Source organism: Arthrobacter pascens (assembly GCF_017052465.1).
GTDB lineage: Bacteria > Actinomycetota > Actinomycetes > Actinomycetales > Micrococcaceae > Arthrobacter > Arthrobacter pascens.
The window spans coordinates 114,318-171,988 of sequence record NZ_JAFHKT010000148.1; the positions used below are offsets into that span (position 1 = coordinate 114,318).

44 protein-coding genes and 1 tRNA gene (2 of these 45 cut by a window edge) are annotated in these 57,671 nt (G+C 67.4%); 21 read left to right on the forward strand and 24 right to left on the reverse strand.

What is annotated here, in order from left to right; translation table 11 throughout:
• Together JYA52_RS16715 and JYA52_RS16720 are read right to left on the reverse strand one after the other, a co-directional pair.
• Nucleotides 1–423 carry the beginning of a DUF58 domain-containing protein gene (locus JYA52_RS16715; protein ID WP_205654292.1) on the reverse strand. It extends 1,005 nt beyond the left edge of the window, so 423 of the gene's 1,428 nt are visible here — the first part of the coding sequence; the start codon lies at nt 421–423; its stop codon lies off the left edge, out of view.
• A 10-nt stretch (nt 424–433) separates the two neighbouring features.
• The gene (locus JYA52_RS16720) at nt 434–1,552 is read right to left on the reverse strand and encodes an AAA family ATPase (protein WP_205654294.1); all 1,119 of its coding nucleotides are present in this window, start codon (nt 1,550–1,552) and stop codon (nt 434–436) included.
• Nucleotides 1,553–1,806: 254 nt separating this feature from the next.
• Here JYA52_RS16720 and JYA52_RS16725 point away from each other — a divergent pair, with 254 nt between their 5' ends.
• The 5 genes from JYA52_RS16725 (at nt 1,807) to JYA52_RS16745 (ending at nt 8,185) form a co-directional block, all read left to right on the forward strand.
• On the forward strand, nt 1,807–2,694 hold the full coding sequence (locus JYA52_RS16725; protein WP_205654296.1) for a TatD family hydrolase: 888 nt from the start codon (nt 1,807–1,809) through the stop codon (nt 2,692–2,694).
• Between the two features lie 269 nt (nt 2,695–2,963).
• Nucleotides 2,964–4,148 (forward strand): resuscitation-promoting factor, encoded by a 1,185-nt coding sequence (locus JYA52_RS16730; protein ID WP_240460447.1) that lies wholly within the window; start codon nt 2,964–2,966, stop codon nt 4,146–4,148.
• A gap of 197 nt (nt 4,149–4,345) precedes the next feature.
• Complete coding sequence (gene rsmA / locus JYA52_RS16735) at nt 4,346–5,233, forward strand: 16S rRNA (adenine(1518)-N(6)/adenine(1519)-N(6))-dimethyltransferase RsmA (RefSeq protein WP_205654298.1); 888 nt, start codon at nt 4,346–4,348, stop codon at nt 5,231–5,233.
• 90 nt (nt 5,234–5,323) lie between these two features.
• Nucleotides 5,324–6,286 (forward strand): 4-(cytidine 5'-diphospho)-2-C-methyl-D-erythritol kinase, encoded by a 963-nt coding sequence (locus tag JYA52_RS16740; protein WP_205654300.1) that lies wholly within the window; start codon nt 5,324–5,326, stop codon nt 6,284–6,286.
• 72 nt (nt 6,287–6,358) lie between these two features.
• Complete coding sequence (locus tag JYA52_RS16745) at nt 6,359–8,185, forward strand: ABC-F family ATP-binding cassette domain-containing protein (protein WP_205654301.1); 1,827 nt, start codon at nt 6,359–6,361, stop codon at nt 8,183–8,185.
• 182 nt (nt 8,186–8,367) lie between these two features.
• Here JYA52_RS16745 and JYA52_RS16750 read toward each other — a convergent pair whose 3' ends face one another.
• A complete protein-coding gene (locus JYA52_RS16750; protein WP_205654535.1) occupies nt 8,368–8,967 on the reverse strand; it encodes a TetR/AcrR family transcriptional regulator in 600 nt (199 codons plus the stop codon).
• 178 nt (nt 8,968–9,145) lie between these two features.
• On the opposite strand from JYA52_RS16750, the gene JYA52_RS16755 reads away from it, so the two are divergent.
• From JYA52_RS16755 to sufU, 9 genes are all read left to right on the forward strand, one after another.
• Nucleotides 9,146–9,217 (forward strand) — tRNA-Gln (locus tag JYA52_RS16755).
• 121 nt (nt 9,218–9,338) lie between these two features.
• Entirely contained in the window at nt 9,339–10,832 is a 1,494-nt protein-coding gene (glmU, locus tag JYA52_RS16760) for a bifunctional UDP-N-acetylglucosamine diphosphorylase/glucosamine-1-phosphate N-acetyltransferase GlmU (protein ID WP_205654303.1), read from the forward strand.
• Complete coding sequence (locus JYA52_RS16765) at nt 10,829–11,809, forward strand: ribose-phosphate diphosphokinase (RefSeq protein WP_205654304.1); 981 nt, start codon at nt 10,829–10,831, stop codon at nt 11,807–11,809. The genes glmU and JYA52_RS16765 overlap by 4 nt, the downstream gene beginning before the upstream one ends.
• A 270-nt stretch (nt 11,810–12,079) precedes the next feature.
• Nucleotides 12,080–12,685 carry a 50S ribosomal protein L25/general stress protein Ctc gene (locus tag JYA52_RS16770; RefSeq protein ID WP_205654306.1) on the forward strand — a complete coding sequence of 202 codons (606 nt, stop codon included), beginning with the start codon at nt 12,080–12,082 and terminating at the stop codon, nt 12,683–12,685.
• 101 nt (nt 12,686–12,786) lie between these two features.
• Complete coding sequence (pth, locus tag JYA52_RS16775) at nt 12,787–13,371, forward strand: aminoacyl-tRNA hydrolase (protein WP_205654308.1); 585 nt, start codon at nt 12,787–12,789, stop codon at nt 13,369–13,371.
• Nucleotides 13,372–13,525: 154 nt separating this feature from the next.
• Nucleotides 13,526–16,264 (forward strand): helix-turn-helix transcriptional regulator, encoded by a 2,739-nt coding sequence (locus JYA52_RS16780; protein WP_205654310.1) that lies wholly within the window; start codon nt 13,526–13,528, stop codon nt 16,262–16,264.
• Nucleotides 16,242–19,010 (forward strand): LuxR C-terminal-related transcriptional regulator, encoded by a 2,769-nt coding sequence (locus tag JYA52_RS16785; protein ID WP_343915036.1) that lies wholly within the window; start codon nt 16,242–16,244, stop codon nt 19,008–19,010. Before JYA52_RS16780 ends, JYA52_RS16785 begins: the two co-directional genes overlap by 23 nt.
• 709 nt (nt 19,011–19,719) lie before the next feature.
• Nucleotides 19,720–21,045 (forward strand): SufS family cysteine desulfurase, encoded by a 1,326-nt coding sequence (locus JYA52_RS16790; protein ID WP_205654312.1) that lies wholly within the window; start codon nt 19,720–19,722, stop codon nt 21,043–21,045.
• Between the two features lie 29 nt (nt 21,046–21,074).
• A complete protein-coding gene (gene sufU, locus JYA52_RS16795) occupies nt 21,075–21,524 on the forward strand; it encodes a Fe-S cluster assembly sulfur transfer protein SufU (RefSeq protein WP_205654314.1) in 450 nt (149 codons plus the stop codon).
• 101 nt (nt 21,525–21,625) lie between these two features.
• On the opposite strand, the gene JYA52_RS16800 is transcribed toward sufU, so the two are convergent.
• From JYA52_RS16800 to JYA52_RS16810, 3 genes are read right to left on the reverse strand one after another with little or no spacing between them, the layout of a single operon-like run.
• Nucleotides 21,626–21,847: an SCO4848 family membrane protein gene (locus tag JYA52_RS16800; protein ID WP_205654316.1), complete on the reverse strand. Its 222-nt coding sequence runs from the start codon at nt 21,845–21,847 to the stop codon at nt 21,626–21,628.
• Nucleotides 21,848–21,850: 3 nt separating this feature from the next.
• Entirely contained in the window at nt 21,851–22,348 is a 498-nt protein-coding gene (locus JYA52_RS16805; RefSeq protein WP_205654317.1) for a DUF2505 domain-containing protein, read from the reverse strand.
• Nucleotides 22,349–22,395: 47 nt separating this feature from the next.
• Complete coding sequence (locus JYA52_RS16810) at nt 22,396–23,919, reverse strand: SDR family oxidoreductase (protein WP_205654537.1); 1,524 nt, start codon at nt 23,917–23,919, stop codon at nt 22,396–22,398.
• A 230-nt stretch (nt 23,920–24,149) separates the two neighbouring features.
• Here JYA52_RS16810 and mfd point away from each other — a divergent pair, with 230 nt between their 5' ends.
• Nucleotides 24,150–27,809: a transcription-repair coupling factor gene (gene mfd, locus JYA52_RS16815; protein WP_205654318.1), complete on the forward strand. Its 3,660-nt coding sequence runs from the start codon at nt 24,150–24,152 to the stop codon at nt 27,807–27,809.
• Nucleotides 27,810–27,813: 4 nt separating this feature from the next.
• Nucleotides 27,814–28,638: a metal-dependent hydrolase gene (locus JYA52_RS16820; RefSeq protein WP_205654319.1), complete on the forward strand. Its 825-nt coding sequence runs from the start codon at nt 27,814–27,816 to the stop codon at nt 28,636–28,638.
• A 72-nt stretch (nt 28,639–28,710) separates the two neighbouring features.
• Here JYA52_RS16820 and JYA52_RS16825 read toward each other — a convergent pair whose 3' ends face one another.
• From JYA52_RS16825 to nirB, 6 genes are all read right to left on the reverse strand, one after another.
• Entirely contained in the window at nt 28,711–28,944 is a 234-nt protein-coding gene (locus JYA52_RS16825; RefSeq protein ID WP_205654321.1) for a hypothetical protein, read from the reverse strand.
• Between the two features lie 50 nt (nt 28,945–28,994).
• A complete protein-coding gene (gene deoC / locus JYA52_RS16830; RefSeq protein WP_205654322.1) occupies nt 28,995–29,735 on the reverse strand; it encodes a deoxyribose-phosphate aldolase in 741 nt (246 codons plus the stop codon).
• A gap of 96 nt (nt 29,736–29,831) precedes the next feature.
• Nucleotides 29,832–30,689, reverse strand: coding sequence for an FAD-dependent oxidoreductase (locus JYA52_RS16835; protein WP_205654324.1), 858 nt, complete (start codon nt 30,687–30,689; stop codon nt 29,832–29,834).
• 261 nt (nt 30,690–30,950) lie between these two features.
• Nucleotides 30,951–32,132 (reverse strand): uroporphyrinogen-III synthase, encoded by a 1,182-nt coding sequence (locus tag JYA52_RS16840; RefSeq protein WP_372433912.1) that lies wholly within the window; start codon nt 32,130–32,132, stop codon nt 30,951–30,953.
• A gap of 14 nt (nt 32,133–32,146) precedes the next feature.
• Entirely contained in the window at nt 32,147–33,181 is a 1,035-nt protein-coding gene (cobA, locus tag JYA52_RS16845; RefSeq protein ID WP_205654326.1) for a uroporphyrinogen-III C-methyltransferase, read from the reverse strand.
• A gap of 2 nt (nt 33,182–33,183) precedes the next feature.
• Nucleotides 33,184–35,829 (reverse strand): nitrite reductase large subunit NirB, encoded by a 2,646-nt coding sequence (gene nirB, locus JYA52_RS16850; RefSeq protein WP_205654328.1) that lies wholly within the window; start codon nt 35,827–35,829, stop codon nt 33,184–33,186.
• A gap of 291 nt (nt 35,830–36,120) precedes the next feature.
• On the opposite strand from nirB, the gene nirD reads away from it, so the two are divergent.
• Nucleotides 36,121–36,486, forward strand: coding sequence for a nitrite reductase small subunit NirD (gene nirD, locus JYA52_RS16855; RefSeq protein ID WP_205654330.1), 366 nt, complete (start codon nt 36,121–36,123; stop codon nt 36,484–36,486).
• 9 nt (nt 36,487–36,495) lie between these two features.
• On the opposite strand, the gene JYA52_RS16860 is transcribed toward nirD, so the two are convergent.
• Nucleotides 36,496–38,235 (reverse strand): phospho-sugar mutase, encoded by a 1,740-nt coding sequence (locus JYA52_RS16860; protein ID WP_205654332.1) that lies wholly within the window; start codon nt 38,233–38,235, stop codon nt 36,496–36,498.
• 96 nt (nt 38,236–38,331) lie between these two features.
• Nucleotides 38,332–39,150 carry a purine-nucleoside phosphorylase gene (locus JYA52_RS16865; protein ID WP_205654334.1) on the reverse strand — a complete coding sequence of 273 codons (819 nt, stop codon included), beginning with the start codon at nt 39,148–39,150 and terminating at the stop codon, nt 38,332–38,334.
• 141 nt (nt 39,151–39,291) lie between these two features.
• On the opposite strand from JYA52_RS16865, the gene JYA52_RS16870 reads away from it, so the two are divergent.
• The gene (locus JYA52_RS16870) at nt 39,292–40,707 is read left to right on the forward strand and encodes an NAD(P)H-quinone dehydrogenase (RefSeq protein ID WP_205654336.1); all 1,416 of its coding nucleotides are present in this window, start codon (nt 39,292–39,294) and stop codon (nt 40,705–40,707) included.
• 91 nt (nt 40,708–40,798) lie between these two features.
• On the opposite strand, the gene JYA52_RS16875 is transcribed toward JYA52_RS16870, so the two are convergent.
• From JYA52_RS16875 to JYA52_RS16885, 3 genes are read right to left on the reverse strand one after another with little or no spacing between them, the layout of a single operon-like run.
• Nucleotides 40,799–42,361 carry an FAD-dependent oxidoreductase gene (locus JYA52_RS16875; protein ID WP_205654338.1) on the reverse strand — a complete coding sequence of 521 codons (1,563 nt, stop codon included), beginning with the start codon at nt 42,359–42,361 and terminating at the stop codon, nt 40,799–40,801.
• On the reverse strand, nt 42,358–44,589 hold the full coding sequence (locus JYA52_RS16880; RefSeq protein WP_205654340.1) for a molybdopterin oxidoreductase family protein: 2,232 nt from the start codon (nt 44,587–44,589) through the stop codon (nt 42,358–42,360). The genes JYA52_RS16875 and JYA52_RS16880 overlap by 4 nt, the downstream gene beginning before the upstream one ends.
• A gap of 1 nt (nt 44,590) precedes the next feature.
• A complete protein-coding gene (locus tag JYA52_RS16885) occupies nt 44,591–46,066 on the reverse strand; it encodes an MFS transporter (RefSeq protein WP_205654341.1) in 1,476 nt (491 codons plus the stop codon).
• Nucleotides 46,067–46,350: 284 nt separating this feature from the next.
• Between JYA52_RS16885 and JYA52_RS16890 the strand changes: the two genes are divergently transcribed.
• Nucleotides 46,351–47,763, forward strand: a complete 1,413-nt coding sequence (locus tag JYA52_RS16890) for an MFS transporter (protein WP_205654343.1) — start codon at nt 46,351–46,353, stop codon at nt 47,761–47,763.
• Nucleotides 47,764–47,824: 61 nt separating this feature from the next.
• On the opposite strand, the gene JYA52_RS16895 is transcribed toward JYA52_RS16890, so the two are convergent.
• Nucleotides 47,825–49,609, reverse strand: coding sequence for an acetyl/propionyl/methylcrotonyl-CoA carboxylase subunit alpha (locus tag JYA52_RS16895; protein ID WP_205654539.1), 1,785 nt, complete (start codon nt 49,607–49,609; stop codon nt 47,825–47,827).
• Between the two features lie 194 nt (nt 49,610–49,803).
• Entirely contained in the window at nt 49,804–50,487 is a 684-nt protein-coding gene (locus tag JYA52_RS16900; RefSeq protein WP_205654345.1) for a Maf family protein, read from the reverse strand.
• Between the two features lie 85 nt (nt 50,488–50,572).
• Between JYA52_RS16900 and JYA52_RS16905 the strand changes: the two genes are divergently transcribed.
• Nucleotides 50,573–52,039 (forward strand): HNH endonuclease, encoded by a 1,467-nt coding sequence (locus tag JYA52_RS16905; protein WP_205654347.1) that lies wholly within the window; start codon nt 50,573–50,575, stop codon nt 52,037–52,039.
• Between the two features lie 61 nt (nt 52,040–52,100).
• Here JYA52_RS16905 and JYA52_RS16910 read toward each other — a convergent pair whose 3' ends face one another.
• The 3 genes from JYA52_RS16910 to JYA52_RS16920 form a co-directional block, all read right to left on the reverse strand.
• Nucleotides 52,101–52,568 carry an ASCH domain-containing protein gene (locus JYA52_RS16910; RefSeq protein ID WP_372433913.1) on the reverse strand — a complete coding sequence of 156 codons (468 nt, stop codon included), beginning with the start codon at nt 52,566–52,568 and terminating at the stop codon, nt 52,101–52,103.
• An 86-nt stretch (nt 52,569–52,654) separates the two neighbouring features.
• Entirely contained in the window at nt 52,655–55,198 is a 2,544-nt protein-coding gene (locus JYA52_RS16915; protein WP_205654351.1) for an MMPL family transporter, read from the reverse strand.
• Between the two features lies 1 nt (nt 55,199).
• Nucleotides 55,200–55,889 (reverse strand): TetR/AcrR family transcriptional regulator, encoded by a 690-nt coding sequence (locus JYA52_RS16920; RefSeq protein WP_205654353.1) that lies wholly within the window; start codon nt 55,887–55,889, stop codon nt 55,200–55,202.
• A gap of 187 nt (nt 55,890–56,076) precedes the next feature.
• Between JYA52_RS16920 and JYA52_RS16925 the strand changes: the two genes are divergently transcribed.
• A complete protein-coding gene (locus JYA52_RS16925) occupies nt 56,077–56,637 on the forward strand; it encodes a hypothetical protein (protein ID WP_205654355.1) in 561 nt (186 codons plus the stop codon).
• Nucleotides 56,638–56,658: 21 nt separating this feature from the next.
• Here the strand turns inward: JYA52_RS16925 and JYA52_RS16930 are convergent, their stop codons facing one another.
• Both JYA52_RS16930 and JYA52_RS16935 read right to left on the reverse strand, forming a co-directional pair.
• Nucleotides 56,659–57,363 carry an alpha/beta fold hydrolase gene (locus JYA52_RS16930; RefSeq protein WP_205654357.1) on the reverse strand — a complete coding sequence of 235 codons (705 nt, stop codon included), beginning with the start codon at nt 57,361–57,363 and terminating at the stop codon, nt 56,659–56,661.
• A 32-nt stretch (nt 57,364–57,395) separates the two neighbouring features.
• Nucleotides 57,396–57,671 carry the 3' portion of a dicarboxylate/amino acid:cation symporter gene (locus JYA52_RS16935; protein ID WP_205654358.1) on the reverse strand. It continues 1,161 nt past the right edge of the window, so the window shows 276 of its 1,437 coding nt (coding positions 1,162–1,437); its start codon lies beyond the right edge, outside the window; its stop codon occupies nt 57,396–57,398.

Sequence of the window (57,671 nt, forward strand, 5' to 3'; positions counted from 1 at the left end):
GCCGATCGTGAACTGGCCCCGTTTCCCGGAGCGCAGGCGGTACTCGTAGCGGCTGGTTCCGCCGCTGGCGGATCTCGAGGGAAAGCGGAACGCCGGCGACTCGCCGAACCTCGAGGGGAGCCGCTCTTCCATGATGATCCTGCCCGCCTCCGGCCCCGTCCGTGCGACCGCCAGCCGCACGGTGGTGGCTGACGCCGTCTCGACAGTGGCCGGGCTGAACTCCCGGTACACGCGGAAGCGGGGCTTGACCAGCCGGATGCCTGCGAGCGCAATGAGCGGCAGGACCACCAGGAGGACGCCCAGGCCGAGCAGGTCCCGGCGGCCCATGACCTGGGCGCACAGCAGGGAAAGGGTGCCTGCCGCAAGGAGTCCCCAGCCTCGGGAGGTGAAGAGGTGTCGGGGGAGATGGTCCAGCAGTGCCATGGCAACCTGGCTAGCGGCTGGGCCGCAGTTCGGCCGCCCGGGCCTGCCGGGAGGCATGAACGGACTCGGTCATCTCCTGGCTGACGGGAAGCTTGGCGAGTACGCCCCGGATGACGCTCTGGGGTGTCTCTCCGGTGCTGACGGCCTTGCGGTCCAGGATGATGCGGTGCGCCAGCACCGACTCGGCAACAGCAACGACGTCGTCCGGGAGCACGAAGTCCCTGCCGTCCAGTGCCGCGGTGGCCTTGGCCGCGCGGAGCAGCTGGAGCATGGAACGCGGGCTGGCACCAAGGCGCAGCATGGCGCTGTCGCGCGTGGCGCGTCCCACGGCCACGGTGTACTCCTTCACGGACTGGGACACGTAGACCTGCTGGACGGTGGCAATCATCGCCGCGACGTCCGCGGAGGTCACCACGGAGGTCACCCGCGCCAACGGGGACGTGGCCTGGTGGGTCTCCAGCATTTCGATCTCGGACTCCTTGTCCGGGTAACCCATGGAGATCCGTGCCATGAACCGGTCCCGTTGCGCTTCGGGCAGCGGGTAGGTCCCTTCCATCTCGATCGGGTTCTGGGTGGCCACCACCATGAACGGTTCGGCCAGTTTGTAGGAATGGCCGTCCACCGTCACCTGGTGTTCCTCCATGCATTCGAGCAGGGCGGACTGGGTCTTGGCTGAGGCTCGGTTGATTTCGTCGCCGATGACGACGTTGGCGAAGACGGCACCGGGGCGGAACTCAAACTGGCGCGACGACTGGTTGTAGATGGACACGCCGGTCACATCGGAGGGGAGAAGGTCGGGAGTGAACTGGATCCGGCTGACGGAGCAGTCGATCGTGCGTGCCAGAGTCTTGGCGAGGAGGGTCTTGCCGACGCCCGGCACGTCTTCAAGCAGCAGGTGGCCCTGCGCCAGCAGCACTGTCAGGGCGAGCTTGGCAGCTTCAGCCTTGCCATCGATCACCGTGTTGATGGCGGACAGGATGCGTTCGCTTGCGGCACGGAAGGCCTGGGGGCCCAGGGGGCCGGGCTTGTGGCCGTTGAGCTGGTTTCCGCCGTGCGCAGCCCTCTCGGCGAACCCTTTCCCGCCGGGAACTATCTCCTCATCCATCCTGGTGCGTCGGTGCGGTTCCATCGGCAACCTTTCAGCCCTGAGTGACGCGGGGAACGGTGCAGCAGCAGCCTGCCGTTGCCCGTCTTTGGGCGATCACATCTCTCCGTACCAGCGTACTAACACAACTGCCGTACCTGACAGAGAGTTCCGGGTAATTCTGGGCTCCCCCCGCGGCGACTGCTGTGACGACTGCGGCGACGACTGTTGCGACGCCTGACACCGGTGCCGCCACCGGCCGGGCAACGCGTGAAGGGACTCGCCGCTAGGCTGGAGGAATGTGCAATTCCCTGACCCCTAATGCGTACCGGGCGCCCGGAACAGACGGGTCCGGCAAGCAGGGCTACCCTCCCGCTCCGGAGCCACTGCCGGTGCCCGTGATGGACAACCATACCCACCTCGACTACCCCGGAGCCGACCCCCAGGTGGGGCTCAGCGCCGCCTTGGACGCTGCCGAGGCAGTCGGGGTCCGCGGGGCTGTCCAGGTTGGCACCGACCTTGAATCCTCGAGGTTTACGGTCCGTGCGGTTGACCTGGACGCCCGGCTGCTCGGCGCCGTCGCGATCCACCCCAACGACGCGCCGGACTATGCCCGGCGGGGTGAGCTTGAGGCGGCGCTTCGGGAGATCGAGGAGCTTGCCGCGCACCCCCGGATCCGGGCCATCGGGGAAACCGGCCTCGACTTCTTCCGCACCGAGGGCGAGGGGCTGGTGCACCAGCGCTATTCGTTCCGCCGCCATATCGACATCGCCAAAAGGCTCGACCTGACCCTGCAGATCCATGACCGGGACGCCCACGACGACGTCGTGCAGGTGCTGCGGGAGGAGGGCACCCCGGACCGGGTGGTCTTCCACTGCTATTCAGGGGACGAGGACCTGGCCCGGATCTGCAACCGCGAAGGGTGGTTCATGTCCTTCGCCGGAACGCTCACCTTCAAGAACGCCGCCAACCTCAGGGCATCGCTGGCGGTTGCCGAGCCGGAACTGGTCCTGGTGGAAACTGATTCGCCGTTCCTCACTCCGCATCCCCACCGGGGCAGGCCCAACGCCAGCTACATGGTGCCGTACACCGTGCGGGCCATGGCGGAATTGACAGGTACGGACCTGGCCGCGCTGTGTAGCGGCATCAGCGAAAATACCTTGCGCGCCTACGGATCCTGGGAGTGAGCCCGCACACCCTCCCGAGCCGCCGGTACATACCCGGTATGTAATATTTTTGGTCCGTTTATAACGGATCGATTACAGTGAACAACTATTAGCCGGGGTCGGGGAAGGCCTCCGGATGATGTCACTCACGTTTTCAGGCAGGGCGCCTCCGGTGTCCTGCCTTGTGAGTGTGGCGGCGCGCAAGCCTGCTGCAGACCTCCGGGCTGTTCCGGAGCCACCCCCGGGTGTCCCTGCCGCAGGTACTGCTGTGCGTTTTTCCCCGTGCCCGGATGGCTCCAAAGATATGGGCAATCGTGGTCAAGTTCTTTACGTCGGACGGCAAGTTCAGTTTCGTCAAGGTAGCGGCCCAGCTTGTGGTGCTCTCGGCACTCGTACTCGGGCTCGTGGCCTTTGTGGGCAACAACAAAACAGTCACCCTGAATATTGATGGCAAAGTAAGCTCCGTCCAGACGTTCGGCGGCACGGTGGAGCAGGTCGTCAAGGCCGCCAAAGTGGACCTCCAGGCCTCCGACCGCGTGTCCCCCTCGCTGGACGCGCACGTTGAGAACGGCTCGGTGATCAACGTCAACCTGGCCAAGGCAGTCAAAGTGAGCCTGGACGGCGCAGAAAAGACCGTCAGCACCACGGCTCAGGACGTGGCCGGCCTGGTGACCCAGCTCGGAGTGGCCAGCGCCTCTGAACTTTCGGTGCCGAGGACCGCCCAGCTGTCCGTCGACGGCTCCTTCGTAGCCATTTCGACGCCGAAGACCGTGAGCATCCTGGCCGACGGCAAGGCCGCCAAGACCACCACCACAGCCACCACGGTCGGCGAGGTACTCAGGGACGCCAAGGTGAAGCTGGCAACCGCCGACCGCACCTCGCAGCCGGCCAACGCGCACGTTGTCAACAACATGGTGATCAAGGTATCCCGCGTCGATACCAGCAAGACGGCCACCGTCACCGAAGAGGTCCCCTTCAAGACGCTGACCACGGACAGCGCTGCCCTGCTCAAGGGTGAAGAGAAGGTGACCCAGGAAGGTGTCCCCGGGACCGTGACGAAGAAGTACAAGCTCGTCCTGGTCGACGGCCGGGAGGCGAGCCGGACGCTGGTCTCCCGGACCGCAACGCTTGAGCCGGTGACGGAGAAGATCACCATCGGCACGAAGGAGGAGCCCAAGCCCGCCGCTGCGCAGGAAGACGCCAACACCGGCGCCGCAGCCCCGGCCATGATGAACGTGGGCATGTGGGACAAGATCGCACAGTGCGAATCGGGCGGCAACTGGTCGATCAACAGCGGCAACGGCTACTACGGCGGCCTGCAGTTCGACATCCAGACCTGGATCGGTGCCGGTGGCGGAGCGTACGCCCCCAACGCCAGCCAGGCCACGAAGGCCCAGCAGATCGACATCGCCAACCGCGTCTACGCCGAGCGCGGCCTGCAGCCCTGGGGCTGCGGCTGGGCGGCCGGCAGCTAACACGCCGCGACGCAAAGCACAGGCACCACAGCCCTTCCGCGGCACCTGACCACGGCTGCGGGGCTGCGAAAGGCTGGGTCCGGAATCTCCGGGCCCGGCCCTCGCCGTCCCACCTTGCCCTCCCGCCTTGCCTTCCGCGCCCTTGCCTTCCCCGCACCGCGCCGCGGCTGCGGGGGCTGGCGGGATAGGATACCTAGGTGACTGACCCGACTCCCTCCGCCCCCGGTACCGCGCCCGCTCCTCTCTTTGGCGCGTCTGACATCCGCAGGCTGGCCGAGGAAATCGGTGTGCGCCCCACCAAGACGCTGGGGCAGAACTTCGTGATCGACGGCAACACCATCCGCAGGATTGTGGCCGCAGCAGGCGTCGGGCCGGAGGAGACAGTCCTCGAAGTTGGACCCGGGCTCGGATCACTCACGCTGGGGCTGCTGGACGCCGCGAAGTCTGTTGTCGCCGTCGAAATCGATCCGGTGCTGGCAGCCAAGCTGCCGGAAACTGTGCGGCAGTGGCGGCCGGACGCCGCCGGCGACTTCCATCTTGTGCTCGCGGACGCCATGAAGGTCACCGAACTGCCGGCAGAGCCGGCGGCGCTCGTGGCCAACCTGCCCTACAACGTGGCTGTTCCCGTTGTCCTTCACCTCCTGCAGCACTTCCCGTCGATCCGGCACGGCCTGGTGATGGTCCAGGACGAGGTTGCCGACCGCCTTGCCGCCGGCCCCGGGTCCAAGATCTATGGGGTGCCGTCCGTCAAGGCGGCGTGGTACAGCAGCATGCGCAAGGCCGGAGTGATCGGCATGAACGTCTTCTGGCCTGCCCCCAAGATCCAGTCCGGGCTGGTGGCCTTCACCCGCCGGGAACCTCCGGCCACCACGGCCAGCCGGGAGCAGGTCTTCGCCGTGATCGATGCCGCCTTCGCCCAGCGCCGGAAAACCCTCCGCGCTGCCCTCGCCGGCTGGGCCGGAAGCGCGGCCGAGGCGGAGCGCTGCCTCGTGGCGGCCGGTGTGGATCCCACGGCGCGCGGTGAGGTTATCGACATCGCAGCTTTCGCCCGGATCGCCGAAGCCCGCCAGGCTGCGGACGCTTGACCGGCAGGCGCCGGAAACAGTGGACGCCGGGAACACGTTGCCGCCGTGCCCTTGTTGGAGCCCGGCGCCGCCATGCCCTAGCTTGGACTCATGAACGCAGTGAGAGGGCGCTTTGCGGCGAGGACCGTCCGGGTCAAGGCTCCGGGCAAGGTGAACGTCTCCCTGGATGTGGGCCCACTGCGTCCCGACGGCTATCACTCGGTGGCGAGCGTTTACCTGGCCGTTTCGCTGTATGAGGAAGTGGCCGCCACCAGCACGCCGGGGGACGGCATCACGGTGGGCATCAGTCCGGACAGCACGCTGGACCTGGACGGCGTCGACATCCCGCTCGACGAACGCAACCTTGCCTACAAGGCCGCCGCCCTCATGGCCGATGTGTCCGAGCATTCCACCGGGGTGCACCTCGACATCACCAAGCGGGTGCCGGTGGCTGGCGGCATGGGCGGCGGATCCGCCGACGCCGCCGCCACGCTGCTGGCCTGCGACGCGCTCTGGAACAGCGGACTGTCCCGGGACGAACTGGCCCAGCTGGCCGGGGAACTGGGTGCCGATGTGCCCTTCGCGCTGCTGGGCGGCACGGCGGTAGGGCTGGGCGTGGGCGATGATCTCTCTCCGGCCCTGGCCAAAGCCCAGATGGACTGGGTCCTGGTCACCGCCGAGTTCGGGCTTTCCACTCCGGATGTCTTCAAGACCCTGGACAGGCTGCGTGAGGCCGAGGGGCTTGAGGTGGACGAACCCACCGCGGTGGACCCGAAGATCCTGCAGGCGCTACGCAGCGGTGACCCCGACGCCCTAAGCAGGGTGCTCGTCAACGACCTTCAGCGGGCCTCCATCGAACTGGCGCCCACCCTCCGGGACACCCTGGGCCTCGGCGAATCGTGCGGAGCCATCGCAGGGATCGTCTCGGGCTCCGGGCCCACCGTCGCGCTGCTGGCCCACAACCCGGAAGCCGCCGAAGGCCTCGCCGAAGAGCTCCGGCACAAGGGGCTCACCGCCCTCCCGGTCCACGGCCCGGTGCCCGGCGCGCGCATCATCTCCGATACGCTCCTTTAATACCCTCCTAATACCCTTTAACTTTCAGTTCCCCGTTCGCATGAAGAAATCCGCAGAAGAAAGCAGTTCCCCGTGGCACACCTGCTCGGCGGCGAGAGCCTCACGGTCTCGTACGCAACCCGCACCGTTCTCGATGGCGTCACCCTCGGACTCGAGGAGGGCGACCGCATCGGCATGGTGGGCCGCAACGGTGACGGCAAGTCCACGCTGATGCGGCTGCTGGCGCTGCGGTCCACACCGGATTCCGGCCGCGTCACCAAGCGTGGAGACGTCAATATCGGCTACCTGGACCAGAGCGACGTGCTCGACGGCGACCTCACGGTCGGTGCCGCCATCGTTGGCGACCAGGCGGACTACGAATGGGCACGCAACCCGCAGATCCGTGAGGTCATGGGCGGGCTGGTGTCCGACGTCGACTGGCACGCCAACGTGCACGCCCTGTCCGGCGGCCAGAAACGGCGCGTTGCGCTGGCCAAGCTCCTCATCGAGGACCACGACGTCATCATGCTCGATGAGCCCACCAACCACCTCGATGTCGAAGGCGTCGCCTGGCTGTCCCGGCACCTGAAGACCCGGTGGCGGGCCAACCAGGGCGCGTTCCTGGTCGTCACCCACGACCGCTGGTTCCTCGATGAAGTCTGCAACAAGACGTGGGAAATCCACGACGGGATTATGGACCCGTTCGACGGCGGTTATGCCGCCTACGTGCTGGCCCGCGCAGAACGCGACCGCATGGCGTCCGTGGTCGAAGGCAAACGCCAGCAGCTGGTGAAGAAGGAACTCGCCTGGCTGCGCCGCGGCGCCCCTGCCCGTACCGCCAAGCCCAAGTTCCGGATCGAGGCCGCGAACGCGCTGATCGCCGACGTTCCCGAACCCCGGGATTCCATGGCGCTGAGCAAGATGGCCACCGCCCGCCTGGGCAAGGACGTCCTGGACCTGGAGAACGTGTCCCTGGATTTCCTCGGCGGTGACGAGGGCCAGAAGCTGTTCAACAACATCACCCTCCGGCTGGCGCCGGGCGAGCGCCTCGGACTCGTGGGTGTCAACGGCGCAGGCAAGACCACACTGCTGAAGCTCCTCAACGGCGAGATTCAACCGACATCCGGAAAGGTCAAGCGCGGCAAGACCGTGGTCACCGCCGTCCTCACCCAGGAAGTCAAAGAGCTCGACGACGTTGCCGACCTCCGCGTCATCGAGGTCATCGAGCGCGAAAAGCGTTCCTTCAACGTTGGCGGGAAGGAATTCAGTGCCGGCCAGCTCGTGGAACAGCTTGGCTTCACCAACGAGAAGCAGTGGACCCCCGTCCGCGACCTTTCCGGCGGTGAGCGGCGACGTCTGCAGCTGTTGCGCCTGCTCGTCGGGGAGCCCAACGTGCTGATGCTCGACGAACCGACCAACGACCTCGACACCGACACCCTCGCCGCCGTCGAGGACGTCCTCGACGGCTGGCCCGGCACCCTCGTCGTCGTCAGCCACGACCGCTATCTGCTGGAACGCGTTACGGACCACCAGATGGCACTCCTGGGCGACGGCAAGATCCGCGGCCTGCCCGGCGGCGTGGACCAGTACCTCGAACTCCGGGAATCCGCGATGGCCGGGTCCACGATCACCGGCGGCGGCAACCCGGTCACCTCGGCAAGCTCCGGCGCGGCAGCGCCCGTCTCGGGAGCATCCGAAGCGGAGAAGCGCGACGCCCGCAAGGCCAAGAACCGCATTGAGCGCCAGCTGGGCAAGCTCACGCAGCAGGAAGAAAAGATCCACGCCCAAATGGTCAAGGCCACGGCCGACAACGACTTCGATGCCATGGCCGAGCTAAACAAGAAGCTCAAACCCCTGGCCGACGACCGCGAAGCCCTCGAACTCGAATGGCTCGAGGCACTCGAAGTCCTCGGCGAGTAAGCGTCGGGCGCTGGCTGGGTGCCGAAGCCGGCCCTTCGACGTCGCTTAGACACGACGCAAAGGGGCTGCTCGCTCGCTGAGCGAGCTCCCATCCCGTTGCGCCGCGATGCGCTCCTTATCGAAGGACCGCTTCCGGCGAAGGGCCGCTGCGCCGCGGTGGTGACTACGTACGACGGCGAAGGTCAGCTCTCGCTGCGGAGTTCGGGTTCCTTTTTGAGGCCGGTGAGGCCGTTCCATGCGAGGTTGACGAGGTGCGCCGCTACGGCGCGCTTGTCGGGCTGGCGGCTGTCCTGCCACCATTGGCCGGTCATGGCCACCATGCCCACGAGCATCTGGGCGTACATGGCACCGTCGGCTGCTCCGAATCCGCGGCGGGAGAATTCGTCGGACAGGATGTGTTCCACGCGCTCCGTGACGTGCGACAGCAGGGTGGAAAAGGCGCCTTCGGGCTGGGACGGGGGAGCGTCGCGCAGAAGGATGCGGAAGCCGTCGGTACGGTCCTCGATATAGGTCAGCAGGGCCAGGGCGGCGCGTTCAACCAGGATGCGCGGCTTTGCTTCCTCGGTGAGGGCATCATTAATGGCGGCCAGCAGGAACCTGTATTCAAACTCCACCACCTGGGTGTACAGGCCCTCTTTCGACCCGAAGTGTTCATAGATCACGGGCTTGGAGACGGCGGCGGCGGCGGCGATCTCCTCGATGGTGGTGCCGTCCAGGCCCCGCACCGCGAAAAGGCCCCGCCCCACGTCAACCAACTGTGAACGCCGCTGGGGTCCTGTCATCCGCGGCCGCGGGATGCGTACGGAGCCTGTTTCCGCCGTCGCTGCCGGGTTCCCCGCCCCGCCGGCTGCCCTTGTGCTCTTGCTCACCGTCCCATCATGCCTCACCCGGCGAGGTCGCATGAGCCTCACCGTTCGTGGCAGAATTGGTTCTCGTGCCCGGGCTTAGCGCCCGGCACGGTCCGCTCTGGTGTAATGGCAGCACCCCGGCCTTTGGAGCCGTGGAGTATAGGTTCGAATCCTATGGGCGGAACTGCTGCATCAGCGCTGTCCAGTAGGATGATGCCTGTTGCCGGCTCCGGGCGCAGGCTCGGACGCCGCCGCGCAGGCAGGCGCGGACTGCAGCACCGCAACCGACCAAGGAGAGCCCGTACGTGAGCCCCGAGAAGTCCGGCCCAGCCGCCGTAATCGTCCTAGCTGCAGGTGCCGGTACCCGGATGAAGTCCCGTACCCCCAAGATCCTCCACGAAATCGGCGGCCGTTCCATGGTCGGGCACGCCCTCCTCGCCGCGCGCGCCATCAACCCGCGGCGGGTGGCCTTCGTCGTCCGGCATGAGCGTGACCGCGTGGCCGCCCACCTCAAGGAGCTTGACCCCGAAGCCCTGATTGTCGACCAGGACGAGGTCCCCGGCACGGGACGTGCCGTCGAAGTCGCGCTTGAGGCGCTGGACGCGGACGCGCTCCTCGAAGGCACCGTCGTGGTGACCTACGGCGACGTGCCGCTGCTGACCGGCGGGATGCTCGCCGAACTCGTCGCCAAACACGAATCCGAAGGCAACGCGATCACGGTGCTCACGGCATTGCTCGACGACGCCACCGGCTACGGCCGCATCCTCCGCTCCGCAGACGGCACAGTGAGCGGCATCCGCGAGCACAAGGACGCCACCGATGACGAGCGCGGGATCCGGGAAATCAACTCCGGAATCTATGCCTTTGACGCAGCAGTGCTCAGGGACGCCCTCAGCCACGTCACAACGGACAACTCGCAGGGCGAGAAGTACCTGACGGACGTCCTGGGGCTGGTGCGCGAGGCCGGCGGGCGCGTCGCCGCCGTCGTCACCGAGGACCGCTGGCAGGTCGAAGGCGCCAACGACCGCGTGCAGCTCGCTGCTCTGGGAGCGGAGCACAACCGGCGCATCGTGGAAGCCTGGATGCGCGCCGGCGTGACGGTCGTTGATCCGGCCACCACGTGGATCGATTCCACCGTGACCCTGGCAGAGGACGTCCGTATCCTGCCCAATACGCAACTGCACGGCAGCACCACGGTGGCGCGTGACGCCGTCGTCGGCCCTGACTCAACCCTGACCGACGTCCGCATCGGCGAGGGAGCAAAGGTGGCCCGCACGCACGGCTCCGGCGCGGACATCGGAGCGGGCGCCAGCGTCGGCCCGTTCACGTACCTGCGTCCCGGGACGGTGCTGGGCGAGGCCGGCAAGATCGGCGCCTTCTACGAAACCAAGAACGTGACCATCGGCCGCGGCTCCAAGCTGTCCCACCTCGGCTACGCCGGCGACGCCGAAATCGGCGAGGACACCAACATCGGCTGCGGCAACATCACCGCCAATTACGACGGCGAGAAGAAGCACCGCACGGTGATCGGATCCGGCGTCCGCACCGGTTCCAACACAGTATTCGTTGCTCCGGTCACGGTGGGGGACGGCGCCTACAGCGGCGCCGGTGCCGTGATCCGGAAGGACGTACCCGCAGGCGCCCTGGCCCTGTCCATGGCCGCGCAGCGCAATGCGGAGGGTTGGGTTCTCGCCAACCGTCCGGGTTCGCTGTCCGCGGCCCTGGCGGCGGCAGCAGGCGACACGCGCAGTCACACCTCCAATTCCCCGGCATCTACAGAAGAGGGCAAGCAACCATGACCGAAATTACGGCTCGCGGCGAAAAGAAGCTGGTGCTCGCCGCAGGGCGTGCGCATCCGGAGCTTGCCCGCCAGATCGCCAAGGAGCTCGGCACCGAGCTGCTGCCCGTGGACGCCTACGATTTCGCCAACGGTGAGATCTACGTGCGGGCCGGGGAAAGCGTCCGCGGCACCGACGCCTTCGTCATCCAGTCCCACCCCGCACCCCTGAACAACCACCTCATGGAACAGCTGATCATGATCGATTCGCTGAAGCGTGCCTCGGCCAAGCGGATCACGGTCGTCTCGCCGTTCTACCCCTACTCCCGCCAGGACAAGAAGGGCCGCGGCCGCGAACCGATCTCGGCGCGCCTCGTCGCAGACCTGTACAAGACGGCCGGCGCGGACCGCATCATGAGCGTTGACCTGCACACGTCGCAGATCCAGGGCTTCTTCGACGGCCCGGTGGACCACCTCATGGCCATCCCGCTTCTGGCGGACTACATCCGGACACGGGTCGCAGCTGACAACATCACCGTTGTCTCGCCCGACACCGGCCGCGTCCGCGTAGCCGAGCAGTGGGCCGAACGCCTGGGCGGCGCCCCGCTCGCCTTCGTCCACAAGAGCCGCGACCTCACGGTTCCGAACCAGGCTGTCTCCAAGACCGTGGTGGGCCAGATCGAAGGACGCACCTGCGTCCTCATCGACGACATGATCGACACCGGCGGCACCATTTCCGGAGCCGTGGCCGTCCTCAAGAACGCCGGAGCCAAGGACGTGATCATCGCGGCGACGCACGCGGTCTTCTCCGACCCCGCGGCCCGCCGGCTGTCCGAGTCGGGTGCCCGCGAAGTGGTGGTCACGGACACGCTGCCGATTCCCGCCGACAAGCGCTTCCCGGAGCTCACGGTGCTGTCCATCGCGCCACTCATCGCCCGGGCCGTCCGTGAAGTGTTCGACGACGGTTCGGTCACCAGCCTGTTCGACGGCAACGCCTGATTTCCCAGGCTGCGCTGGTTGAGACTGCCGGTTTCGGCAGGCTCAACCAGCAGTCGCAGGGCCCGTTTTCAGTATTCGGTCCCGGCGCTGATAAGATATATCCCGATACCTTGGCGAGGGAGAGTAGCTCCGGGCAACCGGACCACTGGTCTCCGTTATCGACTGGGTCTGAATCTCCCTTCTGGAAGGGCGCCCCCGGGCCGCCCGGCGTTGAAGGTCGCTCCAGACCTCCGCCCTTGCTGACAAACCAAAAGCCACCAGGAGATATCCATGTCTGAGCAGAAGCTCGCAGCAGAAGTACGCACCGAATTCGGCAAGGGCTTCGCCCGCCGCGCCCGCATGGCCGGCCAGATCCCGGCCGTCATCTACGGCCACGGCGCCGAGCCCATCCACATCACCCTTCCGGCCAAGGCCACCACCCTGGCCGTGCGCACCGCCAACGCCCTGCTGTCCCTGGACATCAACGGCGAAGGCCACCTCGCCCTGGTCAAAGACATCCAGCGCGACCCGATCAAGCAGATCATCGAGCACATCGACCTCCTGACCGTCCGCCAGGGCGAGACGGTCACCGTGGACGTTCCCGTGCACCTCTCCGGCGAAACCGCACCCGGCACCGTCCACAACCTCGAGCTGACCGTCGTGTCCCTTGAGGCCGAGGCAACGCACCTGCCCACCGCCGTCGAGGTTGACATCGAGGGCCGCGGCGCCGGCGAGCACATCCACGGATCCGATCTCGTCCTCCCGAAGGGCTCGGTCCTGCTGACCGACGCCGATGCACTCGTCGTGAACATCTCCGAGGCCATCGAGGAAGCTGCGGAAGGCGAAGAGGGAGCCGCAGTAGCAGGGGCTCCGGCCGAGGCAGCCTCCGCCGAGTAATTACGGCACTGTTTTTCCGCACGGCATTCTTCGCGTGCGTACCGGTGGCCGGGTCCTTTGGGCCCGGCCACTGGCGTATCCGACCACTTTAGGATTGATCCATGACTGATACCTGGCTGATTGTCGGCCTTGGAAACCCGGGCCCCGAGTACAGCCGCAACCGGCACAACGTCGGCCAGATGGTCCTCGATGAGCTCGCGGCCCGCGTTGGCGGCAACTTCAAGATCCACAAGGCCCGGGCGCAGGTGCTGGAGGGCAGGCTGGGCATTGGCGGTCCGCGCCTGGTCCTGGCCAAGCCGGTGACCTACATGAACGTCTCGGGCGGGCCTGTTGCTGCCCTGGCGCGTTTCTATGACGTCGATCCGTCCCGGGTCGTGGCAGTCCACGATGAGATCGACATTCCCTTCAACACGGTGAAGCTCAAAATCGGCGGTGGCGAGGGCGGCCACAACGGCCTCCGGGACATGTCCAAGGCCCTGGCCACCAAGGACTACCTCCGTGTCCGGGTGGGGGTCGGCAGGCCACCCGGGCGGATGGATACAGCGGACTACGTATTGCACGACTTCGCACCGGCGGAAAAGAAGGAACTGCCCTTCCTGATCGATGAGGCCGCGGACGCGGTGGAGCTCCTGATTCGGGACGGCCTGACGGCGGCCCAGCAGCGGTTCCACCCGGCCAAGGTCTGACGACGGCGGCCCGGCCGGCTGCCAGGCGGCCGGGACACGCCGAAATGTGAAACGTTTGCCCTGTTTTATGTCACGGGTATCGGGGTAGTCTGTCTCGTAAGCGGGGGAGGCGATGGGGCCTTGATCCTGCAAAGCGGGATGTAAGGAAAAGTTCATGTCAAATGAGCCACTGAGCTGGGGACGTGGGTCTACGGCGGGAGTGCTGGCGGGACCAGGCGCTTCAGCCGGCGGAACGGACCTTCAACGTTGGTCGGTCCCTGCGCGCAGCGCCGACCTTGAATCAATCCGCAACGCCCTGACGGATCCCGACTCCCTGGGGGTCGTCATTACCGGTGCCCGCGGTGTGGGCAAATCCTCGCTGGCCCGGACCGCCGTGGCTGATCTTGGCCCGGACGTCTGGGCACTCCAGCTCCGCAGCCCGCTCGCCGGTTCGCAGACCTCCTACGGCTGCCTGGCCTTCCTCTTGGCCCGCCTTCCGCAGTCTGCGATGGGGTCACCCACGGCCATCCTGCAGGGCATCACCTCACTCATCAGGAGCGACGCCGGCGGCAGGGAATGCATCATCACCCTGGACACCACCGGCATGATCGATGACATGAGTGCCGGCATCCTGCTGAACATCATGCTGACCCGTACGGCGCGGGTCATCGCGATCGCCCCCGGCACCAGCGACCTTCCCGCGGACTTCCACTGGTTGCTAACTGACCGCCGCCTCACCGAAGTGAGGCTGGAGAACCTGAACGAGCTGCAGACCCGGCAGGTGCTGCTGACACTGCTGGGGCACCGCGTGTCCGCATCGCTCGTGAGCACCTACCACGCCATCGTCGGCGGTAACCCCCTGCTGCTCAAGGCCCTCGTGACGGAGCAGCAGCAATCCGGAAACCTTGTCCTCTCCGATTCTGTATGGACGCTGCGGGACAAGGTGGTCCTTGACGGCGCCGCGGGCCTTGACGATATTGTCCGCTCCCGCTGGTCCCGCGAAACACCGGAAAGCCGCGAAGTCATGGAAATGCTGTCCTGCGCACGCAGGGTGCCGCTGTCACGGCTCAGCGAGCTGTACGGTACGGATATTGTGGCTGACATGGAGGATGCGGGACTGCTGAAGGTGGGGGACACCGAGGAACGCTGGGTGTCCCTGCGGGAGCAGTACCTGGGGGACGTCGTGCGGTCGTGGCTGAGCATCTCCCGGCGGCGGGAGCTCAGGAGCGAGCTACTGGGCGACGACGAACCAGAGCTGGCAAAACTGAGCCTGGAAGAGCGCATTGAGTTCGCCGCATGGACGCGGGAATGCCAGGCCGAGCTCAGTCCAACCATGGCGGTGGCCGCGGCCGAGGCCGCCGTGCAGATGTTCGACCCCCGTTTTGCCCTCAGTTGCGTCGAAGGGCTCAAGAGAACTGACGCGGAGTGGGTGGCCGGACAACACCACAAGGCCACGGCCTACCTGCTGCTGGACCTGCCGCTGCAGGCGATGGACGCCCTGGACAGCATTTCCCAGGCACAGCTGGACGAGTTGGGCGTGGAGGATTTCGCCCGTGTTGTGGCCGCGAAATGCCGGGTGATGATGTGGCTGCCCGAGCAATGTGACAAAGTGCCGGCGGAGATTGCCGACGCCCGGCGCCGCCTGGACGTTGCACCGGGGCCGGCCGCCAGCTGGCCGGACGCCCTGGGCGCGGCCGCCAACGTCATCACGCTCGCGGAGTTTGAATACCGGTCTTTCATCGGCGACTACGCTCCGATGATCCCGGTCCTTGAGGAGGCGGCAGACCCTGCGACGAACAAGGACCCCGGCTTCCGCATCCAGTCCGCCCTGATCCTCATGCACTCCCTGTCTGCGGTGGGCAGGGAAATGGACGCCCTCCAGCTGATGCGGCGGGTCGGGGGCCAGCTGTCGGATGCGGGCCCCATGACGGGCCTGCGCGAGATGTTCGCCATGACGGCTTTCTCCGTGCTGCTCCAGGCGGGCCAGTGGCGGCGCTGTCTTGACCTCGTGGGTCCGCCCAAAGGACATGAGGAGCGCCGACTGGCACACCGGACGTCCGCCATGGAACTGGCCACAGGCATCGCCTACGTCTACTCGGGTCGCGGTGCCGTGGCCTTGGATTCCCTGCTGTCCGCGGTGGCCCAGCTGGAACTCCGTCCGGTCGTGAACATGCTCCAGGCCGCATATGCCGCTACGGCGTTCGCCTACGCGCAGATCGGCAACGCGGGCCAGGCCCACAAGTACCTCGACAAGCTGCGGGGGGCGCGCGGGCACTGCAATTTCCGCACCAAGGTAGTTACCGATTTCTGCGCCGATATGGCAGGGCGGTGGCTGGGGGATCCAGACGCCGTGAAACGGCTGCTGGACGCTGCCCGCCGGGACATCGCGGCGGAACGCTATACGCTCGCCGGCATCAGCCTGCTGGGTGCCACTGTCAACGGAACCGACGACGACTTCCGGCTGATGGAGCAGGTGGCCGGCCACCGGCAGGGAAAGCTGGCCGAAATTTCCCGCCTGATCGCCGTGGGCAGCCGCACCAAGGATGCCAAGGTTCTCCTGGAGGGCGCGCACCTCGCCGCTGAGCTTGAACTGGACGCCGTGGAGGCACGGTGCGTTGCACTTGCCGTGGACTTCGCCCGGCATTCGGGCGATTCCGCATCGGCCCGTGTGGCGCAGGCCAGACTGGACAGCCTCACGGCCACCGTTCCCAGCCTGCCGATCGTCCCCAGCAGTGGCAGCCCGCTCCTGACGGCACGGGAACGCCAGATTTCCCGCCTGGCGGGCCGGGGCGTGTCCAACCGGGACATCGCCTTGGAAATCGGTGTCTCTGTCCGCACCGTCGAGGGCCATCTTTACCAGGTGTTTACGAAACTCGGTGTGACTTCCAGAGGTGATCTGCCTGGACTCGTCTAAGGGCCGTACCCAGAAGCCGGAACCGGCAGCTAACCACCGGCAGCTCACCGGGCGGCGTGAAGTGATTGACCACGTCTGCGGCACCATCCGCAGCCGGGCAAACCAGGCCGTTTTTCTAATGGCGGGGCCGGGTCTCGGAAAGACCTCGCTCACGGACGCCGTCAGCGAAAACCTGTCCGCCGAAATGACCATCCTCCGGATCCACGGCAGTTCTTCTCTCGCCAAGGTCCCATACGGCGTGCTCGCTCCCTACACCGCCGACCTCCCGCTGGACGAGGCAGACTCGCCCGTGGCGGTGCTGAGGGCTGTCTGGGCCTATTTCCAGGAGCTCAAGGCAGGCAAGGACGTGCCGCTGCTTCTCGTCATCGATGATGCCCACCATCTAGATGAAGCCACGGCGAACATGATTGTGGACATGATGTCGGCCGGGTGGGCGGGCGTATTGGCCTCGGGGCGCCCACGCCCCGGACTGCCGCAGGCACTGAACCAGCTGTGGTACGACGGCCAGGCAGAGCGGATTGACCTCCGGCCGCTCAACGGGGAACAGGTCACGGAAGTCGTGGAACACACGCTCCACGGGACCGTCCCGGCGAACACTGTGCAGTCATTGTGGTCCGCTTCGGGTGGAAACCCCCTGCTCCTGAACTGCCTTCTGCGTGATGCGGTCGAAGCGGGCATCCTGGCCAAGAGGAACGGTATCTGGCTGTTGCTGGGCCCCCTGCCCGCGGACGGGCCCAGACTGTCCGACGTTGTTGTCAAAGACCTCCTCCGCAGAACGCCGGAGGAACAAGACGCATTGCGCCTCATTGCCCTGGCCGAGCCCGTGGATCGTGGCCTCATCGAGGATGTGTTCGGCGGCGCAGTGGTCCGGTCCCTCCTGGATCACCAGCTGGTGAGCGAATCCAGCGGGCGGCGCAGCCAATTACGCATTTGGCACGCAATCCTTGGCGAAGCCATGCGGCACCAGGTATCCGTCTCCCGGAGCCTCCAGCTGCGGCAAAAGATGGAGGGCCACCTCGACCCCGCGACAGCCGGTGCCGAAGGCAGGCTGCGGCTGGTCGAATGGTCCCTGGAGTGCGGGATGGAGGTGTCCGACCCCGACCTGCTGGAGGCTGCCCTGCTCGCCGCGACGATGTTCAACAACGCCGGTGCACGCCTCATGGCAGGCCACGTGACGGACCCCGAGCTACAGGCCCGGGCACAATCCATCTCGGCGAGGGCACTCTTCAATGAAGGCAAGTACCGGGAGGCTGCGGGCCTCCTGGACAGCTGCTGGCTGGAACTGGCGGAGGTCCCGGAAGCTCCTCACGTGCTCATGCTCAGGGCATCGGCGCATCTGGCCCTCGGCAAATCGGCGGAGCTGCTCAGGGCGGAGTCGCGCGACCAGCTCGCCGATGCCGGAGACGACCCCCAGGCCTCCTGGCAGGACCGGATCCACCACCTGCTGGAGCTGGCCGAAGCCGGAGACCACGAGGGGATCCGGACGCTCATTGCCTCCCTGGAAGGCGGCGGGGGCCTGGAGGCAGCACCGGGAGCCGCTGCATCCGGAGCCGTCAAAGCCAAGGTAGCGGAGCGCCCCCTCGTGGAGCCCCTGCCTGCCACGGTGACCGAAGCCACCAGCACCGTCGCGCACGCCCTGCTCGCCCAGACCCTCGTGTCGGCCGGGCGGGCCCACCAGGCCCACGACGCCGCCCTCGCGGCGGCACCGTCCATGGAGGCACTCCAGAGAGGCCTGTACTTCTTCAACGAGTTCCTCCTGACGCGCCTGGTTTCAGCCTCGCTCGCGGCCGGCAACTGGGAGGCTTCCGAACACGAACTGGCCAGCCCGCACGCTGAGGAAAACGAAGGGGCGGCCACCTTCGGAGGGGGTTTCCACGTGCTCCGCGGACTGGGCTTCCTCCGGCAAGGGCAGCTGGAGCGTGCCTACCAGGTGCTTCTTCCCGCCGTCGAAGCCCTCCGCATCAATGATCCACTCCAGCAGTTCCGGTTCGGCACGGCGCTCGCCTTCTATGCCGCAGCGCGTCTGGGGGATGGCGCGCAGGCCCAGCGCCTCGAACAGGATCTGATTGCCGCCCGGCACGCCAGCGGTCCCGGGAGTGAACTCCTCGCTGAAGCCTATGCCGCGGCGGCCGCCGAATATCTGGACCGCAAGGGCAGCGGCCTGGCCAAGCTTCGCGAGCTGGCGGCGTCACCACGTGTTGTTGCGCAGCCGGGGACGAGGATGGAATGCCTGATCCTCTGTTCCGATCTCGGCGACCGCTCGGTGGCCGACGACATCGCATCCCTTGCCGACTCCGTTGAAGGCCGTTGGGCCGCCGGCTGGCATCAGCTTGCCCACGCCTGGGCCAGCGAGGATGCCGACGTGCTCATGGAAACCGCTGCCGGCCTTGAGGAGGCGGGCCTGGTCAATCTCGCCAGGGAGGCCTATGCCCGGGCCGGTGCCATCCTGGACGCAGCGGGGGAGCGGCGGCGCGCCCGGCAGGCCGTTGCCCACCGCGAGAAGTGTGACCAGGAGCTGGGTGAGCGGTTCCGGGAAAGCCCGTTCGTTGCCTCCGTCCCGAGCGTCCACCTGACCCGCCGGGAGCGTGACATCGTGGAGCTGGCAGTGCAAGGACTCTCCGACCGGGAGATCGCCCAGCAGCTGATGGTGTCGGTGCGGACCGTCGAGGGACATCTGTACCGGAGTTACGTCAAGCTCGGCGTGCGCCGGCGGGACGAGCTCGCCCTCGCCCTTCCGAAGAAGTAGCCTTCCAAAGAAGTAGCCGCCGGGGAAGTAGTTCCACGCCAACGTGCAAAGCCCCCGGCGTCCGGACGCCAGCTGTCACAGCGCCCCAGGGCCGTCCCAGCGCCATCTGCCTGCCCGTGCAGCCGTCATCCGCCGTGCCCGTGCAGCCTCCTGCGCCGCGCCCGGACGCGCAATTTGTCCCCGGTTCCGGCCGCGACAGCCCTACCTGCTGAAACCAGTAGCCCACTACCCGAAAAAACGAGTACTCGATACTCGTGCTGTGGCTCCCACTACGCGATTAACTGTTACTGGCAGCAGAAACCGGAGACGAAGTCACCGCGGAAGCTGCCACCAAGAACTTCCAGCACCAAGAACTTCCAGGTCTCGCGATGAAGCAACTTCCGGTCCCCAAGGGGCCGGGTTCAGGCGGGGCCGGCGACGTCAGAGCCTTCTGAGACCGAGGCTCTCCCCCCAGCCGTCGCCGGCCCTTACACGTGCCCGAGGCGCCCGCGCATGACGGCAACTGTGAGGCGGCCCTTCACACCCGAAGGGCCGCCTCACTGCGTCATGGGCAACACAGCGTCATGGGCAACACAGCGTCACGGGCGACACCGCCTCATGGCCACACTGCCCGGGGCACCCCGCGGCGGTGTGCGCAATACCGCGGTGTCGGGAATTCGGCGCTGTGGGACAATTGAGGGGTACCTCAAGGCATCCCAAGGAGTCCCCATTGGCCGTAGTAACAACGCCAACCACGCTGGAGCGCGCGCTTCCGGCGATGGATAATGCCGAGGTCCTCCGGATCCGGAACGATTTTCCCGTTCTGGATCAGCTGGTCAACGGCCGGCCCCTCGTCTATCTGGACTCCGGTGCCACGTCGCAGAATCCGCTGAGCGTGATCGAGGCAGAGCAGGAATTCTACGAGCAGCGGAACGCCGCCGTACACCGCGGCGCCCACCACCTGGCCGTAGAAGCCACTGAGGTCTTCGAGGACGCACGGCAGACAGTGGCCGATTTCGTTGGCGCAGACTACGCGGAGATCGTCTGGACATCCAATGCCACCGAAGGCCTGAACCTGATCAGCTACGCGCTGTCCAACGCGGGCCTGTGGGCCGCGCAGGGCCGCGGTGATGCCCGCCTGCGGGAGCTCGGGCTCGGCCCCGGGGACGAAATCGTGGTCACCGAAATGGAGCACCACGCCAACCTGATTCCCTGGCAGGAACTGGCCTACCGGACCGGCGCCGTGCTGCGATACATTCCCGTCGACGACTCCGGGAAACTTCATCTGGACCAGGCAGCCGAAATCGTGGGCGAGCGCACCCGGCTTCTTGCGTTCACACACGCCTCCAACGTGCTCGGCACCATCAACCCCGTGGCGGAGCTCGTGGCCATTGCCCGGCGGGCCGGTGCGCTGGTGGTGCTGGATGCGTGCCAGTCGGCGCCGCACCTGTCCCTTAACGTCAAGCAGCTCGACGTCGACTTTGCCGTGTTCTCGGGCCACAAGATGCTGGGGCCCACGGGCATCGGCGTGCTGTACGGCAAGCAGGAGCTCCTGGACGTGCTGCCGCCGTACCAGACCGGCGGCTCCATGATCACCACCGTCACCATGGAGCGGGCCGAATATCTGGCCGCACCGCAGAGATTCGAGGCCGGGACCCAGAAGATCTCCCAGGCCGTGGCGCTCGCCGCCGCCGTCAACTACCTGACCGAGACCGGCCTCGACCGCGTGCACCGCTGGGAGTCAGAACTCGGCCAGCGCATGGTGGCCGGCCTCGAAGCCATTGACGGGATCAGAGTCCTGGGACCGGCAGCCGGCCAGGACCGAATCGGCCTGGCAGCATTCGACGTCGCCGGTGTTCACGCGCACGACGTCGGCCAGTTCCTGGACGCACGCGGAATCGCCGTCCGCGTCGGCCACCACTGCGCCCAGCCGCTGCACCGGCGCCTTGGCCTGACGGCAACCACACGGGCCAGCGCCTACTTGTACAACACCACCGACGACGTCGACGAATTCCTGGATGCAGTCTCCGGAGTCCGCGCCTACTTCCGCGCCTAGCGCGGAACCCTGAAGACAGGTACCGCAGCATGAGCCTCGACCAGCTTTACCAGCAGATCATCCTGGACCACTCCAAAGCCCGGCATGGCAGCGGCCTGGCGGAAACGCCGGCGCCGGAGGGCGCGTCCACCGGCCAGTCGCACCAGCTGAACCCCGTCTGCGGCGACGAGGTCACCCTGCGGGTTGCCGTAAACCACGGCACTGTAGCGCAGCTGGCGTGGGACGGTGCAGGCTGCTCCATCTCCATGGCCTCCGCGTCAGTGCTGAGTGAGATGGCCGAGGGCATGTCGGTGGAGGAGCTGCGCTCGGTCATCGAGAGTTTTCGGGAGGTTCTCCGTTCGCGCGGCAAGGTCCACGCAGACCCCGAGGTGTTGGGCGATGCCGCCGCCTTCGAAGGGGTGGCCCGCTACGCGGCGAGGGTGAAGTGCGCCATGATCTCCTGGGTCGCCGCGGAGGACGCGCTCAACCAGGCCGCCTAGAATCAGGCCGCCTAGAACCAGGCTGCCTAGATCCAGGAGCCCAGAACCAGGCAGGGGCGCCCCGACCATAATCAGGCCGGAGCGCCCCCGCCTTGGCACGCCTAGCCGATCAGCGCGGCGATCCCGATTCCTGCCGTGGCAGCGCCCAGAACCATGGACACCGCCACCAGCACGATGTGCACGGTGAGGAACTTGGTGGCCTTGCCGGCATCGTCACGCGCCCTTGGGTCCCTCGTCACCCGGCGCAGGAACTGCGGCCACACCGCGAGCGACCAGAACCCCGAAATGACCAGGACCCAGGCCAGGAGCGCGGGGATTTCCACTGCCTAGTGGCTTTCGAGCCAGGCCTGCGCCTGCTGGGACTGGATGTTCAGGGCCTTGCCCACCATCGGCTCTGCGGCCTCGGCAATCTTTCCACCCAGGAACGGCACGGAGGAGGAGACGTTGCCTTCGAGCTCAACCCGGGTGCTGCCGCCGTCTGCCACCAGCCGCTGGACAGCCGAGACATCGATCGGGGCTCCCGCGATCTTGAGGGAGATGGTGCTCTGCCGCGAACCGTCGGCGGCGGGAGCGTCCCAGTTCTCCACCTGCGTCACCTTAAGGGTGTCGCCCACGAACTTCCGGGCGATCTCCGGCAGCCGGGTGGTCGGAAGCGTGCGCACGGAAGTGGTGCTGAAGGCTCCGGCAACGTCTCCGGCCACCGTGAAGGACTCGAGGCTGCCCCCAACGTATTCGCTGGTGTGGCGCTGGAAGTCTTCGTTCGTAAAGACCGCCGTAACGTTGTCGACGGCGTGGGGCAGGGTAGTGGAAGCACTCAGTGCCATGGATCCTCCATTGTTGTGGGGTCAGAACGCTTTTTGCTCCACACATCCTACGGGGTTGCCCGCGCCTCCCTGGCACCGGGCCCACTGTCACCGGACTGTTCCGCACTGGAAATCTTCCGTGCCGCCGCGGTGATGTTGCGCGACATGGCCGGAAAGATCAGGCCGTGGAACGGCAGCACTGCCAGCCAGTAGAGCCGGCCGCTGAGTCCCTTGGGAAAGAAAATGGCCCGTTGCCGGTAACGGCTTCCGTTCCCGTCAGGCTCCACGGAGAGCTCCAGCCAGGCGCGCCCCGGTGCGCGCATTTCCGCCCGCAGCCGGAGCAGTTTTCCCCGCTCGATCCGCTCCACGCGCCACCAGTCCACCACCTCGCCGGCGACGAGGTGGTGCGGGTGCCGTCGGCCCCGGAGCAGGCCCGCTCCGCCGGAGAGCTTGTCCAGCCAGCCGCGCACGCTCCACGCCAGCGGCAGCGAATACCAGCCGTTGCGGCCGCCGATGCCCTCAATGACGGTCCACACATTCGCCGGGTCCACGTCGCCGTGGAAGCTCCGCTCATCCACGTACACCTTGTGTCCGGCCCACTCGGGGTCGCTCGGCAGCGGATCGGCGTCTGCGCCGGCGTTGGCCCACGTTGTCTCGACCTGTCCGTCGCGTTCCTTGCCCAGCGCGAGGGCCACGGCGGTGCGGTAGCCCGTAAGGCCGCCGTCGGGCTGTCCGATGTAGTTGTCGATGTCGTGTTCGGCGGAGACGGCGTCGTGCTGCAGCGACTGCACCAGCGGGACGGACATGGACAGCGGAATGGGGGTTACGAGCGCCACCCAGAGGCCAGCCAACCGGGGAGCCGGGATGGGGAGTGCAAGCACCAGCCGCCGCGGCAAGCCGGCCTCGGCTGCATATTCCTTCATCATGCCGGCGTAGCTCAGGACGTCCCGGGAGCCGATGTCGAAGGTGCGGTTGAGCTGCGCTTCGAGGGATGCGGCGCCCACCAGGTAGTGCAGCACGTCCCTGACGGCGATCGCTTCGATGCGGTTCCGCACCCAGCTGGGCGCCGGCATGACGGGCAGCGTTTCCGAAAGGTGCCGGATCATTTCGAAGGACGCCGAGCCGGAGCCGATCACCACTCCGGCCTGGAACACGATGGCGTCGACAGGGCAGGAAAGGAAGACTTCCCCCACGGCCTCGCGGGAGCGCATGTGCGTGGACAGCCCGGTGCCGCGGGGGTGCAGGCCGCCCAGGTAGACGATCCGCCGCACATGGGCGGCTGCCGCAGCGGTGGCCACGAGTTCCGCCATGGACTTTTCCTTGGCTTCGAAGCCTGATCCGGCGGCCATGGAGTGGACCAGGTAGTACAGGACATCGACGCCCCTGAGTGCGTCCTCCACGGCGGCAGCATCGTCGAGGCTGGAACGCACGACTTCGACGTCGTTGAACCACGGAACGCCGGCGATCTTGTCGGGGGAGCGGACCAGGACTTTGACGCGGTGCCCGGCGTCGAGCAGCCGCGGGACCAGCCTGCCGCCGATGTAGCCAGTGGCGCCGGTGACCAGCACCGTCCGGCCGCTGCCGTTGGCCATGCTGGTGGCCTTGCCGGTGTCAGTTCCGGTCTGGTCGCTCACTCGAGCCTCCTTGGGATGGCGGCAGTGCCGGACCCGGCATCACCTGCTAAGCAAGCTTAGCAACGGGACCCGGCGGCCGGATGCCGCCGGGTCGCCGGCGGGGGTAGGCTGGGATGACCCGGCATTCTGGCGAATTTCGGGTTTTCGTGTTGCCTGCGTTCGAAGTGAATACTCCAGGAGATCCTGCCATGAGCCCCACCGGCCAGCCAAGCAAAGGCCAGCCCCTCAGCGGCCTGCGACGCGTCCTTGCCGCAGACAAGACGTTCGCCCGCGTCCAGGCGGAGGCGTCCCGGAACTTCAGCGTCCGCAGCGAGGACTACCAGGTCAGCGCGCCCGCCGGCCTGCGGGCGGTGCTGCTGGCCGAGATGGCGGAGGGGCTGGAGAACGCCGACGGCGCCCGTCCCGGCGTCGTGCTGGCCGTCACGGCGACCGGACGTGAGGCAGAGGATCTCTCAGCGGCGCTGCGCGCCTACCTCCCCGCCGACTCCGTGGCGGAATTCCCCAGCTGGGAGACGCTGCCCCATGAGCGGCTGTCGCCGCGCTCGGACACCGTGGGGCGGCGGCTTTCCGTGCTGCGCCGGCTGGCGCACCCGGAAAGCACGACGGCGGGATCCCTGCGGGTGGTCGTGGCTCCCGTTCGCGCCGTGGTCCAGCCGATCGTTGCCGGCCTGGGCGACCTGGTTCCGGTCACCCTGAAGGTCGGCCAGGACGCCCCGTTCACGGACGTGATCCGCAGCCTGGCTGACGCCGCCTATGCCCGCGTGGACATGGTGACCCGCCGCGGCGAGTTCGCCGTCCGCGGCGGCATGCTGGACGTCTTCCCGCCCACCGAAGACCACCCCATCCGGGTGGAGTTCTTCGGCGACGAGGTGGACCAGATGCGGTGGTTCGCCGTCGCCGACCAGCGCTCGCTGACCTCTCCCGGCCTGCACCACCCCACCGAACTCCATGCCCCGCCGTGCCGCGAAATCCTCATCACGCCGTCGGTGATGTCCCGGGCCGCCACACTCAAGTCCCAGCTGCCTGCGGCCGCGGACATGCTGGAAAAGATCGCCGGCGGCATTGCCGTAGAGGGCATGGAATCACTGGCGCCGGTGCTCGTGGACGCGATGGTTCCGTTCATGGAGCAGCTCCCTGCGGGTTCCATCGCCGTGGTGATCGAGCCGGAGAAGGTCCGGACCCGAGCGCACGACCTCGCCGCCACGAACGAGGAGTTCCTGGAAGCAGCGTGGTCCACCGCGTCCGACGGTGGCACTGCACCCCTGGATTTGAGTGCACAGGCCTCTGCGGCCCTGCACTCCGCCAGCTTCCGTTCGCTGACGGAGACCCGTTCCGCAGCGTTGGGCCATGAGGTGTCCTGGTGGTCCATTACGTCGCTGGCCACCGACGAGGAGCTGACGCCGGACATCAACGTGCTCAACCTGCACGCCCGGGAACCCCGGGGCTACCAGGGCGACGTCGCCGAGATGATGGACTTCATCGGATCCCATGTGCGCGACCAGTGGCGCATCGTGGTGGCCACGGAGGGACCCGGCCCTGCCCAGCGGCTGGCCGAGCTGTTCCATGACGCCGACATCCCGTGTGCCCGCGTCGACTCCCTGGACCACGAGCCCCAGGCGGGCATCATCGAGGTGACCACTGCCGCCGTCGGACGCGGTTTTGTCCTGGACGGACTCAAGCTGGGCCTGCTGACCGAGGCCGATCTGCTGGGACGCACCTCGGCGGGTTCCACCAAGGACATGCGCCGCATGCCGTCCAAGCGGCGGAACGCCGTGGATCCCCTGCAGCTGCTGGCCGGCGACCACGTGGTGCACGAACAGCACGGCATCGGCAGGTTCGTGGAGCTGATCCAGCGCAAGGTGGCGGGCGGCGGGGAGGGTGTCCGCGAGTACCTGGTGCTGGAGTACGCGCCGTCCAAGCGCGGGGCCCCGGGGGACAGGCTGTTCGTTCCCACGGACCAGCTGGACCAGGTAACGCGGTACGTTGGCGGCGACGCGCCCGTGCTCAGCAAGATGGGTGGCGCTGACTGGGCCAGCACCAAGTCCAAGGCGCGCCGGGCCGTCAAGGAGATCGCCGGGGAACTCATTCGGCTGTACTCCGCGAGAATGGCCTCCCGCGGGCATGCCTTCGGTCCTGACACCCCGTGGCAGCGCGAGCTGGAGGAAGCCTTCCCGTACGTGGAGACGCCGGACCAGCTGACCACCATCAACGAGGTCAAAGCGGACATGGAGCGGGAAATCCCCATGGACCGGCTGGTCTCCGGAGACGTCGGCTACGGCAAAACCGAGATTGCCGTGCGCGCCGCCTTCAAGGCCGTGCAGGACGGCAAACAGGTGGCGGTGCTCGTCCCCACCACGCTGCTGGCCCAGCAGCACTATGAGACGTTTACCGAGCGGTTCTCCGGCTTCCCGCTGAATGTGAAGCCGCTGTCCCGCTTCCAGGGCTCCAAGGAGGCCAAGGAAACGGCGGAAGGCGTGAAGAACGGCACCGTGGACGTCGTCATCGGCACGCACCGGCTCCTCTCCAAGGACTTTGGCTTCAAGGACCTGGGCCTCGTGATCGTGGACGAGGAACAGCGCTTCGGTGTGGAACACAAGGAAGCGCTCAAGAAGATGCGCACCAATGTGGACGTCCTGGCCATGAGTGCCACGCCCATTCCGCGGACGCTGGAAATGTCCCTGACGGGCATCCGGGAAACCTCCACGCTGGCAACGCCGCCGGAGGAACGCCACCCGGTCCTGACCTATGTGGGCCCGTACACGGACAAGCAGACCTCCGCCGCGATCCGCCGCGAACTCATGCGCGAAGGCCAGGTGTTCCTGGTGCACAACCGCGTCTCCACCATCGAACGCACGGCCGCCAAGATCCGAGAGCTCGTTCCGGAGGCCAGGGTGGAGGTGGCACATGGCCAGATGTCCGAGAGCCGCCTGGAGCAGATCATCGTGGACTTCTGGGAGAAGCGCTTCGACGTCCTCGTCTGCACCACCATCATCGAGACAGGCCTGGACATCTCCAACGCCAACACCCTGATCGTGGATGGCGCGGACAAGTACGGGCTTTCACAGCTGCACCAGCTGCGCGGACGCGTGGGCCGCGGACGCGAGCGCGCCTATGCCTACTTCCTCTACCCCTCCGAGAAGCCGCTGGGAGAAGTGGCGCTGGAGCGGCTCAAGGCAGTGGCCACGCACAACGAGCTCGGTGCCGGCATGCAGCTGGCCATGAAGGACCTTGAGATTCGCGGCGCGGGCAACCTGCTCGGCGGCGAGCAGTCGGGGCACATCCAGGGCGTCGGTTTCGACCTGTACATCCGGCTCGTGGGCGAGGCCGTGGCGGACTACCGCGGCGAGGCCGAGGAAAAGGCCGCCGAGATGAAGATCGAGCTTCCCGTCAACGCCCACCTGCCGCACGACTACGTGCCGGGCGAACGCCTCAGGCTGGAGGCCTACCGGAAGCTGGCCGCGGCCGTCACGAACGAGGCGATCGACGAGGTCCATGCGGAGCTCGTGGACCGCTACGGCGAGCCGCCGCTGCCCGCGCAGAACCTCGTGGCGGTGGCACGCTTCCGTGTAGGCGCCCGGGAGGCCGGACTGTCCGACGTCGCCCTGCAGGGAAACTTCATCAAGTTCTCTCCTGCGCAGCTTCCCGAGTCGAAATCCATGCGCCTGAACCGCATGTACCCCGGCGCACAGTCCAAGCCGGCGCTGGACGCCGTGCTCATCCCGAAGCCGAAGACGGCGAAGATCGGCGGCCGGGACCTCCAGGACACCGAGATCCTGGAGTGGGCCAACGGCGTGATCCGCAACATCTTCTCCGACGCGCCCTTGTCTGTCTCACCGACGGGGAGTTAGCCGCATGATGGGAGGACACCACGCCGCGTCGGGAGCCGCGGCGTGGGTAGCCGTTGCGTCAACGGGGCCGTACACCCTGGGCTGGTATCCGCTGGACGCCACCGGCGTGCTGATCGGCGGAATGGCGACGGCGGGCACTGCCTTGGTCTGTGACTGGGACCACCGCTCAAGCACCATTGCGCACTCGCTGCCGCCGCTGTCCAATGCGATTGCGCGGGGGATTGAGAACGCCAGCGGCGGGCACCGGCAGGGGACGCATTCGGTGCTGGGCGCGGCGTTCTTCGTTGTGCTCGCTGCCATGGCCGGCCAGATCCAGCTGCAGACCCACTGGGGAGTGCTCTCGGTGGGCGCCGGCCTGCTGTGCATGTTTATGATCAACATTGCCGCGAAGGCCTTGAAGCTGTTTCCCAAGTCGGGCTTCATCAGCACCTGGATCTTCGCCCTTACCATGGCGGGGCTGGTGACCTGGTTCGCTCCGGACCAGTGGACCTGGCTTCCGGTGTCCATGCTGATCGGCGTGGTGGTCCACATCGTGGGGGATCTGGTGACCACCGGCGGTGTGCCGCTGCTCTGGCCGCTCGTGATCAGGCCGCCGAAGTTCCTGCGCCGGCTCCCCCTGCTGAAAAGTGTGTGGCGGCCCAACGGGGCACTGTCCATCCCGCTCCTGGGGCGTGCCGGATCCCGCCGGGAATGGCTCGTGCTCATACCCGTCAGCGCTTACGCCATGGTGGGCATGTGCCTCGCCGCCTGGTCCCTGGCCGGCACGCACGTTCCGGCCGCGGCGGCGCTCGTCGGCAGGCTGGCCAGCGGACTGCCGGGGATTCCCTGAGGGGAACGGGCCCTTAAACGGCTGAAGCCCCGGAGAAATCCGGGGCTTCATAACGTTGGTGGCCGGGGCGGCTCAGTGCTCGCCGGCGGAATCCGAACGGCCGAGGATGGTCTGCGGGATCCAGAACGCGAGGGCGAACAGGCCCAGGCACACGGCCATCGGCCAGGGGTTGCCCAGCGTCAGGAAGGACAGCGAGTAGATGGATCCCAGAAACAGGGCCATCATCACCACGAAGAGGACAATGCTGGTGACCAGGCTGTTCTCGTTCTGGGGTGTCTGTACCTGCGTGGTGGTCTTGCTGGACATTCATTCCTCCTCGGCCCCGCGGGGCTCAAACTGTGGCGGCTGCCGGCGGATCAGTAGGCGGACGAACCCTGTTCGCCCTTGACGATCGCAATTCCGGAGCTGGCACCAATACGTGTTGCACCTGCAGCAATCATAGCCTGAGCGTCTGCCAGGGAACGCACTCCGCCGGAGGCCTTGACACCGAGGCGGGGACCGACAGTCCGGCGCATCAGGGCAACGTCCTCCACCGTGGCGCCGCCGCCATTGAAACCGGTGGACGTCTTGACGAAGTCCGCTCCGGCCTCCACGGCAGCCTCGCAGGCCAGGACCTTCTGGTCGTCGCTGAGCAGGGCGGTTTCGATGATGACCTTCAGAATCGCCTCGCCACCGTGGACGGCCTCGGCCACCGCCTTGATATCGTCCACGAGGGCACCCTTGTCCGAGGCGCGGGCGTCGGCGATGTTGATGACCATGTCGATCTCATCTGCCCCGTCCAGCACCGCGCCGCGCGCCTCGAACGCCTTGACGTCGCTGGGCGTGGCACCCAGCGGGAACCCGACCACGGAGCACGTCAGCACGCCGGAGCGCTTGAGGGCGTTCTTCACGGTCTTCACCCAGACAGGGTTCACGCAGACGGACTTGAACCGGTACTCGGCAGCCTCGGCGCAGACCTTCAGGATCTCCGCCTCGCTGGCTTCCGGCTTGAGCAGTGTGTGGTCAATGTAGGACGCGATGTTGGACGGTTCAGCGCCGGAAGGGATCCTCTCGGGGCTCGTTGCGGTGCCCGCTCCCGGGCTGGCTTCGTTGCTCATGCTGGTCCTTTCCATGGGCCTTGTGGGCCGCAGGATCCGCGGGTGTCGCGGTTCCCTGAGTGACCATCTTGCCATAGCCCGCAGGGGCCGCAGGGGCTACGCTGCAGCGGCCAGCCGGGCCTCCGGGACCGTGGACATCAGCTCCGCCGCGCAGACGCCCGCGGCGGAACCTGAGGCCACCAGCAGCCCGAGCCGCACGCCGTCGAACGACGCCGCATCGCCGATGGCCCAGATGCCGGGCACAGACGTGCGGTAGTCCCGGCCGACGACGATCCCGCCGGCCGGAGCCGTCTTCGCCCCGGCACTGGCGCCGAGGCTGTCCCGGGCGATGCGGTCCTCGGCGAGGATCACCAGGTCTCCGTTCATGCGGCTGCCGTCATCGAAAACAATCCCGGCGGCGGGCAGTACGGAGCCTGCCAGGGTGGGGACAACGGCGGCAGGCCTGGCGGTGGTGCGGACCGGCCGGACGCCACGGGCACGGAGCACCGCCTCGGCCTGCCCGGCGGCGGCTCCCGTGCCGACGAGGATCCCGAGCGGCCGCCGGCCCAGGACCCGGGTGACCTCCTTGACCGCGTCGCCGATCCTGGCGGCGTCATCGATCGTGGAGTAGTTGAGGCAGCGGCCGGCGCCCTCAACAGGGGAGTGGACGGGAGCCGAGCCGGTGGCAATCACCAGCTGGTCGTAGCTGAACTCCATGCCGTCCGCGGTGCTGACCACCTGGGCTGCGGCGTCGATATGGCTTGCGGGCTGTCCGAACCGTACGGAGACAAACGGCAGGGCGGCGAGTTCGAGCAGCTCCTGCGGTGCGGCGTCCCGGCTGCTCAGCACTGTGACGGTTCCCGGAAACTTGGTTTTTGCGAGCTGGCTGACGAGGGCCCGGGCGGCGGGCCCGGCACCGGCGATGACGATTCTGGGAGCGGGGGCGGTGGAGGGAAACTGTGCCGGAGCGGACATGTGCGGGCCCTTTCAGATACTGCAGGCGGGCCGGATTCGGGCCCTGTTTGTGCTGGTAGGACACAGCGTAGTGGGCGGGTTTTTCGCACATATTTCCCTGCTGTTGCGGAATTGTCCCCGCCTGTTCGCCAGTGTTTACCCGCCGGTAATAAACACAAGCGGGGCCGCCTCCCGCCCATCCCGGCTGCTGGACTCAGCTGGCGGAATGGACGAGGCGCGGCCCCGCGACGTGGTTTTCCCGTTGCAGTACGGGCTGTGGCGCTAGACGCGGATCCGGTAGCCGCGCTTCACCACGGTTTCCACCAGACGCCCGTCCGGCAGGGATGAGCGCAGCCGGCTCACCGTCATGTCCAGGGCGTGCACCGATCCGCGCAGCTCGAGGAGTTCCGACAGAGACTCCCTGGAGAGCACCGCGCCCCCGGCACCGAGGAGCGCGCGCAGCAGCAGCAGCGGCGCGGGGGCAACTTCCACCGGCTCGCCGTCGATCCGCAGCGAGCGGCCGCGCAGTTCCACCACGCCGGAGCGGGTTTCCAGCCGGCGGACGTGGTTCAGAGCGAGGTGTTCGCACACGAGCCTGATCAGGGCACCCATCCGGAACCGCTCCGGAACCAGGGGAGTGATCCCGGCGTCCAGCAGTGGCTGGGCGGTCACGGGGCCCACGACGGCGGTGGTGACGGTGGTCTTCAGGCTCTCCACTAGCTGCTTGTACAGTCCCATTTCATGCGCGGTGCTCCACATCGCGTCCACGGCCGGTGCGCTGGTGAAGGTCAGCACGTCGAGGTTGCCGCTGCAGGCAGCCTCGATCAGCCGCGGCAGGCGGTCGGCGCCGTCGGGCTTCACCCAGCGGTAGGGCGTGACGGTGAGGACCGTGGCGCCGGACATCCGCAGCCGCTCAAGCTGGCGGACGTCGGTGTAGCCGTGCAGCTGGATGGCGACGGTTTTGCCGCGCACGCCTTCGGCGAGCAGCATGTCCACCAGCGTGGCGGTGGTTTCGTCACTGCTGATGCCGACGTCGGCAAGGCCGGCCGCGCGGACCGCGCCGCGGGCTTTTGGACCCCGGACAAACATCCGGCAGGCCGCCAGGGTGTCCAGCAGGTCCTCGCCGATGCCGGAGGCGTCCGCGGCCTCGCACCAGCGGCGCATGCCGTAGGCGGTGGTCGCGATGCACAGGTCCGGCTTGGCCGCGATGATGGCCTTGGTGTCCTCGATGAGGCTGATGTCCTCGTTCACCGGGGCGATCTTGAGGGCGGGGGCGTGCAATACTTCAGCGCCCCGGCGCTCCAGGGCCTCTATCAGGTCGCGGGAGCGGCGGTGCGAGGTCACACCGATCCGGAAACCTTCGAGCGGTGCCTCGGTGGCTTCCGGGGCTGCGGTCTCCTGGGGTTCCGTTCCAGCACGGCCCGGCAGTGCAGCGCCGGGCGATGCGGGGGCAATGGCATTCAGTGCGGTCATAACTCTCACGATTCCAGCAGGGAGGCCGCCAGGCGGTCAAGGTCGGCGGCGGCCTCGGCATGCCCGCGGTTGGCCTCAGCCACCCGCACCACCTCGCCGATCACCAGGACGGCGGGGTTGCTGCAGCCCGCGGCGGCTGACGCAATGGTGCCCAGTTCCGCGATCGTGGTGCGCTGGCCGGGACGGTACCCGCGCTCAACCACGGCCATCGGCATGTCGGCGCGCATCCCGGCACGGCGCAGGCCCGCAGCCAGGTGGTGCAGCGTCCCGATGCCCATCAGCACCACAATGGTGCCGCCCAGGCCTGCCAGGTGGGTCAGTTCCTTCTCCGTCAGCGGCGCGTGGCCGGAGACTACGGTGAACATGTGGCTGACTTCGCGGTGCGTCACCGGGATGCCGGCAGCGGCCGGCACCGAGATGGCGCTGGTGACGCCGGAGATCACCCGGACGGGGACGCCGGCAGCGACGCAGGAGGCGACTTCCTCGCCGCCGCGGCCGAAGACATACGGGTCACCGCCCTTGAGGCGCACCACGTTGTTGCCGGCCAGGGCACTTTCCACCATGAGCTTTTCGATGTCGCCCTGGCTCACCTTGTGGTGGCCGGGCTTCTTGCCCACGTCCACCAGTTCGGCGGAGGTCATGGACGGCAGCTCCTGGTACGGGGCCAGCCGGTCGTAGAACACGACGTCGGCGTCCCGCAGGGCGTTGACGGCCGCCACGGTCAGCAGCTCCGGGGTGCCCGGACCGCCGCCGACCAGCGTGACGTGGCCCAGCGGTCCGGCGGCAGGCTCGGCGGAAACGGGGATGCCGGTGGCACGGCAGCGCTCCAGCAGGGGTTCCCAGCCGGGCTGGCCGTCATTGACGGCGGCAACCAGGAAGGGGCGCTCGGGCAGGGGGCCGTCGTGCCCGGCACCCTGCGGGGTGCTGAGGCGGTAGACGACGGCGCCGGCTGCCGCGTAGCGGCGGACCGCCTGGCGGGCAGCGGAGTCCGAACCTGTGACCAGGACTTCGCGGTCGGTGAGATCAATGCTGAGCTGCATGCCTATACCTCGTTCTCGTCGCGGGGCCTCATGGGGATGGACGCCCCGATGAGCACTGGTTGCTGGGCGGCCAGGGCCTTTTCCTCGGCGGTGGCCGGTCGCATCTGGCCGCGCTCGTCGGGGACGAAGGTGATGGAGTCGTCCTTCTGGTCAGGGGCGTTGACGAAGGAGCGGAACCGGCGCAGGCGCTCGGGGTCCTTCAGGGTGTCTGCCCACTCGTCGACGTAGGTGTCTACGTGCTTGGCCATGGCTGCCTCGAGCTCCTCGGCGATGCCCAGGGTGTCGTTCACCACGACGTCCTCGACGTGCTTGATGCCGCCGTCGAGCTCCTCCTGCCAGCGAGCGGTGCGCTGCAGGCGGTCGGCGGTGCGGATGTAGTACATGAAGTAGCGGTCGATGTACTTGATCAGCGTCTCGTCGTCGAGGTCCTTCGCGAGCAGCTCGGCGTGGGCCGGGGTGGCACCGCCGTTGCCGCCGACGTACAGGTTCCAGCCGTCCGCGGTTGCGATCACGCCGACGTCCTTGCCGCGGGCCTCGGCGCATTCGCGGGCACAGCCGGAGACGCCCATCTTGAGCTTGTGCGGGCTGCGGAGGCCGCGGTAGCGCAGCTCCAGCTGGATGGCCATGGCCACGGAGTCCTGGACGCCGAAGCGGCACCAGGTGGAACCGACGCACGACTTCACCGTGCGCAGGCTCTTGCCGTAGGCCTGCCCGGACTCGAAGCCGGCATCCACCAGTTCCTTCCAGATTTCCGGAAGCTGCTCCAGCCGGGCGCCGAACATGTCGATGCGCTGGCCGCCCGTGATCTTGGTGTACAGGTTGTACTTCTCGGCCACCGCAGCGATGACGCCGAGCTTCTTCGGGGTGATCTCACCGCCGGCGATGCGCGGGACCACCGAGTAGGTGCCGTCCTTCTGCATGTTGGCCAGCGCGCGGTCGTTGGTGTCCTGCAGGGTGCCGCGGCCGGCGTCGAGGACGTAGGCGCTGTTCTGGCTGGCCAGGATGTTGGCGATGGTCGGCTTGCAGATGTCGCAGCCTGCGCCGGTGCCGTACTTGGCCATGATCTCCTCGAAGGAGGTCAGCTCCAGGACGCGGATTGCGTCGAACAGCTCCTGGCGGGACAGCTCGATGTGCTCGCAGAGCGCCTTGGACACCTCGACGCCGGACTTGGTCAGTTCGGTTTCGAGCAGTTTCTTGAGCATCGGCACGCAGGAACCGCAGCTGGTACCGGCGCGGGTGCAGCCCTTCAGCTCGCCCAGTTCCTGGACGGGGGCGTTGCCGTCGCAGGCGCCGCAGCCGTTGACGGTGTCGCGGATGGTTCCTGCGGACACGTTGTTGCAGGAACACAGGATGGCGTCGTCCGGCAGTTCGGTGTCCGGGGCGTCGCCGCCGCCGGCCGCCGAGAGGTACGCGCCGGGCTCGGCCGGAAGCTCACGGCCCAGGAGCGGGCGGAGGCTCGTGTACGGCGTGGCGTCGCCGACGAAGATGCCGCCGAGGAGGGTCTTCGCATCGTCCGTGGTGACGATCTTCTGGTACACGCCGCGGGCAGGGTCCGCGTACACGATTTCGAGGGCGTGCTCGGTCCTGGCAAAGGCGTCACCGAAGCTGGCCACGTCCACGCCGGAAAGCTTCAGCTTGGTGGCCGTGTCGAAGCCCGGGAAGGTGGCTTCGCCGCCGTGCAGCCGGTCGGCAACGATTTCGGCCATGGTGTTGGCGGGGGCCACGAGGCCCAGGCACATGCCGCCGAAGTTCGCGACCTCACCAATCGCCCAGATGCCGGGGACCTGGGTGGAGCAGTCGTCGTTGATGACCACACCGCCGCGGGGGCCGAGATCGAAGAGGGCGTCCTCACCTTCGGCTGCGCGGAAAAGTTCATCGCGGGGCTTGACGCCGATGGCCACGACAACGAGGTCGGCCGCGATGGTGCGACCGTCGGCCATCAGCACGCCGGTGACCTGGCCGTCGTCGTCGGCAAGGATTTCAGACGGGAACACGCCGCCGTGGACCTCAAAGCCCTTGGCTTCGATCAGGCGGCCCAGCGCCTGGCCGGCGCCTTCGTCGAGCTGGGTGTTCATGAGCCAGGGGGCGCCGTTGATGACGACCGGGGTGGCGCCGAGCTGCTCGGTGCCTGCCGCGGATTCCAGGCCCAGCAGGCCGCCACCGATGGTGACGGCGTTGATCTTGCGGCCGAGCTTCTCGGTGAGTTCTGCGATCGACTTGTTGATCGCCCAGACGTCCTCGAGGGTGCGGTAGACGTGCACATGCTCCGCGCCGGGGATCGGCAGGCGGGCGGCGTCCGAACCGGTGGCCACCACGAGTTCGTCGAATTCGTAGGAGTTACCCGCGGCGGTCTCTACGGACTTGCCAGCGTGGTTGATCTTGATGACGCGTTCGCCGGTCTTCAGGTCCAGGGCGTCGTGGTCCCACATGGAGGCCTTGCCGAGGGTGAGGTCCACATCGCTGTCGGTGAGCGCCTTGCTGAGGGCCACGCGGTCGTAGGGGAGGTGGGCTTCCTCAGTGAGGACCGTGACATGCCAGCCTTCGAGGCCGCGGGCATGCATTGCGTCCGCAAAACGGTGGGCCGCCGGGCCGCCGCCGGCGACGACGATGCGGCGCGGAGTCTCTGTGCTTGAAGTCTGTTCGGTCACTGTGGGCCTTTCGCATAGGCCGCAGACGGTGCTCTGCAGCTTGTCCATCCAGACTAGGCAGGCGCAGTTTCGCTTCAGTTTCCCTTATGTTTCGTGAACTTAACTTCTGCATCACGAACACATTTCGGAGCAAGTGAGGTGTCTTTTACGTTCCGGACACATTGACTGCACGCCTCTGAAACACCGGCACCCTAGCTTGGATATACCGCCGAACTGGCGGCTGAAGCAGGCGAAATCGCCTTGCGGGAACCGGCCTTTCGCCGGGATGCAGGCAAAGGGAGAGGAGCCGACATGACGGCAACACTGGAACTTGAGGATCTGACCACCGGGTACGCCACTGGCTGGCACCGGGTCTGCGCCGTGGACGAACTGGAACTCTCCTGGGGAGAGGCGGCACTCATTGCCGGCCGCCAGGTTGCACTGTTCCGCACCGCGCCCGGTGAGGTTTTTGCCGTGGCCCAGGAAGATCCGGCCACCGGCGCCTTCGTCATGGCGCGCGGCATCCTCGGATCGCGCGGCACGCGGGCCACCATCGCGTCGCCGCTCCACAAAGAGGTCTACGACCTGGAAACCGGCGAGTGCTTTGGCAACGCCGAACTGCGCCTCGACACCTTCGCCACGCGGATTGCCGACGGTTACGTCGAAATCTCGCTGTAGGTTCAGGCCCTACAACCCCAGGGCCTCGCGGACGTCGCCCAGCACCCGGTCCAGGGCTACCCGTGCGGCAGCCCGGGCCCCGGGCAGCTCGGCTGCCGACCCTACGCTTTGGATGACTTCCAGGTAGCACTTGAGCTTCGGCTCCGTGCCGCTGGGACGGATGATCACCCGGGTGAGGTCGCGCGTGAGGTAGAGGAGTCCATCCGTCGGCGGCAGTTTGTCGCTGCCTTCGGCGAGGTCGAGGAAGGATTCCACGGCCGAACCGCCGAACGACTCCGGCGGGCTCACGCGGAGCCGGTTCATCATGGCGTTCAGCAGGCCCAGGTCCGCCACGCGGATGCTCAACTGGTCGCTGGCGTGCAGCCCGTGGACCAGGTACAGCTCGTCCAGCGTGTCAAAGATGGTCTTGCCGTCCGCTTTGGCGGCTGCCGCGAGCTCGGCGATCAGGACGGCCGCCGAAATGCCGTCCTTGTCCCGGACCAGGTCCGGGGCCACGCAGTAGCCCAGCGCCTCCTCGTAACCGTAGATCAGGCCAGGCACCCGGGAAATCCATTTGAATCCCGTCAGGGTTTCCTCGTGGGCATAGCCGGCCGCGGCTGCGATGCGCGAGAGCAGCCGCGAGGAAACAATCGAATTGGCGAACACGCCGTCGTGCGTTTCTTCGGCGGGTGCGGTCAGCCGCGCCACCACGTGCGCGCCCAGCAGCACCCCCAGTTCATCGCCCCGCAGCATCCGCCACGCGCCCGTGTCCGGATCCTTCGCCGCCACTGCGGCACGGTCGGCGTCCGGGTCATTGGCCAGGACGATATCCGCATCAGCACGCGCGGCCGCCGCGAGGGCAAGGTCAAGGGCGCCCGGCTCCTCGGGGTTGGGGAAACTCACGGTGGGGAAGTCCGGGTCCGGCTGGGACTGTTCGCTGACGAGCGTGACGTCGGTGAAGCCTGCCGCCTGGAGTACGGCAACTGCGGTGTCCCCGCCCACTCCGTGCATGGGCGTGAGGACGATCTTGAGGTCGCGGGCCGGAAAGAGGTCTGCCTTGGCCAGGGCGGCGGTGGCTGCCTCGTAGTCTGAGGTGATGCCGGTTTCGAGAACACCCCAACCGTCCTCGGCCAGGCTGATGGAATCCACGGCCGGCGCCTTGTCGATCTCTGCCGCGATCAGGGCGTCGTATGGCGCCACGATCTGCGCGCCGCGGCCGCTTTCCTCCACCGCGTGGCGGCCCAGGTACACCTTGTAGCCGTTGTCCTGCGGCGGGTTGTGGCTGGCGGTGACCATCACTCCGCCGTCGCACTCCAGTGCGCGCACCGCGTAGGCAAGCAGCGGAGTGGGCAGCGCGGCAGGCATCAGCAGGGTGTCGATACCGGCCGCGGTGAAGACGGCGGCAGTCTCCTGCGCGAAGATGTCCGAGTTGTACCGGGCATCGAAGCCGACGACGGCGCGTGGCCGGGTTCCCGGTGAGGCCTTCTCAACCGCCTGGACCAGGAAGCTCGCGAAACCTGCCGCTGCGCGGCGGACCACCACCCGGTTCATCCGGTTGGGTCCCGGGCCGAGGGGAGCCCGGAGGCCGGCCGTGCCGAACTGCAGCGTGCCGCTGAAGCTGTCCTGCAGCTGCTGGAGGGCTGACGGAGTGCCGGCTTCTGCGAGGGATACGAGCTCGGTCAGGGACGCGGAGGTGGCGGGATCCGGGTCCAGGTCAGCCCAGGCGCGGGCATCACTGAACAGCTGGGAGTCGGCATCGGGGGACATCATAGGATCCAAACTATCGTCAAAGCTGGGCGGAGCCGTGCCGGACAAGCCAGCCGTGCCCGTATCGGAGCCGTGCCGGACAAGCCAGCCGTGCCCGTATCAGAGCCTGGCGATGATTTCGGCCAGGAGCTTGGAGATGCGCGGCCCGGCGGCGTGGCCGGCCTCGAGCACTTCCTGGTGGCTGAGCGGCACCGGGCTGATGCCTGCGGCAAGGTTGGTCACAAGCGAGATGCCAAAGACCTCCATGCCCGCGTGCCGTGCCGCGATGGCCTCCAGTGCGGTGGACATGCCAACGAGGTCCGCGCCGATGCGTTTGGCGTACTGCACCTCGGCAGGGGTCTCGTAGTGCGGGCCGGTGAACTGCGCGTACACGCCTTCGTCGAGGGACGGGTCCACTTCCCGCGCGAGGCCCCGGATCCGGGCCGAGTACAGGTCGGTCAGGTCCACGAACGTGGCGCCTTCCAGCGGTGAGGTCGCCGTGAGGTTGATGTGGTCCTTGATCAGGACCGGCGTCCCCGGCGCCCAGTTCTCATTGAGTCCGCCGCAACCGTTGGTGACCACCAGCGTCCTGCAGCCCGCGGCCGCCGCGGTGCGCACACCGTGGACCACGGCGCGGACTCCTTTGCCCTCGTAGTAGTGCGTGCGGGCGCCGAGAACCAGCGCGCGCTTGCCTTCCCTCGTCAGCACCGAACGGATGGTGCCCACATGGCCCTCCACGGCAGGGGCGGAAAAGCCCGGCACGTCGGAGGCCGCCAGGGTTGCCACGGTCTCGCCGATCAGGTCGGCGGCCTCGCCCCAGCCGGAGCCGAGGACCAGGGCGATGTCATGCGATTCAACGCCGGTTTTTGCCGCGACGTAGTCGGCTGCGGTCCGGGCGGCCTCGAACGGGTCAGTGTTCAGGAATTCTGCGTTACTCACTGGTACAAGCTACCGTGCGGCGGCGCCGGTGCACAGCGCCAAGGGCAGCCGCCGGGGGCGTGCCGGGGACCCGGCCGCCCCGCTGTTTCCTGGCGGTGGTTTGTTGGTGGTGCGGCAGCCAATGGGCGAGAATGGTTGATTGTGACTATGCATCCTGATTTCAGCGCACCCCGAATCGCAATTCTCGGCGGAGGTCCGGGCGGGTACGAGGCCGCCATGGTTGCCGCCCACCTGGGGGCCAAGGTCACCATCATCGAGCGCGCCGGCCTCGGCGGATCCGCCGTGCTGACCGACGTCGTGCCCTCCAAGACGCTGATTGCGACGGCGGACCTCATGACCCGCGTGGGCGAGGCGGGGGAGCTGGGCGTCAAACTCGACGTCGACGGCGGCGACTCCGTACCGGTGATGCGCGCCGACCTCAAGCACATCAACGACCGCCTTCTGGGCCTGGCACGCCAGCAGTCCCGTGACATCACTGCCGGCCTGGAGCAGCAGGACGTCCGCATCCTGATCGGTTCGGGCAAGTTGGTCGACAACCGCACCATCGAGGTCCAGACAGCCGACGGCACGGAAACGGTCGAAGCCGATGCGATCCTGCTGACCGTCGGTGCGCACCCGCGCGAGCTGCCCACCGCCCGCCCCGACGGGGAACGCATCCTGAACTGGGCGCAGATCTACAACCTGGATGAGCTGCCCGAAGAGCTCATTGTGGTTGGTTCCGGTGTGACCGGCGCCGAATTCGCCTCCGCCTACAACGGCCTCGGTTCGAAGGTCACCCTGATTTCCAGCCGGGACCGTGTGCTTCCCGGCTCTGACACTGACGCCGCGGAGGTGCTGGAAGAGGTGTTCGAGCGCCGCGGCGTGAAGGTCCTGTCGCGCGCACGCGCCGAAGCCGTGGAGCGCACCCGGGACGGCGTGGTGGTCACCCTCGGGGACGGCACCAAGGTCACCGGCAGCCACTGCCTGGTCTGCGTGGGTTCCATCCCGAACACCGCCGGAATCGGCCTCGAAGAGGCCGGCGTTGCGCTCACCGAGAGCGGTCACATCAAGGTCGACGGCGTTTCCCGCACCACCGCGCCCAACATCTACGCGGCCGGCGACTGCACCGGCGTCCTCGCGCTGGCCTCGGTCGCCGCAATGCAGGGCCGAATCGCCATTGCGCACTTCCTGGGCGACAGCGTCACGCCCATCAAGCTGCACCAGGTGGCGTCCAACATCTTCACGTCACCCGAAATCGCGTCCGTGGGTGTGTCCGAGGCCGAGATCGAGTCGGGCAAGTACCAGGGAGACATCATCAAGCTCTCGCTGAAGAGCAATGCCCGCGCCAAGATGCGCAACGTCAAGGACGGCTTCGTCAAGATCTTCGCCCGCAAGGGGTCGGGCACCGTGATCGGCGGCGTGGTGGTGGGTCCGAACGCCTCCGAGCTGATCTTCGCCATTGCCATCGCAGTGAAGCAGAAACTGCACGTCGACGACGTCGCCAGCACCTTCACCGTCTACCCGTCGCTCAGCGGTTCGATCTCCGAAGCAGCCAGGCGCCTGCACGTCCACATCTAGGGGTAATCGCTGGTCGAGCTGGATTTCGACAGGCTCAATCACCGGCCCTTTCGATAGGCTCAATCACCGGCCCGTTCAGCGCTGTCAGGTTTTAGGCGGCTGCCGCCTGGAAGTGTTTTTCGATGAGCCCCTTGATGTCTTCGTGGCAGCCGCCGCAGCCGGTGCCGGCGCGCGTGGCTGAGGTGACCTCGGCCACCGTGGAACAGCCGCCGGTGACGGCTTCGGTGATCTTGCCGCCGCTGACACCCGCGCAGCGGCAGACGGTGCTTTCCGGATCGCTGGATGCAGCGGACGGCGCCAGCTGGTCCGGACCGTCAAGGCGAAGCAGCAGGGAACGGTCCGCAGGCAGTTCGGCGCCGCGTTCGAAGAGCTGCACGAGTTCGCCGGCGGTGCGGGGCATGCCCACGCTGACCAAGCCCTCGAGCACCCCGCCGCGGGTGGTCATCTTCACGTAGCGGCCGTGCTCCGGATCCGCCCATTGTGCGATCTGCAGCCGCGGCCTGCCGTTGACGGCTCCGGCGGTCAGGACATCCTCATCCCACGGCTCGGCGGAGTTGTCCCCGGCCACGGCCATGTTCATGCCGCGGGCCTTGAGCACGATCACGCCGGGCTTCTCCTGGGGGAGCGGGGGCAGTGAGTCAGCGTCCCCCTGCGGTCCCTCGGCCAGCCGCTGCAGGTATTCGGCGAGCCATTCGGCCTGCCGCCAGCCCGGACCAACCAGGCCCGACGGACCGCGTGCTGTGCGGCACTCGATGCAGGCCGGGTCCGGGCAGCGGACCTCGGCGCAGTCGCCGATGGCGAAGATGTGCGGTTCGTGGTGCGCGCGCAGGCGGTGGTCCACGAGGATGCCCTGCCCTGTCGACAGGCCGCAACCCTCCGCCAGCTCCGTCCGCGGACGCACACCGCAGGAGAGGACCAGGAGGTCGCCGTCGATGGCGGAACCGTCGTCGAGCAGCAGGGCCGAGAACCCGCCGTCGGGAGCGTTGTGCTCAACGCCCGTGGAGCGGGCGTTGCCGGCCACGCGGACGCCGCAGCTGCGGAGGCTGGCGGCGAGCACAGCTCCGCCGCCGCGGTCGATGTTCCGGCCGAGGGGGTGGGGCCCGTTGTGCACCACGGTGACCGTGGCGCCTTCCTCGGCCGCCGCGAGGGCCGTCTCAAGGCCGAGCACCCCGCCGCCCAGCACCACCACGCGCTTGCGTCCCGCGACAGCCTGGCGAAGCACTGCGGCGTCGCGAAGGTCGCGCAGGGCGGTGACACCCGGTGGGAGGACAGGAGCTGCCGGGTCCGGGTTCATGCCCGTGAGGTTGGGGATGACAGGCCGGGAGCCGGTGGCGAAGACGAGCCGGTCGTAGTGGGCCGAGGTGCCGTCGGAGAGCAGCACGTTCTGGCGTGCCCGATCCACACGCTTGACCTTTACGCCCAGCCGGACGTCCACGCCGTCCACTGCGAGGGCGGCGGCGTCGGCCAGGGCCAGTGCCTCCGGGGTGGTGCGGCCCACGCCCAGGTCAGCGACGAGGACGCGGTTATAGGCGGCGTCCGCCTCCTGGCCGATGACGGTCAGCCCCACCTGCCCGGCGCGCACCGCCGGCAGCAGCTCGTCGACCAGCCGCGCCGCCACCGGACCAAATCCGACAATTACAATCTGCTCGCTCATGAGGCCTCCGCTGTCTGAAGAACACTGGTGTTTTGTACGGTGGCTGCCAACCGAACCCATACTTTGTTGTATTTGAATTCGGGCATCCCCGAGATGGGATCCGTGGCGGCTTCGGTCAGCCGGTTCGCGCTTTCCAGCTCCGGGAAGTGGAACGGCAGGAACACGGTTTCTGGGCGGATGGCCGTGCTGAGTTCCGCCCGGCACACCACCTCGCCGCGCTCGTTCGCCACCGACACCTGCGCGCCGTCGGTGATGCCCATGGCCGCGGCAGCGGCCGGATGGATCTGCATCCTGGCTTCCGGCTGCGATGCGAGGAGCTCGGACACGCGCCGCGTCTGGGCGCCTGACTGGTAGTGCTCCAGCAGCCGGCCGGTGATGAGGGTCATGGGTTTGGCGGCGGGGTCGGCATGGGCTGCCGGCGTACGACGGCGGCGGGGCGCCACCGGGGTCAGGACTGCCTTGCCGTCCGGGTGCGCAAACGAGTCCAGGAACAGCCGCGGCGTTCCGGTGCTGCCCACGGGGTAGGGCCAGTAGGCAGCCGCTCCGCCGTCGAGCATGGCGTAGTCGATGCCGGAGTAGTCGGCCGCGCCGCCGGCGGAGGCGAGGCGGAGTTCCTCGAAAACCGTCTCGGGATCGTCGCTGTAGGTGGACGGCGCCTCGAGTGCCTCTGCCAGCCGGGCCATGATCCACAGTTCGCTGCGGGCACCGGCAGGCGGCTGGATTGCCTGGCGGCGGCGGAGCACGCGGCCTTCGAGGTTGGTCAGCGTGCCTTCTTCCTCGGCCCACTGAAGGACCGGCAGGACCAGGTCGGCCTCGGCGGCAGTCTCGGACATGAAGAAGTCGCAGACCACCAGGAACTCCAGGGTGCGGAGCCGCCGGATGACGTCGTTCGCATCGGGGGAGGCGACGGCGATGTTGGAGGCATGCACGAAAAGGCAGTGCACGCCGTCGGGCTCTCCCAGGGATTTGAGCAGCTGCACGGCCGGCAGGCCGGGGCCGGGGATGAGCGACTCGGGGACGTTCCAGACCTTGGCCATGTGTGCCCGCGCGGCGGGATCGGTGATCTTGCGATATCCGGGCAGCTGGTCGGCCTTCTGGCCGTGTTCGCGGCCGCCCTGGCCGTTGCCCTGGCCGGTGAGCGTGCCGTAGCCGCTGCGGGCCGTTCCGGGCAGCCCGAGCAGCAGGCTGAGGTTAATGGCGGCGGTGGCGGTGTCCGTGCCGTCCACGTGCTGTTCCACGCCGCGGCCGGTGAGGATGTAGCTGCCGCCGCGGCGGGCGCCCTCGGCAAGCCGGCGGGCCGTTTCGCGGATGAGCTCGGCGGGCACACCGGTGATGGACTGGACCCGCTCCGGCCAGAAGGCGTTGACGCTGCGGACCACGGCGTCGTAGCCGGTGGTGCGGGCGGCCACGTAGTCGTTGTCCACGAGGCCCTCGTGGATAACGACGTGGGACAGGCCAAGCAGGAGGGTGAGGTCCGTGCCGGGCAGCGGCTGGAGGTGGATCCCGCCGCCGTCGGCGGTAAACCGCGCCGTCGCGGAACGCCGGGGGTCCACGACGATGAGGCCGCCGGCGTCGCGGACCCCTTGCAGGTGCTGGACGAAGGGCGGCATGGTCTCGGCGACGTTGGAGCCGAGCATCAGAATGGTGCTGGCAGTGTCCAGGGCCTCCAGCGGGAACGGCAGGCCGCGGTCCAGGCCAAAGGCGCGCATGCCGGCGGCGGCGGCCGAGGACATGCAGAACCGGCCGTTGTAGTCGATGCGGGAGGTGCCCAGCGCCAGGCGGGCGAATTTGCCCAGCTGGTAGGCCTTTTCGTTGGTGAGGCCGCCGCCTCCGAAAACGCCGATGGCGTCCGCTCCGTGCTTCGCACGGGTCTCCAGGACGGCGGTGGTGATGCGTGACAGCGCCTCGTCCCAGGTGATGGGGCGGAAGACGCCGTCGGGCCCTTTGAACATGGGCTCGGTGACGCGGCCGGGGTGCTGCAGGAGTGAGGCGGAGGTCCAGCCCTTGCGGCAGAGGCCGCCGCGGTTGGTGGGGAAGTCGCGTCCACTCACCTCAAGGGCCGTTCCTTCGGGCGCAGGCGTGTTCTGGGCTGCCGCGTCCTGGGCAGGTGCGGCAGGCACGGGCTCTGGCCCCGGCTGGACAGCCGGGGCCAGAGCCGCTGGGGACTTGAGCGTCATGGCGCACTGCAAGGCGCAGTAAGGGCAGTGCGTGTCGGCGCTTTTGGTCATGTTAGACGTGTCCCATCGCATTTCGGTTGGTGTTGCGGATGTAGCAGAACCAGCAGACCGTCAGCATCACAACGTACGCTCCGACGAAGCCGTAGAACGCCGGCGTGTAGGAGCCGCTGGCCGTGTTGGAGGCGTTCAGCACCTGCGGGATCACGAACCCGCCGTAGGCGCCGATCGCCGAGATCAGGCCGAGGGCCGCGGAGGCCAGGCGCTGGGTGGTCACCGAGCTGGCGCCGGAGCGGGCTGCCCGGCTGGAGATGGCGAAGATGACGGGGATCATGCGGTAGGTGGCGCCGTTTCCGAAGCCGCTGGCGGTGAAGAGCATCAGGAAGAGGACCAGGAAGAGCCAGAAGTTCTTCAACGGGAGCGTCCAGATCATGGTCAGCGTGATCACGGCCATGGAGGCGAAGGCAGCCACTGTCATCCGGGCGCCGCCCATGCGGTCCGCCATGCGTCCGCCGTAGGGGCGGGCCAGGGAGCCGACCAGCGGGCCGAGGAAGGCCAGTGAGAGGGCAACCGTGCCGACCCCGATGGAGGAGAAGGCGGGGAAGTAGTCCTTGATGAGCTTCGGGAAGACGCCGGCGAAGCCGATGAACGAACCGAAGGTGCCTATGTAGAGCAGCGCCATGATCCACAGGTGCGGTTCCTTGAGCGCGGCCAGGGAGCCGGCCACGTCACCCTTGGCGCTGGTGAGGTTGTCCATGTACTTGAAGGCGCCGAACGCCGCGATCAGGATCAGCGGGACCCACATGAGGCCGGCCATGGGCAGATTCACGCTGCCGGCGGCCAGGAGGGTGATGGCGATGGGAACGGCCAGCTGTGCCACGGCGGCGCCGAGGTTGCCTCCGGCCGCATTGAGCCCCAGGGCCCAGCCCTTTTCACGTGCGGGGTAGAAGAAGGTGATGTTGGCCATGGAGCTGGCGAAGTTGCCGCCGCCGAAGCCTGCCAGGGCCGCCACGAACAGCATGACGCCGAACGGTGTTTCCGGGTTGGAAACACACATGGCCAGTCCGACCGACGGAATCAGGAGGAGCAGCGCCGAAACGATGGTCCAGTTGCGGCCGCCGAACTTCGGGACCATGAAGGTGTAGGGGATGCGGAGGGTGGCGCCCACGAGGCTCGGCATGGAGATGAGCCAGAAGATTTCGGATGTGCTGAAGGTGAAGCCTGCCGCGGGGAGCTGGACCACGACGATCGACCACAGCTGCCAGACGACGAAGCCAAGGAATTCGGCAAAGATGGACCAGTTGAGGTTCCTGCGCGCAATGGAGCGGCCGCGGCTTTCCCACTGCTGCTTGTTCTCTGCATCCCAGTTCGCAATCCAGCGGCCGGGGCGGACCTCAAGGGCGGGGGCATCGGTGGCGGTGGCTGAAGCGGTCTGCACATTGAGGGCAGCGGAGCCGCTCCCGGTCTTCGGCTCTGCGGCAAGATCGAGGGAGTTGCCGGCGCCGGATTCTGCGGTGCGGTCAGCAGTCACGGTGTACCTCCTTGGGGGGATTGATGTACTTACCAAGGTAGGGAAGCCGCGTTTCGAGGACGGTCGCCGTTTGTTAACGTGCTGTGACATTTGCCTATCAGCGGCAAAGTCATGGAGTTAGGCTTGGCCGGAAGACCTCATCGTGAGACGATCCGGATCGTCCGCATGGTGGACTAAATGTCCACTCGCTGGACGGCCGGAACTAATATTGAACTCTGTTTTATCCCTTAGTTGGGCGGCGGTCGGACGCACCGCCCGTCCAGTCCTAATGAAAGCGCAACTACATGTCATCCACTGCCACATCACCGCAGCCGGGGTCAGCCAAGCAAGTGAACACACGCGGGCGCGTGATCGTCGCCAGCCTCATCGGCACCACCGTTGAGTTCTACGACTTCTACGTCTACGCCACGGCCGCCGTTCTCGTGTTCCCCAGGCTGTTCTTCCCGGGACAGAATGAAACCACCCAGCTGCTGAGTTCCTTCGCGGTATTTGGCGTGGCGTTTATCGCCCGCCCGCTGGGGTCCATCGTTTTCGGCCACTTCGGGGACAAGTTCGGCCGCAAGGGCACCCTTGTGGCCTCGCTGCTGACCATGGGCATTGCCACGTTCCTGATCGGCTGCCTGCCCACTGCGCTGGTGCCGGGCTGGGGCTTCTGGGCTCCGGCCCTCCTGGTGGTCATGCGCTTCGCCCAGGGCCTCGCGCTCGGCGGCGAATGGAGCGGCGCAGCCCTCCTGGCCACGGAGAACGCCCCCGCCAACAAGCGGGCGATCTATGGGACGTTCCCGCAGCTCGGCGCGCCCATCGGCTTCATTATTGCCAATGTGATCTTCCTGGTGGCAAGCTACGTACTTTCCCCGGCCGCCTTCGAAGCGTGGGGCTGGCGCGTACCGTTCCTGCTGAGCGCCGTCATGGTGATCATCGGCCTCTACGTCCGCCTCAAGCTCATTGAAACGCCGGCTTTCACGAAGGTGCTCGAATCCAACGAAGTGGCCAAGCTGCCGCTTGCCCGGGTCTTCAAGACGAGCTGGCGCCCGCTCATCCTGGGCACGTTCATCATGCTTGCTACGTACGTGCTCTTCTACCTGATGACCACGTTCACGCTGACCTATGGCACGCGCCCGGCCACCCTGGACGCCGCCAAGGCAGCTGCGGAGAAGGCAGGCAAGCCCATGACCGAGGCAGCCGCCGCGGCGTTCGTTCCCGGACTGGGCTTCACCCGCAACGACTTCCTTTGGATGCTGATCGCTGGCGTCGTGTTCTTCGGAATCTTTACCCTGGTCTCCGGTCCGCTGGCGGAGAAGTACGGCCGCCGCAAGATGCTGCTGGCCGTGACCGGCGGCATCTTTGTCTTCGGCCTGCTGTTCGTCCCGCTGTTCAGCGGCGGCTTCGTGGGCACCATGGCACTGCTGGTCATCGGCTTCTCCCTGATGGGGCTCACCTTCGGGCCGATGGGTGCGCTGCTGCCGGAACTGTTCCCGACCAACGTCCGTTACACCGGCTCTGCTGTCAGCTACAACGTGTCCAGCATCCTGGGTGCGGCTGTGGCGCCGTTCATCGCCGTCGCGCTCTGGGAACAGGCTGACGGCAGCCCGGTCCTCGTGGGCATCTACCTGACAGCCATGGCGGTCCTGACCCTGATCGCGCTGTTCCTGAGCAAGGAAACCCGCGACTTGGACTACGAAAACAACGTGGCCTGAGCCTTCTCCTTAAATGAAAATGCCCGGTGTGAATCCACACCGGGCATTTTCGTACTGGCTGTCAGTCCTCGATTGTCGCAATCACTGCGCCGGCGGCCACTGTCTGGCCGGCTGCCGCAGCCAGCCCCGTGACGGTGCCGGAGCGGTGGGCGGTGAGCGGCTGTTCCATCTTCATGGCCTCAAGTACGACGACGAGATCACCTTCGGCGACGACGTCGCCCTCGGCGACGGCCACCTTCACGATGGTGCCCTGCATGGGAGAGGTCAGGGCATTGCCGCCGGCCGCCTGGGCTGCGCCGCCTGAGCGGCTGCGCTTCTTGGACTTGGCCGGCTTCAAGCTGCCCGATGCTGTGCCGCTGAATCCGAGGGATGCGGGGATGGCGACTTCCAGCCGCTTGCCGCCGACCTCCACCACGACGGTCCGGCGTTCACCGGCCTCCTCCGTGTCGGCTGCGGCCGCTGCGGGCGTCCAGGCCGGCAGGTCGTTGACGAACTCGGTTTCGATCCAGCGGGTGTGGATTTTGAAGGGTCCCTCTGCCGGGGCGAAGTCGGGGTTGCTGACGACGGCGAGGTCGAAGGGGATGACGGTGGGGATGCCTTCCACCACCATTTCCTCAAGGGCACGGCGCGAGCGCTGCAGGGCCTCGGTGCGGGTGGCGCCCGTGACAATGAGCTTGGACAGCATCGAGTCGAAGTTGCCGCTGATGACGTCGCCCTGCTCCACTCCCGAATCGATCCGGATGCCGGGGCCGGTGGGGTTCTTCAGCGTGGTGAGCGTGCCCGGGGCGGGCATGAAGTTCCGGCCCGGATCCTCGCCCGTGATGCGGAACTCGATGGAGTGACCGCGGACCTCGGGGTCGTCGTAGCCCAGCTTCTCGCCGCGCGCCAGCCTGAACTGCTCGCGGACGAGGTCGATGCCCGTGACCTCCTCGGAAACGCAGTGCTCCACCTGGAGGCGGGTGTTGACCTCAAGGAAGGAGATGGTGCCGTCCTGGCCGACCAGGAATTCGCAGGTCCCGGCGCCGAGGTAGCCGGCTTCCTTGAGGATCGCCTTGGACGACTCATAGAGGCGCCGGTTTTGCTCTTCGGTAAGGAACGGGGCCGGGGCCTCTTCCACAAGCTTTTGGTTGCGTCGCTGCAGGGAGCAGTCGCGGGTGGAGACAACCACGACGTTGCCGTAGGCGTCCGCCAGGCACTGGGTTTCCACGTGGCGCGGAGCATCCAGGAAGCGTTCAATGAAGCATTCACCGCGGCCGAACGCGGCCGTTGCCTCACGGACGGCGGACTCGAAGAGTTCCGGGACTTCCTCGCGGGTGCGGGCCACCTTGATGCCGCGGCCGCCGCCGCCGAAGGCTGCCTTGATGGCCACGGGCAGGCCGAACTTGTCCACGAACTCGAGGATTTCTTCGGCGGATTCCACAGGATCGGCCGTGCCGGGGACCTGCGGCGCCCCCACCTTTTCGGCAATGTGACGGGCCTGGACCTTGTCGCCGAGCGCGGAGATCGCCTCCGGGGACGGGCCGATCCAGGTGATGCCGGCCCCGATGACCATGGCAGCGAACTGGGCATTCTCGGCCAGGAAGCCGTAGCCGGGGTGGATGGCGTCCGCTCCGGACCGGTGGGCCACCTCGATCAGCTTTTCCATGACGAGATAGGACTCTGCGGCGGTGTTGCCGCCCAGTGCGTAGGCTTCGTCCGCCAGCCGCACGTGCAGGGCATCGCGGTCCGGGTCTGCGTACACCGCCACCGAGGAGATGCCCTCATCGCGGGCCGCACGGATGATGCGCACGGCGATTTCCCCGCGGTTGGCGATCAGTACTTTGCTCAGCCGCTTGGAGCTCGTCAGGGCGGCACCTGCGTGGCTCGGGGCGGCGGACTGCTCTGGACTTGCGGACTGCTCCGGCTTAACTGACAAGGCGTCTCCTTCTTTTCCTTCAGGGAGCCTAGCCTGATTTTGAGGATTCCGCCGATATTACTGGCGGAATCCGCGTGTACGGGGCCTCTGCTTTGTAGGGTTGCTACAAGGTGCCGCTAATTGGCTCACTCGGCCCGGACTTCGGAGGGATCGACGGCGCCGCCGGTCCACAGCTCGGTAACGTTCACCCTGGCCTGGCCCAGCAGGCCGCGGAGGGTGGAGATGGAGAGCCCGACGACGGTGTGGGGATCGCCGTCGACCTTGCGGATGAACGCACCGCCATAGCCGTCGATGGTAAACGAACCGGCGCACTGGAGAGGCTCTCCGGTGGCGATGTACGTGTCGATCTCGGCCTCGCTCATCTCCATGAAATGGACCTCGGCGGAGGAGACGGAACCGAGCGTCGCGCCGGAGCCGGCGGCGCCGTCGTTGCCGTCTTCGGAGTTGTCGGTATCCCGGCAGTCCACGAGCCAGTGGCCGGTGTGCAGCACGCCCATGCTGCCGCTCATGCGGAGCATCCGTTCCTTGGCGACCTCGGCGGTGTAGGGCTTGCCGTGGGCCTCGCCGTCGAACTCGAAAACAGAATCGCAGCCGATCACCAGGGCGCCGTCGGCCTCGGGCAGGGAGGCCACAGCCTCGGCCTTGGCGCGTGCGAGCAGCAGGGCGGTGTCGTGCGGGTCGGTCACGCCGTAGCGGGCCTGGACGGCGTCCTCGTCCACATCGGAGACGAGGACTTCATGGGAGATGCCCGCGTTGCTGAGCAGCTTGGTACGGGCGGGGGACTGGGAAGCAAGAATGAGGCGGGTCACCGCACCAGCCTAATCCCGGAAGTGATGTCGGGTCCTCCGCAAAGGCCCATCCTTGAATGTCACACCCCACAGGGACACTTGAGTTATGGACGGTAATGGGGGGTCTGAAGCGGTTCCGGCCGCAGCGGGGTGCGGTTGCGTCTGCAGCTGCGGTCGGGAGCCGGGAACGGGTAATGCCGCCTTGGCCCTGTGCGGGGACGTGGCAGCTCTGCGCGGGGGTGTGGCCGATCAGGAGGGTGCCCGGCTGATTGATGAGATCCGGGCACTGGAAGTGGAAAAGTCTGCCTTGTCTGCCCGCCAGGCCCGCCTGACCGTGGCCTTTGAACAGTTGCAGCGCCGGCAGCAGGCCGACGCCGGGATCCCCGCTGATGAGCTCGGGGCAGGCATCGGAGCGCAGATCGCCCTCGCGCGTGGCGAATCCCCGGCCAAGGGCAACCGGTTGTTGGGCCTGGCCAAGGCCCTGGTGACCGAAATGCCGCACACCCTCGCTGCCGTGGAAACGGGGCAGCTGAACGAATGGCGGGCCACGTTGCTGGTGCGCGAAACGGCGTCCCTGTCCTCCGCGGACCGGTCCAGCGTCGATGAGGAACTCGCCCCCGACACCGGAACGCTGACCGGTGCAGGAGACCGGGCCGTCGTGGCCGCCGCCCGGGCCGCCGCCTACCGCCGCGACCCGCGCTCCGTCACCCAGCGCGCGGCCCACGCCGCCACCGAACGGCACGTCAGCCTCCGCCCGGCACCGGACACCATGTGCTACCTGACCGCCCTATTGCCCGTCTCGGCAGGCGTCGCCGTGCACGCCGCCCTGACCCGGCACGCGGACACCCTGCGCTCCGGCGGGGATGAACGCGCCCGCGGGCAGATCATGGCCGATGACCTGGTCGAATGGACCACCGGCACCCCCGGCGGGATCACCGGCATCGAGATCCAGCTGATCATGACCGACCGCACCCTCTTCCAGGGCGACTCAGACCCGGCACGAATCCCCGGCTACGGCGTGGTCCCGGCCGGCTGGGCCCGCACGATGGCCCGTGCTGTCGAGCCGGCGAGCAGTGAGGAACTCAGCGTCTGGGTCCGCCGGCTCTACACCGCCCCCGGAACCGGCGAACTCGTCGCGATGGACTCACGGGCACGCCTCTTCCCCGCCCCGCTGAAGCGCTTCATCCAGGCCCGCGATGACACCTGCCGCACCCCCTACTGCGACGCCCCCATCCGCCACCACGACCACATCGTTCCCTGGCACGGCGGCGGCGCTACAACACAGGCCAACGGCGCCGGGCTCTGCGAAGCCTGCAACCACACCAAAGAAACCCCCGGCTGGAGCGTGAAACCCCGCCCCGGCCCCGCGCGCGCAGATCGACTGAGGCACACCATCGAACTCCGCACCCCGACCGGCCACACCTACCACTCCACAGCACCGCCGCTCCCGGGGACGCAGCTTGACGTTTCGAGCACGGAAGCATGCAGGCACAGGCGTGAACTCCGGCGGTACGCGAAGGTTCGTATGCGGGGCCGAGGTCTGCTCGCGGCGGAAGGCACGCGCGCGGCCTGAGCTGGCCGCGAGCGGTCTGCCGGTCATGCAGCGGTGCAGCTCCACTGTTGCCGCACCGCTGCTACTGTTGCGGCGCGTCCGCGTGCTCGGGTGGCCAGACCACTTCGAAGCGCTCAAAGACGATCTCGTCGTCCTCTGACCATTCACGGCCGACGGCGGCGGAGACGCGCGTCCAATAGCGGCGGTGTTCACGCTGCCAACTTTCCAGGGTCAAGTCGCCTTCGCCCTCATCACGAGCGAAGGCCGTATCAGCGCTCGTGAAGGGGCCAATACGGAGCTCCGTGCTCCGGATGATGATGCGGGGCAGCCCATCACCATCGCAAGCTATCCAATGGGATCCGATCCGGGGCACCTGGTCGCCGCGGGCGATGAAGTCGGCGACGAGTTCCGCCGTCGCGCGCTTCCTTCCGCTGAGAACCACACCGAGGAGTTCGTTGGCGAGCCGTTTCGAATCACCGAAGTGTTCCACCGTGTACTCGGGTGACGCGGTGACGGCCTCGGGATGCGCGGCGGCGTAGGCGTCCCACATTCGGTCAGCTGCTTGAACATCAGGCGGGGCGACAGGATGAGAAGGCACCTCCATATCCTCGCAGGCGCAGGCGCAGGTTGCGGCCACTAGCCGGCCGCAACATCGGCGGGTTCGGGCGCGGAGGCGCCGGCCGCCGTCGTGCTTGGCTTGCGGAGCCGCGCCCCCTCCACGTCAACGTCAGGCAGGATGCGGTCCAGCCAGCGCGGCAGCCACCAGGCCTTTTCGCCGAGCAGGTACATCACGGCCGGGACAATCGTCATGCGCACCACGAACGCGTCCACCAGCACGCCGAACGCCATGGCGAAGCCGAGCGGCCGGACCATGTTCAGGTGCGAGAAGATGAAGCCGGAGAACACGCTGACCATGATGATGGCGGCGGCCGTGACCACTGCGGAGGCGTGGCTGAAGCCGGAGCGGACCGCGTGCCTGGCCGATTCCCCGTGCATGAAGGACTCGCGCATGCCCGAGGCGATGAACACCTGGTAGTCCATGGCCAGGCCGAACAGCACACCGATCAGGATGATGGGCAGGAAGCTCAGCACGGCCCCCGGGTTGTCGACGCCAAAGACTGACCCCAGCCAGCCCCACTGGTAGACGGCCACAACAGCGCCGAACGCAGCGGCAAGCGATAGCAGGAAGCCGCCTGTGGCCAGCAGCGGCACGACGATCGAGCGGAACACCAGCAGCAGCAGGATCAGCGAGAGCCCGACGACGATCGCCAGGTACGGCGGCAGCGCGTCGCCCAGCTTGGTGGACACGTCGATGTTGCCGGCGGTCTGGCCGGTGAGCCCAATGCTCACGCCGAGAGAGTCCTCGATCGCACCCTTCTCGGCCCGCAGCCCGGAGACCACCTCCACGGTGCTGGCGCTGGCCGGTCCCTCCTTGGGGATGACCTGGAACACCGCGGTCCGGCGGTCCTCGCTGAGGGCCACAGGGACCGCGGCCGTCACGTTTTCCGTGCTGCGCAGGACATCCGCAACGTCCAGCTGTTTGGCCATGGCTTCCGATTCGGTGAGGCCTTCGGGGAAATCGCCGACGACGACGATCGGGCCCGTGGTGCCTTCGCCGAAGCTGCGGCTGGTCACGTCGTACGCCTTGAAGGCCTGCGAATCGACGGGCTCGGAACCGCCGTCCGGCAGCGCGAGCCTCAACTGGCTGGCCGGCAGTGCAACAATGCCGAGCAGCAGGACACCGGCCAGCGTGGCCATCACCGGGTGCTTTGTCACAAGCCCGCCCCAGCCGTGGCTGCTGCGGTGTTCGTCCTTGGCCAGGTCCGCGGCCGCGTGGCCGGGGTCGGCATTGTGCTTCTCGGCCCTGGCCCAGGCCCGCTTGGAGATCAGCTTCCTGCCTACCAGCGAGAGCACCGCGGGGGTCAGGGTCAGGGCGACGACGACGGCGACGGCCACCGTCGCGGCGGCGGACAGGCCCATCACGGCCAGGAACGGCAGTCCCGGAACGACGAGGGCCGCGAGGGCGATGATGACCGTCAGACCCGCAAAGAGCACGGCATTGCCGGAGGTTCCGGTGGCAAGGGCCACGGATTCTTCGCCGTCCATGCCGGCCAGCAATTGGCTGCGGTGGCGGTTGACGATGAACAGGCAGTAGTCGATGCCGACGGCGAGCCCCAGCATGAGGGCCAGCATGGGGGAGATGGAGCTCATGTCGACGATCCCGCTCAGGGCGAAGGTGCCGCCAACGCCGGCGGCCACGCCCAGCAGTGCCATGAGGAGGGGCAGGCCGGCGGCGACCAGCGTGCCGAGCATGATGACCAGGACCAGGGCCGCAACAGCGATGCCGACGATCTCGGCAACGCCAAAGATCTCGGAGACGTCTTCGGTGATTTCCTTACTGGGCAGTGCCGTTACGCCGCCAGAGGAGACCTCCCTGACGATGTCCTGGACTTCCTGGCGGACCCGGGGCTCGAGGCCGTTGATGGAGGTCTTGAACTGGACCTGGGCGATCGCGGCCTTGCCGTCCTCGGAGACGAAGCGCATGCCCTGGGACGCGGTCAGCTGGCGCTTGCCGAGCGCGAGCTTTTCATTGCCGGACTCGAGTTCCTTCGTGCCGGCGTCGAGCTTTTCCTGGCCCGCGGCGAGGGCGGCCTTTTGTTCGCCAAGCTGGGCTTCGACGGCTTCCGGCGGCAGTCCGGCAGCGGCCATCTGCTGTTCAGCAGCCGCCAGTTGGGCCTTGCCTGTAGCCAGTTCTGCGGCGGCCTGGTCCAGCTGGGCCTTCCCGGTGACCGCCTTCTGTTCGCCGGCGGCGAGGTCTGCGGCGGCCGCGTCCAGCTGTGCCTGGGTGGCGAAGGGGTCCACCGTTCCCTGCACGTCCGGGAGGGTCTTGAGCTTGGTCAGAGCAGCGGACACCGCTTCCTTGCCGGCCTGGCTGAACTTGGCGTCGTTGGCTTCGAAGACGATTCCGGCGGAGCCGCCCGAGGAGGAGGGCAGTTCCTTCCTGAGCTTGTCCGCCATCTGCTGGGTTTCGGTACCCGGGATCTGGAAATTGTTGGACATGGTTCCGTGGAAGGCCGCTGCGGACCCCCCGACGGCCACGAGGACCGCGAGCCAGAGTGAGATGACAAGCCAGCGGTGGCGGTAGGAAAACTTGCCGAGGCGGTAGAGGAGAAGTGCCATGTCAGGACCGTTCTGAGGAGTGTGGTGCCGCGAAGCCGGAGCCCAGAAGCCCCATGGAATCGATCAGCAGCTGCCGGAGGATGGCCAGCGATTTCGGCGAGAGGTCAGTGCCGCAGCGGCTGAACCAGACCTCCATGGCGGCTTTGCCGCAGGAGATGACGGAGCCGGCCAGGGCGCGGAGGTAGAGCTCGTCCATGTCTCCCGCCGGGCTGTGGGCGGCGCGCTCGCGGGCGGCGGCGATGATCTGTTCTGTGCAGTGGTCCCACGCCTCCAGCTCGGAACGTGCCAGCAGGGGGCTGGCCTGCGTCAGGCTGAAGAGCTCGGCCATCGGTGCCACCGACATCGGGTCGGCCAGTTCCACGAGGGCTGCCCGGGCCGACTCGAGGATGGGCTCGTCAGCGGGCCGCAGCCGGAACTGCTGCAGCGCGGTGTCAAGGAAGCCGTGGGTCACCGAGGCGATCGCCGTCTCTGTGCTGCTGAAGTAGTTGAAGAAGGTGCGGCGTGAGATGCCCGCTGCTTCAGCAATGTCCTCCACCGTGAACTTGCCGGGCCCCTTGCTGCGCAGGAGCTCAAGGGTCGAATCCGAGATGGCCTGGCGGGTTGCGGCTTTATTCAGTTCGCGGCGGGTAGGGGACGGGGCCGTTTCGGGCGGCGGCGGTGGAGGCGGCGAGGGCGAAGTGGAAGTGGACACGCACTTACACTACGTGCATGTTTGCACTCTGCGCAAGATTCCCAGCGTCACAGGTTCAGCGTGATATTCACATGTGCTTCACAGGCCCTTCATAGCCGCGCGTAATGTGGGTGGCGCATGCTGATCCCATGGCCGGTACGGCCGGCGGCGAAGGCGCCGTCACGTTCGGCGGATCCAGGAGAAGACCATGAATCGCATGAAGAAAGTGGCCCTCAGCCTTAGCGCGGGGGCGGTGGCGCTCGGTGCCGGTTTTGGTGTGACGGAAATGGCCGCGGCAACGACGGCCACTCCAACTCCCACCCCCACCTCCAGCAGTCCTTCCGGCATCCCTGCTCCCGACGGTCACGTGCTGGGCCGGGGAAAGCACGGTCACGGGCACGTGGATCGTGGCGCGCAGGCCGCGGCATTGGCGGCCAAACTGGGCGTGGACGAGGCCAAGGTAACGGACGCGCTACGGGCATTCCGCGAGGCGAACCGGCCTGCCGGTCCGAGAACCGACGGGCAAAAGCCGGATCGCGCGGCGATGGAGGCAGCACTGGCAGCGTCCCTGGCCAAGTCCCTCGGAATCGACGAGGCCAAGGTGAAGGCTGCGCTTGAAGAACTGCGTACTGAAGCGCAGAAGAGCCGGGCGGCAGCGCTGAAGCCGCGGCTGGATAAGGCCGTGGCGGACGGCACGCTCACCCAGGCGGAGGCGGACGCCGTCACCAAGGCGGTGGAGCAGGGCGTTATCGGCGGCGGCCGGCACTAGCCTTCCCGTTCCCGTGTGGGCTCACGCCGAACGGTTGACGGCTGCCAGGACGGCCTCACCGAGCTCGGCAGGCTTGGTGAACTGGGGCCAGTGTCCGGTGGGGAGGTCCACCAGGTCGAGGTCGCGGATGCGCGCGAGCTCCTCAACGTAGGGGTGGCCTGCGTCCATCCACTCCGTGAGCAGGCTCGTCGGGAATTCGCAGGCGATCACGGTTGCCGGGACGTCGTAGCGGCGCTCATCATGGAGGTGCTGCCGGTCGTATGCCACGCCCTTCGGCTGCGGGATGGCGCGGGCACGGAACATGGTCCGCAGCTCGTCATTCAGGTCCACGAGGTCCGCCTCGTCGAAGCCGTCCCACGGCGGCAGGGGAACGTCGTCGCCGTCGGCCGGCAGTTCGTCGTTGATGACGCCGCCCTCACCGAGCGGACCGCTGTCCACGTAGACGGCGCGGGCCACGCGCTCCGGCCGCGCGTCGACCACTCCGTGGATGATCGCCCCGCCGCCGGAGTGGCCGACGAGAACCACGGGGCCCTCGATGGCATCCACCGCGGACACAACGGCATCAATATGGTCGCGCAGCCCGATGCCCGAGCGCGGGGCATCGGGCGACTCCAGCCCCGGAAGCGTGAGCGGATGGACGCGGTGCCCTGCCGCCACCAGCGGGGGAGTCACCTCCGACCATGAAGAAGCGTCCAGCCAGAATCCGGGAACCAGAATGACATCCATGGCATTACCCTAGCCGCAACGCCGGGACGCGGCTACGCCTTGGCGTCGGCCAGTTCTGGACCCTTCGAGGCACCCGCCGTTGCGGGGGCAACCTCTCCGGCAGGGGAGTCATCCGTGAAGGGATCACCGGACCGCGGCGCGTTGTACAGGGCCTCGTCCAGGATGCCCTGGCGCTTGGCCACAATGGCGGGGACCAGTGCCTGCCCGGCCACGTTGACCGCCGTGCGGCCCATGTCCAGGATGGGGTCGATCGCCAGCAGGAGTCCGACGCCGGCCAGTGGCAGTCCCAGCGTGGACAGTGTCAGGGT

Excerpts from the sequence above, each read along its gene's own strand:
- JYA52_RS16925 (WP_205654355.1), top strand. The coding sequence starts at position 56,077 with ATGAATCGCATGAAGAAAGTGGCCCTCAGCCTTAGCGCGGGGGCGGTG.
- JYA52_RS16780 (WP_205654310.1), top strand. The coding sequence starts at position 13,526 with ATGTCAAATGAGCCACTGAGCTGGGGACGTGGGTCTACGGCGGGAGTG.
- JYA52_RS16750 (WP_205654535.1), bottom strand. The coding sequence starts at position 8,967 with ATGACAGGACCCCAGCGGCGTTCACAGTTGGTTGACGTGGGGCGGGGC.
- deoC (WP_205654322.1), bottom strand. The coding sequence starts at position 29,735 with ATGAGCAACGAAGCCAGCCCGGGAGCGGGCACCGCAACGAGCCCCGAG.
- sufU (WP_205654314.1), top strand. The coding sequence starts at position 21,075 with ATGAGCCTCGACCAGCTTTACCAGCAGATCATCCTGGACCACTCCAAA.
- JYA52_RS16875 (WP_205654338.1), bottom strand. The coding sequence starts at position 42,361 with ATGAGCGAGCAGATTGTAATTGTCGGATTTGGTCCGGTGGCGGCGCGG.
- JYA52_RS16880 (WP_205654340.1), bottom strand. The coding sequence starts at position 44,589 with ATGACCAAAAGCGCCGACACGCACTGCCCTTACTGCGCCTTGCAGTGC.
- pth (WP_205654308.1), top strand. The coding sequence starts at position 12,787 with ATGACTGATACCTGGCTGATTGTCGGCCTTGGAAACCCGGGCCCCGAG.
- JYA52_RS16890 (WP_205654343.1), top strand. The coding sequence starts at position 46,351 with ATGTCATCCACTGCCACATCACCGCAGCCGGGGTCAGCCAAGCAAGTG.
- JYA52_RS16725 (WP_205654296.1), top strand. The coding sequence starts at position 1,807 with ATGTGCAATTCCCTGACCCCTAATGCGTACCGGGCGCCCGGAACAGAC.
- JYA52_RS16905 (WP_205654347.1), top strand. The coding sequence starts at position 50,573 with ATGGACGGTAATGGGGGGTCTGAAGCGGTTCCGGCCGCAGCGGGGTGC.
- JYA52_RS16915 (WP_205654351.1), bottom strand. The coding sequence starts at position 55,198 with ATGGCACTTCTCCTCTACCGCCTCGGCAAGTTTTCCTACCGCCACCGC.
- JYA52_RS16825 (WP_205654321.1), bottom strand. The coding sequence starts at position 28,944 with ATGTCCAGCAAGACCACCACGCAGGTACAGACACCCCAGAACGAGAAC.
- mfd (WP_205654318.1), top strand. The coding sequence starts at position 24,150 with ATGAGCCCCACCGGCCAGCCAAGCAAAGGCCAGCCCCTCAGCGGCCTG.
- JYA52_RS16765 (WP_205654304.1), top strand. The coding sequence starts at position 10,829 with ATGACCGAAATTACGGCTCGCGGCGAAAAGAAGCTGGTGCTCGCCGCA.
- JYA52_RS16740 (WP_205654300.1), top strand. The coding sequence starts at position 5,324 with ATGAACGCAGTGAGAGGGCGCTTTGCGGCGAGGACCGTCCGGGTCAAG.
- nirD (WP_205654330.1), top strand. The coding sequence starts at position 36,121 with ATGACGGCAACACTGGAACTTGAGGATCTGACCACCGGGTACGCCACT.
- JYA52_RS16910 (WP_372433913.1), bottom strand. The coding sequence starts at position 52,568 with ATGTGGGACGCCTACGCCGCCGCGCATCCCGAGGCCGTCACCGCGTCA.
- JYA52_RS16720 (WP_205654294.1), bottom strand. The coding sequence starts at position 1,552 with ATGGAACCGCACCGACGCACCAGGATGGATGAGGAGATAGTTCCCGGC.
- JYA52_RS16860 (WP_205654332.1), bottom strand. The coding sequence starts at position 38,235 with ATGATGTCCCCCGATGCCGACTCCCAGCTGTTCAGTGATGCCCGCGCC.
- JYA52_RS16770 (WP_205654306.1), top strand. The coding sequence starts at position 12,080 with ATGTCTGAGCAGAAGCTCGCAGCAGAAGTACGCACCGAATTCGGCAAG.
- JYA52_RS16810 (WP_205654537.1), bottom strand. The coding sequence starts at position 23,919 with ATGGCCAACGGCAGCGGCCGGACGGTGCTGGTCACCGGCGCCACTGGC.
- JYA52_RS16835 (WP_205654324.1), bottom strand. The coding sequence starts at position 30,689 with ATGTCCGCTCCGGCACAGTTTCCCTCCACCGCCCCCGCTCCCAGAATC.
- JYA52_RS16930 (WP_205654357.1), bottom strand. The coding sequence starts at position 57,363 with ATGGATGTCATTCTGGTTCCCGGATTCTGGCTGGACGCTTCTTCATGG.
- cobA (WP_205654326.1), bottom strand. The coding sequence starts at position 33,181 with ATGCAGCTCAGCATTGATCTCACCGACCGCGAAGTCCTGGTCACAGGT.
- JYA52_RS16730 (WP_240460447.1), top strand. The coding sequence starts at position 2,964 with ATGGCTCCAAAGATATGGGCAATCGTGGTCAAGTTCTTTACGTCGGAC.
- JYA52_RS16805 (WP_205654317.1), bottom strand. The coding sequence starts at position 22,348 with ATGGCACTGAGTGCTTCCACTACCCTGCCCCACGCCGTCGACAACGTT.
- JYA52_RS16820 (WP_205654319.1), top strand. The coding sequence starts at position 27,814 with ATGATGGGAGGACACCACGCCGCGTCGGGAGCCGCGGCGTGGGTAGCC.